Raw genomic sequence first — 56671 nt, 5'->3', positions numbered from 1 at the left:
TCCGGTGCGCCGGATGGCGCCCAGAGAGGGAAGACCGATGACCAGCCGAAGGGACTCGTTCCGGGCCCGTCCCACGATCGCCCGCCGTCGCCGGCGTCCGATCGCCGCCGCGGTGACCGCCGCGGCGCTGCTCCCCACCCTCTTCTCGGCCTCCGCGTGCGGCGGACCGGCCGATGCCTCCACCAACGCCGACGACCTGACGGTGATGACCTGGGCCCCGTCCGGCACCGGGTCCGCCGACCGCCCCGGCATGACCGCGCTGGCCGACTCGATCGGCCGGGACGTCAACCTCAAGGGCGGGTTGAACGGCCACAAGCTGCACGTGATCACCTGCAACGAGCACAACACCGCCGACGGCGCCAAGGCCTGCGCCCAGCAGGCGGTGGACGCCGGGGCGGCCGCCGTGATCGGCTCCTACAGCCAGTGGGGCGACGCCTTCATGCCGGTGCTGGAGCGCGCCGGCATCCCGCTGATCGGCGGGTACGGCCTCTCCCAGCCCGAGTTCTCCAGCCCGCTGTCCTACCCGGTGGACGGTGGGATGCCCGCGCTGATCGCGGGCAGCGGCCGCCAGTTGGTCGAGGCCGGCTGCAGGTCCGTCGCGCTGATCCGTCCGGACACCCCGGCCGGCGACAGCCTGCTCGGCTACCTGGGCAACGCGCTCAAGCCCGCCGGGATGAAGCTGCTGGACGTCAAGGCGCCCGAGCAGTCCTCCGACTACACGGCGGTGGCCCGCAAGGCGATCGGCAGGGACGAGCCGGGCAACTGCGTCACCAGCGCGATGGCCGCCGAGCCGACCGGCAACCTGCTGGACGCCTACCGGCGGCTCACCCCGAAGAACACCCGGATCGCCTCGGTGATCGGCAGCGTCCAGCAGTCGGTGGTCGACTCCACCGGCGGCGACTCCGGCCCGCTGGCCGGGGCGTTCGTCACCAGCTGGTACCCGCCGGAGTCGGCCAGGATCTGGGACGGGCTGCGCTCGGTGGTGCGCTCCGACACCACCGGCGCCAACAGCATCGACGTCTCCGACCCGGGCGTGCAGACCACCTGGGTCGCCTACGAGGTGTTCCGGGTGGTGTCCGAGAAGCTGGCCGCGGCCGGCAAGCCGGTCAGCTCGAAGACCGTCACCGCCCTGCTGGACAGCGGCGAGGGCATCGACGTCGGCCTCACCCCGCCGCTGAACTGGGGCACCACCAACATGCTGCCCAGCACCGAGTCGCCGCGGCTGGTCAACACCTGGATCACCTACCAGGTGGTCAGGAACGGGCGGATGACGCCGCAGCAGCCGGGCTTCGTGGACGTCCGCTGGGTGCTCACCGGCGGCCGACCGCCCGCCTGAGCCGGAGCCCTGTGTCAAGGGCCGGCCCGGGCCGGCCCTTGACAGCGTTACAGGTCACCGTCGCTGCGGCTGGGCAGGCCGGTCTGGGTGGCGATCGTGTTCCACAGGGACGAGGCCTGCTTCTTCGCGGTGGTCGCCGTGCCGCTGGCCTGCACGGCGTTCTTGTAGTGCTGGTTGCCGGTGTCCGGCTTCTTCGGGTCGCAGGAGGACTGGGCGTCGGTCGCCCAGGCCGCGTACTCGTCGTCCGCCTGGGCCGAGGCCGTCCAGGCGGCGTTGAGCTGCTCGATCAGCTGCTGGCCGCCGGGCAGCTTGTCGGTCTTCAGCTGGCCGAGCTTGGTCTGCAGCTCCCGCCGCTTGCCGGCCGCGGCGGTCAGGGCCTGCTGCGAGTCCGGGAGCTTGTCGCACTTCTGCACCGAGGCAACCGCGGAGACCACCGAGCTGCGGCTGTCGCTCGCGGTGCCCAGCAGGTCGGACAGCGGCTGCGCCTGTGCCTTGACCTCCGGGTCGACGGGGGCGCCGGAACCGCTCGCGCTCGCCGTGCCGGGGGCGGTGCTGCCGGTGGCGGCGACCGGAGCGGTCTTGTGGCCGGACTTGTCGGTGTTCTCGCCGCCGTTCATCAGAACGGCGACCAGGATGCCGGCCGCCGCGCAGCCCGCCACCACGCCGCCGATGATCAGCTTGTTGGAGGAGCGGCCGCCGCGGCCCGGGCGGCCCCCCTGGGTCGCGTTCGGGTCGGCCTGGCCGTAGCCGCCCTGCCCGTAGCCGTCGGTGCCGTGGGCGCCCTGCGCGTAGCCGCCCTGCCCGTAGCCGTCGGTGCCGTGGGCGCCCTGTGCGTAGCCGCCCTGGCCGTAGCCCTGCCCGGGGTGGCCGGACTGCTGCTGCGTCTGCGGCTGCGCGGCCGGCGGGTACCCCTGGTAGCCGGGCGCGGCCTGCTGCGGTACGCCGTAACCGGGCTGCGGCGCGGGGTAGCCGCCGCTCTGGGGGTCACCGGCCGGGTACGGCGGCAGGTGCTGGGTGGCCGGCGCCGGGTCGGCCTGCGGCGGGACGCCGTAACCGGGCTGCGGCGCCGCACCCCACTGCTGCTGGGTGTGCGCGCCGTCGCCCAGGTACTCCGGCTGACCGGACGGCTGGCCCACCGGCGGCACGGCCGTGGGGCCCTGCGGCTGGCCCGGCTGGCCCTGGGGCTGGCCGGGCTCGGGGCGGAACAGGTCGTCCAGGTTGAAGTCACCGGAGTTGGGGTACGAGCGGCGCTGACTCAACGCGATTCCTCACCTGTGCAGGACCGCGCACGGTCGGCGGACCACATCTCGTCGGTTCTTGGGAGCATCACAGTTCCTTGGACGTCGCGCCCACGCTACCGGTTCGCCTCACCGGGTGACCACGTGGGCGGGACAATCCCACCGCTCCCAGCGCGGACCGTCCTCAGGCCGCCTCCGCGTCCGCCCTGGCGTGGAACTCGCGCACCACCCGCTGCTCCCGGTAGGGCTCCAGCCTGCGCCGGAACTCGTCCAGGTACTCCACGCCCCGGTTGGAGCGCAGCCCGCTCAGCAGCCGCACCGCCTGGGTGCCCGTCTCGCAGGCGCGTTCCAGGTCGCGCTGCTGGAGCTGGGCGGTGGCGAGCAGCACGAGGTCCACCGCTCGCCGGCGCACTCGGGTCGGCGGGTGCAGGTCGAGCGCCCGCCGGGCGTAGTGCTCGGCCGGGCCGGCCTGTTCGAGGTCCCGGTGACAGTGGGCCAGTTCGTCGGCGAGGTAGGCGTCGTCGAAGTGGGCGATCCAGTCCGGGTCGTCCTCCGGGCGGCGCTTCTCCATCATCTCCAGCGCCTTGGCCGACACCGCCTCGCAGGAGCGGGCGTCGCCGAGCAGGGCGTGGCCGCGGGCCTCGGCGGCGTAGAACATCGCCATCGCCGTCGGGGTGGCGACCGACCGGGCGCCCTCCTGGGCGGCGCGGGCGAGCTGGGCGATCTCGCGCGGGTTGCCGAGGGTGGCCGCCAGGTGGCTCATCGAGGCGGCGAGGACGTAGCCGCCGTAGCCGCGGTCGTCGGCGGCCTGGGCGAGCCGCAGGGCCTGGATGTAGTAGCGCTGGGCCAGCCCGGGCTGCCCGGTGTCCACCGCCATGTAGCCGGCGAGTTCGGTCAAACGGGCCACCGCGGCGAAGAGTTGGCGTCCCGTCTCCTCCCGGTAGGCGCCGCCGAGCAGACCGGAGACCACCGAGTTGAGGTAGTGCACGACGACCGGGCGCACGTGCCCGCTGCCGAAGCGGTGGTCCAGGTCGACCAGCATCGTGGTGGTCGCCCTGATCGCGGCCACGTCCGTCGGGCCGACCCGGGGGCCGCCGCCGCGGGCCACCACCGGGTCGGGCGGGGTGATCAGCCAGTCCCGGCTGGGCTCGACCAGCGCGGAGGCGGCGACCGTCGCCCCGGTCAGGAAGTCCCGCCGGCCGACGTCGCTGCGCCACAGCTCGCACACCTGCTCCAGCGCGGCGCCGAGGGTCGGCGCGAACTGCAGCCCGATGCCGGAGCTGAGGTTCTTGCCGTCGGCCATGCCGATCTCCTCGACCGACACGCTGCGGCCGAGCTTGCGCCCGAGGGCCTCGGCGATCACGGCCGGCGCCTGCCCGCGCGGCTGCTGGCCGCGCAGCCAGCGGGCGACGGAGGTCTTGTCGTAGCGCAGGTCCAGTCCGTGCTCCGCGCCGCACAGGTTGACCCTGCGGGCCAGGCCGGCGTTGGAGCAGCTGGCCTCCTGGATCAGCTGCTGCAGGCGCTCGTTGGGCTGTCGTGCGACGAGTGGTCTCGCGGCCATTGGGCTTCGCCTCCCCACACCCTCCGGTCCCGGCCGGCGGGCGACGATGTGCTGATCTGTTGCCGACTGTCCGACCGTCCAAGGAATCTGACACCAGGTTAGCGATCAGCAACGTCAGCGGGATACCCACGGTGACGAACCGCACCCCCCGCGCGCCCTGGGAAATGCTTCCGTGCGCCCCCGCTGCGCCCGCCGCCGCCCGCACCAACTCGCGTGAGTCACCGGTTCGGGTGACATTGCCGGGATGCGGCCGACCGGGGGCCCCCGGCCCGTAACCAGCCTCACACACGGTAGTTGAGCAGCCCGTGGAAGAGATCCCCGACGCCCCCGGCCAGGACGAGACCGCCGGCCCGCCCCCGCTGCTGATCGAAGCCGTCGGCTACGCCGAGAACCGCCACTGGGAGGTGGCCCCGGGCGCCTGGCTGATCGACGGCGACGGGCCCGCCCGCTGCTCCTGCGGCGACCCGCGCTGCGCGCTGCCGGGAGCCCACCCGATGGACGCGGACTGGGCCCGCCGGGCGAGCGCCGGGCCGGGCGCGGTGCGGCGCTGGTGGACCGAACGGCCCCGGGCGTCGATCCTGCTGCCCACCGGCCGGTCCTTCGACGTCCTGGACGTGCCGGAGACGGCCGGGTGCCTGGCGCTGGCCCGGATGGAGCGGATGGACCTCCAGCTCGGCCCGGTCGCGGTGCTGCCGTCCTCGCCCGGGCGGCTCGGGCGGCGGCTGCACTTCCTGGTGCTGCCCGGGGTCGCGGCCAAGCTGCCGGAGATGCTCCGCAAGCTGGGCTGGCCGCCCGGGCGGCTGGACCTGGTCGCCCGCGGCGAGGGGGACTGGACGGTCGCCCCGCCGTCCCGGGTCGGCTCCACCGGCTACGCCCAGTGGGCCCGCTCCCCCTCCGAGTCCAACCGCTGGCTGCCGGACGCCGCCGAGCTGATCAGCCCGCTGGCGTACGCCTGCGGCCGCGAGGCGCCCGCCCAGCAGCTCCAGGCCGCCCAGCCAGCCGGGGTCTGACCCCGGGCAGCGGCCCCCGGATCCTGCCGCCCTGAGCCGATCGGGTGAGGGCGAGCACTGCGCGACACAACGCGCGCGAGTGACGGGCCTTGTCTCCCACCGGAGACGGGGCCCGTCATACGCATTTGCGGATAAGGCTTCGGTCTACCCGCTGGTCAACCGGAAAAGCCCCTCGTACGAGTGACAGCGCTCAAGGATTGCCATGATCGGCCGAGGGGAGGAATTCCGGTGCGAGGGGACGCCGGAAGGGTCGCTCGGACGGGGAAGCCGGGCGAGGCGGTGGAGGGGACCAGGAGGGGCGGAGGGGAACGGGGAGGACGGGAAGGGCCCGCTGCACGGGGAGCAGCGGGCCCCGATCGTCAGTACCGGCCCGGCGCTGTCGCAGCGGGAGTCGCGGAGGAAGCGGCAGGCCGGAGCCCTCAGCCCTGGGCGACGAACACGTGCTGGGCGATGTCCTTGCCCAGTTCCGCCGCGTTCTCGCCGCTGCCGACCAGCACACCGCCGACCCCGGTGGTCACCTTGACCGTCGAGCCCGGCCGGATGCCGGCCCGGCGCAGGGTGCTCATCAGCGCGCTGTCGGTCTGGATCGGCTCGCCGATCCGGCGGACCACCACGTCCGCCCCGGTCTCACCGGGCTTGACGGAGTCCAGCGGGACGAGCGCGGCGTCGAAGCCCTCGCCCTCGGCCTTGGTGTCGCCCAGCTCGTCCAGGCCCGGGATCGGGTTGCCGTACGGGGACTGGGTCGGGTGGCCGAGCATGGCGAGCACCTTGCGCTCGACCGTCTCGCTCATCACGTGCTCCCAGCGGCAGGCCTCCTCGTGCACCTGCTCCCACTCCAGGCCGATCACGTCGACGAGCAGGCACTCGGCGATGCGGTGCTTGCGCATGACGCGCACGGCGAGCCGGCGGCCCTCCTCGGTGAGTTCGAGGTGGCGGTCCCCGGCGACCTGGAGCAGCCCGTCGCGCTCCATCCGGCCGACCGTCTGGCTGACCGTGGGGCCGCTCTGTTCCAGGCGCTCCGCGATCCGGGCACGCATCGGGACGATGCCCTCTTCCTCCAGCTCCAGGATGGTGCGAAGGTACATCTCAGTGGTGTCGATCAGCCCAGACATCGCCGCTGGCTCCGTTCTTCGGTGTCCTCACCGCCAATTCTGACGTACCGCACCGACAACCGGACCCGCCCGGGGGCTTCCGCCACCCGTTTTCGTTCCTGTTGACAGCGGTGCCGCCGGGGCGCGACCGTGCTCGCCGTAGCTTTCTCCACTGGCGGTCTGGACCACCCCCGGCCGCCCCACCCGGCCGGCCCCCTCACCGGCAGAGAGCGAAGGCAACCGATGAACGACCTGGTCGGCAGCTACTTCGACGCCGCGATCGCCCACCTGAACCGGGTCCGCGAGGAGGAGGCCGACACCATCGAGGCGGCGGCCGCCCTGCTGGCCGAGGCGATCACCGAGGGCCGCCGGGTCTTCACCTTCGGCGCCGGGCACTCCTCGCTGCCGGCCCAGGACGTGGTCTACCGGGCCGGCGGACTGGTCCCGGTGAACCTGCTGAACGTCCCGGGGATGGCCGGGGTGACGATGATGCCCGCGCCGCTGTCCAGCGCGCTGGAGCGGGTCTCCGGGCTCGCCACCTCGGCCCTGGACCTGACCCCGGCGACCAGCGGGGACCTGCTGTTCCTGATCTCGTTGTCCGGCCGCCAGGTGATGCCGGTCGAGCTGGCCCGGTACGCCCGGGACCGCGGGCTGAAGGTGATCGGCGTGACCTCGCTGGCCTACCCGGGCGAGGTGCCCTCGGCGCACCCCTCCGGCGCCTACCTGAAGGACCACTGCGACGTGGTGCTGGACAACAAGATCGCGGTCGGCGACGGCGAACTGTCCCACCCGGGCGCCGAGACCTCCTTCGGCCCGGTCTCCACCCTCGTCACCAGCGCGCTGATGCAGGCCGTGGTCGCCTCGGCGGTCGGCCGGCTGGCGGACCGGGCGGCCGCCGGGGAGGCTCCCGCACCGCCGCTGTTCCGCTCCGGCAACGTCCCGGGGGGCACCGAGTGGAACGCGAAGCAGATGGCCGACAACGCCGAGCGCATCTTCTACACCTACTGAGCCCCGTACCCCCGCCGGCACCGGTACGGCCACCGGCACCACCCATGACTTCGGGTGCTGGTGCGACTACGGACCGTACCGGACAATTCACCGGGGCTTCCCGGCCATTGCCGACCGCCCCGGCCCGGGCCAGGCGTACCGGGAAGCCGCCCGGGGCAGGAGAGCGGAGGGACCGGAGCGACGGGTGGGGGCCGAGCATGGCGTCTGGGGCGGGACGGACCGGGTGGGTGCGCGAGCGGGAGCTGCTGCCCGAGTTCTTCTGGGCCGCCGACGCGGCCTCGCTGCGCGGCCAGCGCCGCGCGGTGCTGCTCTCCGCCTGGGAGCTGGCGCTGCTGCTGGTCGCCGCCGCGACCGGCTCGGCCGACGGCGAGCCGTGGGCCTGGCCGGCCGCCGCAGGGTACCTGGGCGCGATGGCGCTGGCGGTGGTGATCAGCCGGCAGAACCCGCAGGGCCTGTGGTACGAGGGCCGGGCGGCCGCCGAGTCGGTGAAGACGCTGGCCTGGAAGTTCGCCGTACGGGCGGACGCCTACCAGCCGCCGCCGCGCAGCCTGCCGGACGCCGAGGGGCTGTACCGCTTTCAGCTCACGCGGGTGCTGGGCGCCTTCCGGGACGGTCCGGTGGCGGTGCCGGCGAACGGGATCGAGATCACCGAGGCCATGCGCGACCTGCGCGGGCAGCCGCTGGCGGTGCGCCGCGAGGTGTACCTGAACGAGCGGATCCGGGTGCAGCACGACTGGTACCGCAGCAAGGCCCGCTACTGCGCCCGCGCCGGGTACTGGACCGGCGTGCTGGGCGTACTGCTGCCGGCGCTGGGCCTGGCGCTGGCGGTGCTGCGGGCGCTCGGCGCGTTCACCTACGACGCGCTGGGCACGGTCTCGGCGGTGGCCGCCTCGGTGACGGCCTGGGCGCAGCTGCGCCAGTACCGCCCGCTGGCCGCCGCGTACGGCCTGGCCGCCGAGGAGCTGGAGCTGATCCGCCTCCAACTCGCCCGGCTGGACCTGGAGTCGCCGGACGCCGAGGAGATCTGGGCCCGGCTGGCCCGGGACGCCGAGGACGCGGTGTCCCGCGAGCACACCACCTGGCAGGCCCGCCGGGAGGTGCGCACCACCACCGACCGGGAGCACTGAGGAGGAACGCGTGGCGTTACGGATGGTCAAGACGTCGGACGGCCGGGCCCTGGCCGTCGAGTCCCTCGGCGACCCGCGCGGCCGTCCGGTGTTCCTGCTGCACGGCATGCCCGGCAGCCGGGTCGGCCCGCACCCGCGCAGCACCGTGCTGTACCGGCTGGGGGTGCGGCTGATCTCCTACGACCGGCCCGGCTACGGGGACTCCACCCGGCTGTTCGGCCGCCGGGTGTCGCACGCGGCGGCCGATGTGCGCACCATCGCGGACGAGTTGGGGCTGGACGGCTTCGCGGTGCTGGGCCGGTCCGGCGGCGGCCCGCACGCGCTGGCCTGCGCGGCGATGCTGCCGGAGCGGGTCAGCCGGGTCGCGGTGCTGGTGGGGCTGGCGCCGCGCAACGCGACCGGCCTGGACTGGTACGCGGGGATGACCCCGTCCAACGTCCGCGCCTACCGGGAGGCGGAGCGCGGGCACGGCCGGATCGCCGACGCGATGGAGTTCCGCTCCCGGCAGATCAAGGACGACCCGGTCCGGCTGCTGAACGGGCTGCGCACCGAACTCACCGGTACCGACCGGGAGGTGGTGGCGGACAGCGGGCTGCGGAGGATGCTGCAGAGCAACTACCGGGAGGCGTTCCGGCACGGCGCGGACGGCTGGATCGACGACGTGCTGGCCTTCACCGCCGACTGGGGCTTCGACGTCGGGTCGGTCGGGGTGCCGACCTGGCTGTGGCACGGCGCCGACGACCAGTTCTCGCCGGTCGACCACTCCCGTTGGCTGGCCGACCACATCCCCGGCGCCGAGCTCTTCCTGGAGCCCGGCGCCGCGCACTTCGGGGCGTTCCGGGTGATGACCACGGCCCTGGCCTGGGCGGCCGGCTAGCGGCTACGGCTTCACCGGCGTCAGCGGCTCGGAGCCGTCGAGTACGGCCACGATGTTGTCCACCGCCAGGCCGCCCATCGCCTGCCGGGTGCGGACGGTGGCACTGCCCAGGTGCGGGACCAGCACCGCGCGTTCCTGGGCGAGCAGCGCGGACGGGACGTCCGGCTCGTGCTCGAAGTTGTCCACGGCGGCGGCGAACAGCGCCCCGGACTCCAGTGCGGCGGCCAGCGCCTCCTCGTCCACCACGCCGGCGGTCATGCTGACCACCACCGCGCCGGGCGGCAGCATGGCCAGCCGGCGGGCGTCCAGCAGGTGCCGGGTCTCCTCGGTGCACGGGCAGGTGACGACCAGCACGGTCGAGGTGGCGAGCAGTTCCTCCAGCGGCTTCCACTCTGCGCCGTCGGCCTGCTCGGCGGGCAGTTCGCGGCGGTTGTGGTAGCTGACCGGCATGTCGAAGGCGCGGGCCCGGCGGGCCACCGACTGCCCGATCCGGCCCATGCCGAGCACGCCGAGCGGGGTGCCGGCCAGTTCCAGGCCGAGCAGGAAGTTCGGGCCCCAGGTCCAGGGCGTTCCGGAGCGCAGCAGCCGTTCGCCCTCGCCGAGCCGGCGGGTGGCGGCCAGCAGCAGCGCCCAGGCGGTCTCGGCGGTGGCGTTGGTGAGCACGCCGGGGGTGTTGGTGACCACCACGCCGCGTTCGGCGCAGGCCGCGAGGTCGATGTTGTGGTAGCCGACCGCGTGGTTGGCGACGATCTCCAGCTGCGGGCCGGCCGCGTCCAGGAACTCGGCGTCCACCCGGGTGTTGAGGGTGGTCAGCACGGCCCGGCGGCCGCGGACGGCGTCGAGCAGTTCGGCCCGCTCCAGCTCCCGGTCGCTCTCGCGGCAGGTGGCGGCGTACCGGGCGGTGAGCCGTTCGAGGACGCCGGGCGCGGGGCGCCGGGTGACCAGGACCGGGGGCGGAGTATCCATGGTCCGGCAGGGTACCCCGCCCCTCCCCCGGTCACACCGGCTGCGGCTCCAGGTCGCGGTTGATCCGCTTCCAGCCCCGCGCGGACACCGTGTTGGGGTGCTCCTCGCCGAACTGCCGGATCAGCTCGGAGATCGCCCGGGCGCGCAGTTCGGCGGCCTGGGTGTGCCGGCCGGCCGCCCTCAGGGTGATCGCCAGGTTGGCCTCGCAGGCCACCGCGTCCGGGTGCTGCGGGGAGTAGCGCGCGCACAGTCCCGCGTACGCGGCCCGGCCGAGTTCCTCGGCGAGTTCGGTCTGCCCGGCGTCGCCGTAGGCGTTGGCCAGGTTGATCATCGCGTTGAGGGTGTACGGATGGTCCGGCCCGGCCGATCGGGTCAGACCCTCGACGGTGGCCCGGCCGGTCTCGATGGCGCCCCGGACGTCGCCGCTGCCGCGCAGGTAGATGCCGAGGTTGTTGGCACAGGCCAGGGTGAAGGGGTGGTCGTCGCCGAACAGCCGCCGGTGGCCGTCGTAGACGGTGGCGCACAGGTCGCGGGCGGCCTCCTTGTCGCCGAAGGCGCTGTGGTCGGCGGCCAGGTTGAGCGCGCAGGCCAGCGCGTCGGGGGCGTCGGCGCCGTAGCGCTCCAGGTAGCGCTCGTAGGTCTCCTTGGTGATCCGGCGGGCCTCGGCGAGCTGGCCCATCCGACGCAGTGAGACGGCCAGGGACTTGGCGTTGCGCAGGCTCTCGGGCAGGCCCGGGTCCAGGCCGTCGCCGAAGTCCGCGGTGACCTCCTGGAGCAGGTCGACCGAGCCGCGGTAGTCGCCGAGTTCGCGCAGGTCCCGGGCGAGGGCGGACTTGGTGATGAGGGTGTACGGGTGCTTGGGCCCGAGCACGGCGGTGCGCCGGTCCAGGGTCTCCTGGTCGAGTTCGCGGGCGGCCTCGCTCTCGCCGACGAGGCGGTAGTCGATCGCCAGGTTGTTCGCCATGGAGAGCGTGCGCGGGTTGTCGTCCCCGAACAGCTCGCGGAACTGGTCGAGGATCTCCCGGTCGAGGTCGAGCGCGGCCTGGAAGCGGCCGAGCGCCCGGCGGTCGGCGCCGAGTGAGCCGGCCGTCATCAGGGTGTACGGGTGGTGCTCGCCGAGCAGCGCCCGCTGGCGCTCCAGGGTGGCTTCGTCCAACGCCAGCGCCTCGGCGTAACTTCCCTGGGAGCGCAGCACGTTGGCGAGTTGGAAGCGCAGCAGCAGGGTCTGCCGGTCGTCCTCGCCGAGCTTGCTGGTCCACTCGGCGTCCAGGGCGTGGCCGAGGTCGCGGGCGCGGTCGAGTTCGCCGCGCTTCCACAGGTAGCGGACGCGGTCGATGAGCAGCTGGCGGGTGTCGGCCTCGTCGCAGTTGTGGGCCTTGGAGGGCGACAGGTGGGGCCAGATCTCGTCGAAGGCGGGCCAGTTGGCCGGGTCGTCGGTGTCGCCGAGGACGGGCCGGGCGCCGGTGAGGATGCGGTGCACCTCGTGGACGGCGATCTCCTGCTCGTCGTCGCTCATCCCGGCCCGGATCACCGCCTGGACGAGCCGGTGCACCTGGAAGCTGTTGCTGCCGGCGTCGACCTTGGCCAGGGCGTACCGGCCGATCGCCTGGATGACCTTGCCGAGCATGAACTTGTCGCTGAGGTCGGCGTCGTACTTCACCAGCGCCCGGATCATCTGGTCGCTGTAGAAGAGGTTCATGGAGATCGGCTCGGGCGCGAAGAAGGCGCACAGCTGGAGCAGCCGCACGGCGGCCGGGGACTGCTGGCGCAGCCGTCCGATCGAGACGTTCCAGGTCGCGGCGACCGGGGTGGGGTAGTCGGTGGGGTGGTCGACGGCGAGCGCGCGGGCGGCCTCGGCGTGCAGCTGGCTGACGTAGGTGTCCACCGGGGTGCCGGTGGTGTCCAGCCAGGCGGCGGCCACCTCGACGGCCAGCGGCAGGTCGCCGACGGCCTCGGCGACCCGGTCGGCGTCCGCCCGGGAGAGGCTGCGGGCGCGCCGGCACAGGTGCTCGACGCTCTCGCCGCGGGTGAAGACGTCGACCTCCAGCGCCTCGGCGTGCCCGGTCCAGGCCTGGTTGCGGGAGGTGACCAGGATGTGGCCGGAGCCGCCGGGGAAGAAGCGGCGGATCTCGCTGGGTTCGTCGGCGTTGTCGAAGATCAGCAGCCAGCGGGAGGTGGGCACGCCGCGGCGCAGTGCCTCCCGGGCGGCCTCGGCGGCCTCGGTGACGGAGTCGCCGACGCGCAGGCCCAGGCGGCGGGCGAGTTCGGCGAGCGCGGGGGCGACCAGCTCGGTCTGCTCGGCGTCGATCCACCAGACCAGGTCGTAGTCGGACATGAAGCGGTGGGCGTACTCCAGCGCGACCTGGGTCTTGCCGACGCCGCCGAGCCCGTACAGGGTCTGCGGGGTGGGCAGGACGGCCGCCATGCCGCCGCGCAGCTGGTTGCGGAGCTGCTCCAGCACGGCGGCGCGGCCGGTGAAGGAGGGGTTGCGCGGCGGCACGTCCCACACCGAGGGCTTGCTGCCGGGGAAGCGCGGGCCGCCGCTGGGGGCGTCGCCGAGCGGGGCTTCGCCGCGGCCCAGCGCCCGCAGCAGGCTCTGGACGGACTGGGCCTCGTCGCGGCCGACCAGGTCGACCGGGTTGCGGTTGCTGAACGGCGCGGTGAGCCGGACGTCGCCGACGCGCACCGGCAGCAGCTGGCGCCGGGTGCCGGAGGGGTCGGAGTTGACCACCGACTCCCACAGCGCCCGGGCCTGCGGGGAGCGCTGGTAGGCGGGCGAGAGCACGGCGACGGTGCGGTAGGCGGAGTCGATACCGCGCTCCGTCTCCTCGCGCGGGTCGGTGCCGGCGCTGAGATCGCGCGGCAGCACCCGGAAGCCCGCCCGGGTCAGCACCGACTCGATCCAGTCCGCCCACATCCGGTCCTCGGGCACGTAGGAGAGGTAGAGGTCGGCGGGGACGGACGGGCGGCGGCGGGTGAAGGCGTCGACGTAGCGCAGCCGCACCTCCTCGTCGACCGGCGGCAGGCCGGTGACCCGCCCCTCGGTGATCATCGAGGTGAGCCGCTCGCAGGCGGCCAGCATCGAGGTGGGGGTGCCGGTCTGGTCGCCGAAGGTGGCGAGGATCTCCTCGTAGGCGTAGAACGGCCGGTACGGGATCTCCACCGAGCCCCAGTAGCCGGCGAGCTCCTCGCCGCTCAGGCCCGCGGGCAGGCCGTCGAAGCGCACCCGGGCGAGGGCGCGGCCGGCGTCCGCCTTCTCCTTCTCGCCCTCGTCGATGCGCATCGGGACGGGCAGGATGCGGATGCCGCGGTCGCGGTAGCGGTCGTGGATGTGCTGGGCGATCCGGGAGGCGCCGTCGATGGACTGGTCGCTGAGGGTGAAGCAGACCACCAGGTCGTCGGGCATCTGGACGGTGCAGATCTCGGCGATGTCGGACAGGCCGGTGCGGGAGTCGATCAGCACGTAGTCGTAGCGCTTGGACATGTCGGCCTTGAGCGCGTCGAAGAACTGCCCGCCGTCGAAGCGGTCGTAGAAGATGTCCCAGTCGAGGTGGGTGACGGCCTCGGAGTAGTCGCGGTTGAACTGGCCCGCGGAGAGGAAGTCCAGGCTGCCGCCGGCCGGGAAGTGCGGCCAGGACAGCGACAGCGCGTGCGGGTGCACCCGGGCGAAGTCCAGGTGCCATCCCTCGGCGTGCTCGACCGGGCGCAGCGCCTCCTCGCGGTACTCGGCGATGAGGTCCATCATCCCGGTGGTGCCGGCCAGGGAGGCCGGGTCGAGGAAGGGGTGGAAGAACTTGGCGAGGCCGGGGGCCTCCAGGTCCCAGTCCACGGTGAGCACCCGGAAGCCGTTGGCGGCGAGGATCCAGGCGGTGTTGGCGAGGGCCATGGTGCGGCCGGTGCCGCCCTTGTAGGAGTAGAAGGTGATGATCCGGCCCTGGCGGTCCTGCTCCGCGGCTCGCCTGGCGGCCTCGCGCGCGGCGGCCAGCTCGGCGGCGCCGACGCGGAAGTTCCTGGTGGTGTTCTCACTCATCGGTGCGGTCCTCCCAAGGGCGCCATCCCAGCATCGGGGTCATCGCCGCCGTCACGGTCGTCGCGGGTGTCGCGGTGGTCGTTGGTACGGGCGTTGCGGTGGTCGGTCCCGTCGTCCGGGTCGTGGTCCCGGTCGACGGGGTCCGGACCGTACTGGTCGGGCCGGTGTCCGCCGAAGCCGTCCGGCCCGTACGCCCCCGGCTCTCGCCGGAATGCCTCCCGCAGGCTCGGCCGGGGCGTCGGCGGTTCCTCGGGTTCGGCCCTGGTGCGGCTCTCGAAGGCGTACTTGGCCTTCATCGCCGCCCGGGGCAGGGCGTCGTCGAAGTCCTCCAGGGTGTCCAGCCCGGTCGGGCCGGTCACCCCGAGGAAGCTCGGGCGGCCGGCCCGCCGGGTGATCCGCAGGATCTGGTCGCTGAGCTCGACCAGTTCCCGGCCGCCGCCGTCGCACTCGGGGTCGTCGCTGTTCCACGGCTCCAGCACGCTCACCCAGGTGGCGTCGCAGCGGTCGAAGCGGCGGACCAGCTCGCGCCGGTGCGGGTCGCGCAGCGCCCACCGGTCCAGCAGCAGCAGTCCGGGGGCCTCGGCGTTGCCCTCGATGATCGACTCGACCTCGTCGTCGAACTCGTGCACGGTCGGCTGGAACCCCAACTGCCGCGCCAGGCGGACCGCGTGCTGGGCTATCGGCGACCCGGCCGGACGGTAGGGGTGCCAGTCGGTACGCCGGGCGCCGTAGAAGTCGGGATTGCGGTCGGGCGGCAACTCGCCCTGGTGGTAGGTGAGTACGGAGATCCGCAGCTGCTTGGTCGGGGCGGTCACGTTGAAGGCGCTGGGCAGTGTGTTGAAGTCCAGCCGGCGCCCGACCGGGATCACCGTCTCCTCCGCGACCTGCACGATCCGCGCGGCCAGCCGGTGCACGGCCAGCTCGTAGGCTGCGCGGAAGTAGCTGAGCTTCATCAGCGCGTAGAGGCCCTCGGTGGCGTAGTCGGGCCCGAACCCGGCGTGGTTGAACTGGAGTTCGCTGGCCACCTTGGGCAGCCGGTAGCGGCTCATCGGCGCCCACAGCACCGGGACGATGCCGCTGGTGCGCTCGGCGTCGATGGTCGCCGGGTACACCGGGCGCCGGGTGAAGGCGTGCCACTCCTGACCGCACGGGACGCTGTTGAAGTAGCGGGGCGAGTACAGCGGCACGAACACCCGGCAGCTCGCCAGCTCCTCGGACAGCCGCTCGGCCCACAACTCGCCCTGGTGCATGGACTCGTCCATGAATCCGACCGGCACCCCGGCCGGGACGGTGGTGAGTTGCAGCACCGCCTCGCAGAGGTCCCGGTACAGCTGTCGGACCCAGTGGTTCGGGTCGCCGGCACCGCGCGCACCGGACTTGGGGGTGTGCGCGTAGGAGAGGAAGAAGTACGGCCGGGCCTCGTCCTCGTCCCAGCCCCGGTCAGTCACACGTGCCTCCCCCGGGCCCGTCGGCAACCTGCCTCCCGCAGCCCCCGTGCGGCGGGGTCTCAGTGTAGGAACGACTGACACCCCAATGGAATAGCACAACGTCTCGCACGAATTGACATGACCGAAACGATGCCGCTGTGTTCTTTCGTTGAGCAGTACCCTCGTTGCGGCCGTAGTGAACGATCAGGAGGGGTACGCATGGAGCGCACGGAGCAGCTCGACTGGCAGAGGTCGAGCTTCAGCACCGACCAGGCCAACTGGCTGGAGATCGCCTCCGAGGGCGAGTTCGTCTACATCCGCGAGTCCGACAACCCCGAGCTGGTCGTCACCACCACCCGTACCAAGCTCAACGCCTGGATCCTGGGCGCCAAGGACGGCGAGTTCGACCACTTCGTGGGGCTCTGAGCGCTCACCCGTCGTAGCGGGCGGCGAGCGCCCTGACCGTCCCCGCGATGCGGTCCCGGAGTTCGGCCGGCTCCAGGACCTCGACCTCGGCGCCCAGGCGCAGGAACTCCCCGTGGGCGTGGTCGACCGACTCGATCGGCACCCGGGCCCGCGTCCAGCCGCCCTCCGCCGGCGCCACCCCGAGGCGGCGGGCGCCCTCCGGGGTCAGCCGCACCAGCGCCTCACCGGTGTGCAGCCGGGCACGGAAGTCCGCCAGGTAGCCCTGCCAGTAGGCAGCCAGCCCGAAGCCGCCCGGTACGGCGAACTCCTCGCGCTGCTCGCCGAGTTCGATGATCTGGTCGACCCGGTAGGTGCGCGTCCCGGACGGCCCGCCGGCCACCAGGTACCAGCGGCCCGCCTTGAGCACCAGCCCGTACGGCTCCACCCTGCGCTCGATCTCCTCCGGCGCCCGCCAGCGCCGGTACCGCAGCACCACCGCCCGGCGGCCCCAGACCGCGGCGGCGACGGCCGCCAGGTGCGGGGTCTCGTCCGCGTCGCCGTACCAGCCGGGGGCGTCCAGCAGGAAGCGCTCCTGGATCCGTCCGGCGTGCTCGCGCAGCTCGGCCGGGAGAGCCGCCCTCAGCTTGAGCTGGGCGGTCGCGAGCGCCTCACCGAGGCCGAGTTCGGCGGCGGTGCCGGGGAGCGCGGCCAGGAAGGCGGCCTGCGCCTCGTCGGCGGTCAGCCCGGTGAGGCGGGTCCGGTATCCGTCGACCAGCCGGTAGCCGCCCGCGTGCCCGGCCTCGCCGTACAGCGGGATCCCGGCGGCGGCGAGCGCCTCGACGTCCCGGTAGACCGTCCGGGCGGACACCTCCAGCTCCTCGGCCAGCTGCCGGGCGGTCATCCGGCCCCGGTTCTGGAGGAGGAGCAGCAGGTTGACGAGCCGACTCGCGCGCATGCCGCCCAGTCTTCCCGACTCCACTGACAGGCGTTGTCAGTGGAGTGCCCCTAGCCTGCGCCGCATGAACGACTTCGACTTCCTGTACGGCACGTGGGACGTGGCCAATCGCCGTCTCACCGCACCGCTCTCCGGTGGCGGGGCCTGGGAGGAGTTCCCCGGCCACTCGGTGGTCCGGCCGCTGTTCGGGGGCGCCGGCAACATCGACGAGATCACCTTCCCCACCCGCGGCCTCCGGGGCGTCACCCTGCGGCTGTTCGACCGGGAGACCGGGCAGTGGGCGATCCACTGGTCCGACAGCCGGACCGGCCGGCTGGACCCCCCGGTGACCGGCGGCTTCACCGGTGACCGGGGCGACTTCCACGGCGAGGACACCCTCGGCGGCCGCCCGATCCGCGTGCACTTCACCTGGTACCGCCTCGGCCCGGACAGCGCCCGCTGGGAGCAGGAGTTCTCCGCCGACGGCGGCCGCTCCTGGGAACTCAACTGGACCATGGACTTCACCCGCACCGGTCCGGCCTTCGACGGGCTGGGCAACGCATGAGCCTCGTCGTCGAACTGCGCCGGTACACGCTGCACCCCGGCGCCCGCGAGACCCTGATCGAGCTGTTCGAGCGGGAGTTCGTGACCGGCCAGGAGGCGGTCGGCATCACCGTCGGCGGCCGCTTCCGCGACCTGGACGACCCGGACCGCTTCGTCTGGCTGCGCGCCTTCCCGTCGATGGCGGAGCGCCGCCGCGCGCTGGAGGCGTTCTACTACGGCCCGGTCTGGCGGGAGCACCGCGACGCCGCCAACGCGACCATGATCGACAGCGACGACGTCCTGCTGCTGCGCGGCCCCGGCTTCGCCCTGCCGACGGACGGCCGCGAACTTCGCGCCACCGTCTGCCACCCCGCCGATGCGGCCGCCTTCGACACCTGGGCCGCCCGCCACCTCGGCCCCGAGCACGCCCTCCACCGCACCGAACACGCCGAGAACGACTTCCCCCAACTCCCCGTCCGCACCGGCGAGGACGCCCGCCTCTGGTTCGGCGCGGTCGAGGAGCCCCCACCCTGGCCCCACCAGCACCTCCGCCTGGAGCCCGTGAAGGGTTAGGGGGCTGGGTGCGCAGGAAGTCGGCCGGCCCGACTTCCTGCACAACCAGCCCGGCCGTGCGTGCGGCCGTGGCCGAGGCGCTGGGCGCGGCCTGACGGCCCGACGCCCTCAGGCCCCGACGAGCTCCGCCAGTTCGTCGGCCGACTCCGGAGTCAGCCGGTAGAAGCCCTGGAGGCTGACGAAGCGTTCGAGGCGCCCGTCCACCACGTACTTCAGTCCTCGAGTCTGGTTCCGGCGGTTGCGCCAGGTCAGGCGCGGCAGGAGGTCGCCCGGTATTCGCTGGTCGAAGCGGACGGGCGTGGCGTCCACGTGGACGGCGTCGGCGCCGCAGCCGCCGGCACCGAGCATCCACCAGTCGGCGTGCCCGGGGAACCCAGGGTCCCGCCAGGTCTCCGGCTCGGCGCCGCAGCAGTCGCCGCGTTCGCGGTCGACGATCCGCATCCGGCTCACCACGAACACCTCGCGCTGCTTGACGTGCAGCGCGTACACCTCGTCCCCGACTCGGGCACCCGACCAGGCGGGCAGCGACTGGTGCGCCCCGCTGAAGGCGACTGGCGGCCGCTGACCCACGCGGCCCTCTTTGCGCAGTTCGCGGCAGGTGTCCTGGGTCCACAACACGGTGTAGGCATCTGGCATGCCGCTGAGCTTAGGAACGGGGACCGACACCCCGGCGCGGGCCCCGCTCCGGCGAGCGGGGCCCGCACGCCTGTCACCCGGCGTGACGCTCCCGGAACCGCCGGGAACAACCACCCGCGCCAAGCTCCACGCCTGGATCAGCGGCGCCAAGGCCGGCGAGTTCGACCACTTCGTCGCCTGAGCGCTCCCCCGCGCCCCGGCCCGTCGCCGGGGCGCGGATATCCGGTGGCACGCCGCTCGTGAGGCAGCCAGGATCACCACCATGCACGTCTTCCTCCAGACCGCACGACTCCTGCTGCGCCCGTTCACCGCAGGCGACACCGACCACCTCCACGCGCTCGACAACGACCCCGAGGTCATGCGCTTCATCAACGGCGGTGAGCCGACCAGCCGGGAGGCCGTCGAGACCCGGATCCTGCCGCGTCTCCTCCACGACCACGCCTGCTCCGGCACCCGTGGCTTCTGGGCCGCCGAGGAGAGGGCCACGGGCCGGTTCCTGGGCTGGTTCGAGTTCCGCCCCCTCGACGACCACAGCCCCGCCGTCGTCGAGCTCGGCTACCGGCTGAACCGGGCGGCCTGGGGCAAGGGTTACGCCACCGAGGGCTCGCTGGCCCTGATCGACAAGGGCTTCACCGATCTGGGGGTCGAGCGGGTCACCGCGAACACCATGGCCGTCAACACCCGCTCCCGGCGCGTGATGGAGAAGTCGGGCCTTTCGTTCCTCCGGCACTTCACCGGGGACTGGCCGCACCCGATCCCCGGGTCCGAGCACGGCGAGGTCGAGTACGAGCTCACCCGGCGCACGTGGCAGCAACGCCGGTAGCCTTCGCCCAGGCGGCTGAACCACTGCGTCCCCCGGCCGGTCCGGCCGTTGACCACATCATGGAAACCAGAACCTGGGCCGGGCTGTTCGCCGGCGCCGCCGTACTGATGACGGGTGCGGCTCTCGCCCCCGTCGCCGGTGCGGCGGGCACCCCGACCGCGCCGCACGATCCGTACACCCGGACCGAGCTGTTCTTCGGCACCGAGCGGCCGGACGGCGGCCCCGCCGTCACCGACCAGCAGTTCCAGCAGGAGGCCGTCGGCCGGGTGGACGAAGCGGTCAAGGCGTCGTTCTAGCCGGGGCCCGGCCCGCAAGCGTCCCGAGGGGGGAGCCGTGTGCGGTCCGGGCGTCGGAAAGGATGTCGGGCGTGGAAGGAAGCTACAAGCTGCTCCGTCAGACGAGCCGGTGGGCACGTTTCGCCCGGGTCACGGTGAGCGGAGAGACGTCGGCCGAGCCCGCTGTCCAGGTGGGCGCGGACGTGTTCGGGTGGCGCGTTCGGTCCTACGGGCCCACCGTCGGTGCCGTCCAGGTCGGTGACGAGCAGTTCCGAGCAGAGGCGCTGGACGGCGTCCGGTACGCGCTGGCACGGCTTCCCGAGGAGAGCCGCGGGCTGTCCGTGTCCGTCGTCGAGATCGTGACCTCGCCGGTGGACACGAGCCCTGGCGACGTGAAGTTCGCGGCGGCGCACGCCGTATGGGCGATGGTTGGCCGGCAACCGGGCCGGCAACCGTGGATCGATGCCGACGGCGTCCCCGTCTTCCCGTAGCGACCGGGGCGAGGGAGTCAGCGGCAGAACACCGCCGCGATCAGCCCGTTGAGCGCCTTCGGGAACTCCTTCGCCGGGTCCGCGTCCGAGTCGCCGGTGGTCAGTCCGGCGGTGAGGGTCCGGCTCCCGTCCGGGGTGCTGATCATCAGTGCGCCGTAGCCGCCGGGGGCGCCGCCGTTGTGGTGGACGATGGTGACGTCGCCGTTCTCCGGACCCAACTCCTGGACGAAGAGGCCGAGTCCGTAGCCGAGCGGGCCGTGCGGTGTCCGCATCTCGTCCAGCAGTGCGGCCGGGAGGAGGCGGCCGCCGAGCAGTCCGGCGAAGAAGACGTGCAGGTCGCGGGTGGTGGAGATCATGTCCCCGGAGCCGGTCAGCAGCGAGGAGTTCTGCCGGGAGACGTCCACGACCTTCCACTCCTCGCCGTCCTGGTAGCGGTAGTAGCCGTGGGCGTGCGGGCCGGGGATGTCCGGCGAGTCGCCCGGCACCACGGTGTCCCGCAGTCCGAGCGGCCGCAGGATCCGCCGCTGCATCTCCTCGGCGTACGAGCGGCCGCTGAGCGCCTCGACCAGCAGCGCGGCCAGCGTGTAGTTGGTGTTGGAGTAGCTCTGGTCGGTGCCGGGCTCGAACCGCGCCGGCTTCGTCAGCGCGAACCGCACCAGCTCGTCCGGTCGGTAGTTGTGGAACCGGTTCTCCACCCACGCCTTGCCGACCGACGGCAGCCCGGGCACGAACGTCCCGTCGGCGTCCAACTCACCGGTGCAGTTGTAGAGGCCGCTGGTGTGCTGGAGCAGCATCCGTACGGTGATCCGCTCGTCCAGGCCGAACCGGGGCAGGTGCTCGGCCACTGGGGAGTCCAGCCCGATCGCACCGTCGGCGACCAGGTGCAGCACCAGCGTCGCGACGAAGGTCTTGGTGGTGCTGCCGATCCAGAACTGCCCTTCGGTGGAGGGCTTCGCGCTCCCACCCAGCTTGTGCACCCCGGCGCTGCCGGCCCACTCCCCGCTCTCGTCGTACACCCGCATCTGTATCCCGGCGAAGCCGACGTCCACGACGTCCTGGACGGCCTTCTGCAGGTCGGGGCGGTCCTGGGTGGTGTTCTCGCTCATGGTCGGTCCTTCTTCCTTCCGTCGGAGGTTCGGTTCAGAGGCTGCGGGCGGTGATGTCGCCGTAGCCGGTGGTGGCGTGGATGGTCAGCCCGGGGGTGCCGTCGGCGTTCCTCAGGGCGTTGTGGATCCGCCCGTGGCCGGTGCCGGCGTCGAGGGCGGCGGAGATCCCGCGGGCGGCGCCGACGGCGATCTGCCCGTACTCGGTGCGCAGGGTGACGTCGCCGCCGACGGCTTCGGCGATCTGGAGGTCGCCCTTCTGGGTGCGGATCTCGGCGGGGCCGCCGAGCCGGCCGACGGCGATGTCCCCGGCCTGGAGGGTGAGGTGGGCGCCGGCGGTCTCGTCGAGCTTGACGGTGCCCTGCGCGGCCCGGAGGGTGACGTCGCCGAGGCGGCCGACGCCCCGGAACTCGCCGAGCGCGGCCTTGGCCTCGACCCGGGAGCCGACCGGCAGTTGGACGGTCACCTCGGCGGTGCCGGAGTTGCCGAGGAGCCGGTTCTCCGCCTCCGGAGCCTGGATCCGCAGCACGCCGTCGGCGTACCGGACCTCGATCCGCTCGGCGGCCTTCACGTCACGGCTCTTGGTGGCGTCGGCGGGCCGGACCTCGACCACGGTGTCGGTACGGTCCGCGGCGATGAACCGGATGCGGCCGGCGGGGATGTCCAGGACGACCGAGACCGGGGTGGGGGTGGCGAACTTCTGCATCGTGCGCTCCTTCTCTTCCACGGCGTCGGCCCCTTCGGCCCGCCGCTTTCTGATGAAGGAAACGCTACGTTGCGTTCGCCATCCAGGCAACGCCAAGGAGGCATCAAAACAGCGTCATTGCAGGTGAGTAGCGCAAATTCATTGCAACAGCCCTGCCGGGAATGCAACGGCACCGAGCGCATTCATTGCAATGGATTGAGAATGAACGCTATGCCAGGGCCCGCAGGAACCCGTCGGCGAGGTCGACCGCCTCCCGGACCGGTACGAGCCTGCAGTCGGCCGTACCGATCCGTGCACCGGAGATCCCGGCCGCCGCACCGAGCACCCGGTCCCCCAGCTCGGCGAAGTGCAGGTCGTCCAGGTCGGGCGCCCGGAAGGCCGTCCAGCCGTCCGCGCCGACGCACCGGTACTCGCGCAGCCGCACACCGGGCTGGCGCAGGTCGGCGAGGTGGAAGGCCGTGAAGCGGGCCATTCCGACGCCGAGCATCAGCACCCGGGCGTCGAGTTCGTAGAGCCGCCCGAGCGGGGACTCCGGGCCCAGGTGGGAGGTGAGCGGGTGGCCGGCCGTGATCTCCTCCGCCCGGGCGCCGAGGGCCGTCCAGGAGGTCTGCGGATGGCCGCTGCGCAGGGCGCCGGGCCGGGTGCGGACGGCCTCCGACAGCGCCCCCATGGTCGGGGAGGCCGGGGTGGCCGCCGGGTCGAACCGCGGCATCCGTGCCCGGTGGGCCTCGACCTCCGCCGGGGAGAGACCGGCGACGGCCTCCTGGTGGATCCGCGACGTCGCGGAGTTCTCGGGCGTCGCGGTGTACGCCACCAACGTGCCGTCCGGCCCCAGCACTTCACACAGGGCGTCGACCACGCCCCCCGCCCCGCCCTCGACCGGCCCGAGCGCCCGCAGCGAAGCCTGGACGTGCAGCACCATGCCCGGCCGGACGCCGAGCCGGGTGAACCCTTCGACGAGCGCAGCAGTGGAGAGCACCGGAACTCCTCCCGAAATCAGGCCTCGACCGACCGCAGGCGGCTGCGCTCGTCGCGTTCCCGCCGCGCCCGCTCGGCGTCCCGCTCCGCCGCCGCCGGCAGCGGCACCGCGAGCCACGGCTCGACGCTCTCCCGCATCCCCTCGGCGAACCGCGCCCCGAGCCCGGTCAGCGCCCCCGACCCGGCCAGCCGCTCGACCGCCTCCGCCGTGTACCGCCGCCAGAGCCCGAACTGCGCCCGCGCCCGTTCGGCGGCCTCCCCCGCGAGGCCGTCGTACGCGACCGTCCGGGTGCCCCAGTACTCGGTCACCGCGAGGTGCGCGTACGTGCCCTGCAACAGGCCCTCCAGCGGGCGCGGATCGGGCCGCCAGGGGGCGAAGTACAGCCGGTCGTCGGCCCGGTCGTAGAGGTCGTGAAGATCGAGCACCGCCCCCAGCTTCACGTGCTGGAACTCGTGCGCGAGCAGCAGCGCCAGGGTCGGCGCCGTCGCGGGCCGGGCGATGCCGACCGCCCCGTACGCCTGCCGTGCCGCCGAGCTGACGTCCCGGCCCGCCGGGCCCGGCCGCAGCGGGGTCACCGTCCCGAGCCCGGCCCGGATGCCCTCCGCGTAGCCGGGCAGGTCGCGCCCGAGCAGCTCCCAGGCCTCCCGCAACGCGCCCGTCCAGTTGAGCAGTTCGGCCTCCGGCAGCCGCTCGGCCACCGGGTGGTCGTGGCTGTCCCGCAGCGGGTCGAGGTCCTCCAGTGCGACCGTCCAGCCCCCGGCCAGCCGGACCCGCCGCAGCGGCTGGTCCAGCGCCGTGCGCACCGAGCCGTCGGCGGCCCGCACCTCGAAGCCGTCCGCCCGCCCGGTGACCACCGCCTCCCCGTCCGGCACCGCGACCCGCCCCAGCGTCGGCAGGTGCAGCCACCCGCCCCGCACCGGCACCGCGACCGCGTCGCCCCGCCCGGCCCGCACCGCCGCCGCGGCGGCCAGCGCGGCCAGCGGCCCGAGTCCGACCGCCAGGTCCCCGGCCAGCCGCCGCGCGGCCCAGGCCCGGGCGTACGGGTGCGCCAGCACCGCGTCCACGGCCGGGGCCGCCGCCCCGTCGAGCTCGGACAGCAGCTCCCAGGCCTCCGCCCGGCCCTGCCCGGAGGCGTCCCAGGCGGCGGCCAGCATGGCCCGGGTCAGGGCCAGTTGGGAGTTCCCGAGGGCGGCGACGGTGGCGGCGCTCCCGTACCCCCGGGCCAGTTCGTCGAGTTGGGCCGGAGCGAGCGCCGCCGGCAGCAGCGCTTCCCCGCCCCGAGCCGGAGCAGCGGCCGGCTCAGCGGTCGGAGCCGCAGCCGCAGCCGAACCACCTGCCCCCGCAATGCCGTTGATGAGAGTCATGAGGTCACCGCAGTAGACGGAGGGATTGTCGAAGCCAGTGTCCGCCCGGTAGCGGTGGGCGTACAGTCCGCCCCCGCAGGAGCGCACCACCGGACAGGCCCGGCAGGCCGCGCTCAGTCCGGCCAGGCCGGACTGCCGGGCGGCGATCCCGGGGTGGCGGGCGAGGTCGTCGAGGCTGTGCGCGAAAACGTTCATCCCGGTGACGGGCGCCCCGTCGTAGGCGGTCTTCAGGCTGTCCGCCTGCTCGAACGTCCCGTCCGTCTCCAGCACGGCCAGGTCCGAGGGTTCCAGCCCCAGCGACTCGGTCAGGCTGGACAGCCCCCGCAGCGTCCTGTGCACGGATTCGAAGGTCCGCACGGCGAACGGCCGTCCGTCCGCCTCCCACAGCCCGTGGACGGTCAGCAGCCAGTCCGCGTACGGCGCCTCCCCGCCCGCCGGGAGCCGCTTCGGCGGAGCCTCCCAGGTGGCGTGCGGCAGCAGGAGGTCCACTGTCGGCGGCCGGAGTTCGGCCAGCGCACGGTACACGGCCACCGGGTCGTTCTCGATGTCGACGGTGCACAGCAACCCGGCGAACAGGTGCCGGTACTCGGGCTCGTTCAGCAGCCCCACCGCCCGCAGCACCTGCGGATGGCTGCTCCGCCCGTCGGCGAACCGCCGGTGCCGGTCGTTGGCGGCCCGGTCGCCGTCCAGCGAGATGCCGACCTTGACGTCCAGCTCCGCGAACAGGGCGCAGAAGGCGCGGCTGAGCAGCACGCCGTTGGTGTGGATGCGCAGGTCGAGTGCGCACTCGGGCGGCAGCGCCGACCGCAGCGCCTCGGCGGCGCGGCGCAACCGGCCCGGGCCGGCGAGCAGGGGTTCTCCCCCGTGCAGGACGACCCGGACGGTGGACAGCCGATGGGCGACCGCGTGCTCGCCGATCCGCTCGGCGGCCTTGGCCAGGATCCCGTCCCCGATGACCTTGGGGCGGGAGCGCCAGCTGCTGTCCGCGTGCTCGTAGACGTAGCAGTGGTCGCAGGCGAGGTCGCACCGGCTGTGCATCTTGACCACGAATTGCGTCAGTGGCACCGGAATTCGCGTCATCATGGATGTGGCGGGTTCAGCTCGGCCTGGGTCCGTTTCGGTGTTCCGGTCCGGTTTCAGATCGAGGAGTTGAAGGCCGCTACCGGAACACGGCCGGATTCCGCGCCGGGGAGGGCGCGCTGCAGGTGGGAGGCGAGTTCCTCCGCACCCAGGGCGGCGAGCTCGGCGAGGGAGGGGCGTTCCGGCGTCTCCTGAGTGTCAGTGAGGTTGCCGGCCGGCCTGGTGCTGGTTACCGGAGTCATATTCGTTTCCTTAGGCGCGGTTAGGACCTGCCGAGTGCGGGTAGGCCACCCGGTTGCGACCAATGTAGTGCCCGCAGGGACTCCGCGCGGCACCTTGTCTCCCCAAGTTGGTCCGCCCAGCCGACCGACGCCATACCACGGCGCGTGAAGGGCCCAGAATTCACCCGTTCAGCGGTCGCGCACTTCGCCATGGCGCACGCCGAAGCGCGGTGGCCGGAGCAGGCGTTCGAGCCCCTCGGCCGGTTCTCCCGAAGGGCGCGCCACAGGAGCAAAACCGCTCCCGAAATCGCCGTGCCGACGCCCGGCCTGCGGATGTCCGAAGGGCCGGGCGAGCCGCCTCAGCCACCCAGCGCACGGACAGAACGTGCCAGTTCCTCGGTGAACTCCCTTCCGTTGTCCGTGAGTTCACCGCATTCCAGCAAAGTCCCGGCCGCCGTCAGGGTGTGCGCCCGCCAGCGGGCGAACTCCTCTTCCGCGCGCTCCCGTTCACTCACCCCCGCAGCCGCCTCGGCACACCAGAAGGACGCCACCCCCAGGTGTGCGTACGTTCCCTGGAGCAGCGCACCGGCCGGGCGCAGATCGGGCCGCCACGGGGCGTGGTGGACCGCCGGGCCGTTCGGCCGGTGCAGCGGCACCAGGTCCAGCAGGGCGCCGAGTTGGACGTGCAGGAACTCGTGCACCAGAGCCAGCGCCAGCAGCACCGGATCGCCCGGCAGCGAGGTCGCCACCGCCCCGTACGCCCGGCGGGCCGCGGAACTGACCGCCTCGCCGCCGGGGGCGGGGTGCAGCGGCACCACGGCGGCGACGCAGGCCGCCACCGCCGCCGCGTGCCCGCGGTGGCGGCGCACCAGGATCTCCCAGGCGGCCGCCAACTGCTCCTCCCAGCCGCGAAGTTCCGCTGTGGACAGCGGCCCGGCCGGAGGCCGGCCGTAGTCCACCCGGCGCGGCCCGAGGTGGTCGACCACCGGCGTCCAGCGCAGCCCGTCGCACTCCAGGTCGAGCACCGGCCCCACGCCCGCCCGCAGGAACCCGCCCAGCCCGGCCGGCCCGTCCGGCCCGTCCGGCGGTGCCGCCGGGCCGAGCGACAGCGCCCGCAGGCAGTCGGCCGCCCAGGCGTCCAACTCCGGTCGCAGCAGCACCTCTTCCCAGCGCGCCCGGTCGCTCCGCTGGAGCGCGCACAGCTCGTCGTACGCCTCCCGGAAGCCCTCGTCCCGGGGAGCCACCCGGCGCATCGCCACCAGCAGCAGGGCCCGCTTGCTCAACTGCCCGGCACGCAGCAGCCGGACGGCCTCCGGTCCGCCGCGCGCGCCCGCGATCGCCCGGAACGTCGCCCGGTCCAGGACGTGCCGGGGCAGCCCGTCCCCGCCGCTACCCCGCGCGCCCGGCACCCCGGCCGCCACCGCCTCGCCCGTACCCGTCACCGGTCCGTCCTCTCCCGAAAGCCTGAACGCCTGAAGGCGGCCGAACGCCCTGAGGACCTGATCGCCCTGAGGGCCCCGAACAGCCGGACCGGCCGTCCGGTCCGCCCGCAGTCTCCCCGCGCGGCGCCGACTCAGCCGGTCCCGACCCGCGCATGACCCGGACGGGTGAGCACCGCCCGCGGGGCCCGGCCCCGAGGCACCCGCCGGCCCCCTCAGGCACGCCCTACCGCCGCTGCCCGGCCCCGGCCAGCTCCGCCACCCCGGCCCGCAGCCTGCCCGCGATGTGCCGGATCAGCCGGTCCATGTCCGCGCAGTACACGGACGGGTGGGCGAAGCCGTCCCCCGCCCAGCGGTGGGCGTAGAGCCCCCCGCCGCAGACCCGGACCAGCGGGCAGGCCGCGCACACCGGCCCGAGCCCGGCGAGGCCGCGCTGACGGGCCCGGAACGCCGGGTGCGCGGCCGCCTCCGTGAAGCCGTGCCGCCACACGTCCAGGCCCGTCCGGGCGGCGCCGTCGTACGCCACCTTGAGGCTGTCGGCCTGCTCGATCGTGCCGTCCGCCTCGACCACCACCAGGTCCACCGGTGCCAGCCCCACCGCCTCGCTGGCCGCCCGCCCGCCGAGCAGCAGGACCGACAGCTCCTCGAACAGCCGCACCCCGGTCTCCCGGTACGGCGCGTCGTACCAGCGGTCGAAGGCGGCGATCAGCCACTCCCCGTACGGCGCGGGATCGGCGCCGGAGGGCACCGCGCACGGTACGGGCCGCCGGACGCCCGTCGGCGGCTCCTGCCAGGTGGCGTGCGGCAGTAGCAGGTCGAGCCGGGGCGGCGCGAACTCCAGCAGCGCCTCGTAGGTGGCGACCGGGTCCGCGGCGAGGTCGACGACGCACAGCAGGCCGGCGAACAGCTCCCGGTGCCGGTCCGAGCCGAGCAGCCGCACCGCCGCCGCGGTCCGCTCCCAGCTGCCCGCGCCGGAGGGCAGCCGCCGGTGCCGGTCGTGGTCGGCCCGGGCGCCGTCCAGCGAGACCGCCACGCCGACCCGGTGGCGGTGCAGCACGTCGAGCAGCGCGGGCTGGTCCAGCAGCCGCAGCCCGTTGGTCTGCAGGCTGAACCGCACCCGCGGCCCGGCGTCGGCGATCCGGGCCAGCTCGGCCAGCAGCGCGTCCAGGTGGGCCGGTCCGACGAGCAGCGGCTCGCCGCCGTGCAGCACCACGGAGACTTCGTCCAGCCCCTGCTCGGCCGCGTGCTCGGCGATCCGCCGGGCGGTGCGCCGCACGGTCGGCCGGTCCATCCGCCGGGGCCGGTCGCGCCAGCTCTGGTCGGCGCCCTCGTACATGTAGCAGTAGTCGCAGGCCAGGTTGCAACGGCTGTGGATCTTCAGCAGGAACTGCCGGAACGGCACCATGCGCGTGAACCTAGCACCGCCCGGCGGGTTCGCTGACCGCCCGTCACACGTGCGGGGGCTCCACGTCCGAGTCCAGCCGCGTCCCCGCCTTCACGGCGACCGTGGTCGGGTGCTCCTCCCCCAGCGTCACCCGGGCCCGCCGGATGCAGTCCGCCCGCAGGTCGGCGGCCCGCTCGCCCTCGCCGACCGCCGCCAGGCTCAGCGACAGGTTGGAGTTGATGCCGATGGAGTCGTAGTGGTCCGGGCCGAGCGCCTCGGTCATCAGCGGCGCCGCCTCCGTCTCCAGGGCGAGCGCGGCCGGGATCTCGCCGCCCACCGCCAGGTCGTTGGCGTGGTTCATCATCGCGATCGGGATGTAGAGGTGGTGCGCGCCGAGGACGGTCCGGAACTGCGCGAGCGTGCGCCCGGACAGTTCCCGGGCCTCCGCGAGCCGCCCGGCCAGCCGCAGGTAGACCGAGAGGTTGTTGGCGCCGGCCAGCGTGACCGGGTGGTCCTCTCCGAGGTAGTCGCGGTAGCGGGCGAGGGCCCGTTCGGCCAGCGGGATGGCCCGGTCGGTGTCGCCGAGCGCGTTGAGGTCGCTGGCCAGGTTGGTGGCGGCGGCCAGGGTGTCCGGGTGCTCGGGGCCGTTGATGTCCAGGTAGCGCTGGTAGATGTCCTCGTCGATCTCCAGGGCCTCGTGGTAGCGGCCGGCCCGGCGCAGCGCCACGGCGAGGTTCTTGCGGGCGCGCAGGGTGTCGGTGTGGTTGTCGCCGATGGTCTGCTGGTAGATCCGCACGGTCTCCTCCAGCAGGTCCAGCGCCTCCCGCAGCCGCCCGGTCTCGCGCAGGTCGCGGGCGTAGTTGGAGGCGGAGGACAGCGCGTACAGGCTGTGCGCGCCGAGGGCGTCGCGCTGCTGGAGGTAGTTGCTGCGGTGCCGCTCCAGGGCGGCGCGGCGGTCGCCGGCCAGGTAGTCGGAGACGGCGAGGTTGTTGGTGATCATCAGGGTGCGCGGGTGGTCCGGGCCGAGGGTGCGCCGGGCCGCGTCGAGGGTCCTGCGGTCGAGCGCCCGGGCCTCGTCGTAGCGGCCGAGGAAGCGCAGGTCGGCGCCGAGGCTGTTGGCGACGGCGAGGGTGTGCGAGTGCTCCGGGCCCAGGGTCGCGGTGAACCGCTCCAGGATGTCCCGGTCCATCTCGTACGCCTCCTGGAGGGCGCCCTGGGAGCGGCGGATGTTGCTCAGCTGGGTGCGCAGCATCAGCGTCTGGGCGTCGTTGTCGGCGTCGAAGCCGGGGCCGCCGTAGCCGTCCTCGCGCCAGTGCTCCAGGGTCCGTTCGGCGAGTTCCCGGCCGGACTCGTGGAGGCTGCGCTTCCACTGGTAGCGGACCGAGTCGATGATCCACTGCCGGACGTCCTCATCCGAGCTGTCGAGCGCGCCGGACGGCCAGAGGTGGGGCAGGAGTTCGGCGTACTCGGCCCAGTTGGCGGGGATGTCCGGGTCGCCGGGGTTGGCGGTGGCCAGGGCCGCGTGCACGACGCCGCTCAGCTCGGCCCGCCGGCCCTCCTCGACCTGGTCCCGGAGCACCGCCTGGACCAGCCGGTGCACGGTGATGGTCTCGCTGCCCTGGTCGGTGCGGGCGAGCCCGAACCGGTTGATGGCGCGCAGGAACTCGCCGATGGCGAGCTTGTCGCGGGGTGCGCGCGGGGGCAGCCGCAGGGCGCGGGTGACGGCCCGGCTGTAGAGCAGCCGCATCGGGATGGCGTCCGGGCCGAAGAAGGCGCAGATCTCCAGGATCTGGGCGGCGGGGGCGTTCATCCGGCGCAGTTCCTCGACCGAGATGCGCCAGGTGGCGGCGGCGGAGTGGGGGTACTCGGCGGGGCGCAGCCGGGTGCGCTCCAGCATCTCGGTGAGTTCGCCGTCGAGCAGTTCGAGGTAGGTGGCGATCGGCATCGACGTCTCCTGCAGCCAGACGGCGGCCTGGCCGACGGCGAGCGGGAGGTCGCCGAGGCGGTGGGCGACCTGGTCGGCGTCCTCCGGGGAGAGGCCGCCGTTGAAGCGGCGCAGCAGCCGGATGCTCTCCTCGCGAAGGAAGACGTCGACCTCGACCAGGCCGGCGTGCCGGGCCCAGCCCTGGTTGCGCGAGGTGATCAGCACGTGCCCGCCGGAGGAGCCGCCGGGCTGCCAGGGGGCGAGCTCCTCGGGGGTGCCGGCGTTGTCGAAGACCAGCAGCCAGCGGCGGTACGGGTGGCCGCGGCGCAGCGCGTCGAGGACGGCGGCGGCGGTGTGGGCGACGTCGTCGCTGGTGGGCACGCCGAGCCGGGGGGCGAGTTCGGCGAGCTTCTGCGGGATGTTGGCGGGCTCCTCGGCGGGCACCCACCAGATGACGTCGTAGGCGGACTTGAAGCGGTGCGCGTACTCGGCGGCGATCTGGGACTTCCCGGCGCCGCCGAAGCCGTAGAGGACCTGGCTGAGGACGGCGGCGGGTCCGCCGGTGAAGCGGTTGCGGAGCAGTTCGAGCAGCTTGCCGCGACCGATGAAGGCGGCGTTGCGCGAGGGCGCCTCCTGGACCTGCGGGGCGGTGCCGGGGAACCGCGCCGGGGCCAGGAACTCGCCGCTGTCGGAGTCGAACTGGCGGTTGCTGCCGGGCGGCGGGCCGAGTTCGCCGTACAGCTGGGCCTCGGCGCCGGTCGCGGAGGAGCGGATCAGGTCGGGCACCGCCTGGCCGACGAACGGGCGGGGCACCGGCTCGTCCGAGTCCTGCAGCCGCAGGGCGACCAACGCCGACGCTCCGGAGGGGAGTTCGCGCCCCTGGAGGAGCTGCCAGACCTCGGCGGCGCGGGGCAGCGCGGTGTACTCGGGCGAGAGCAGCGCGAGCAGCCGGCCCTGGCCGTCGAGCGGCCCGGCGACCTCGGGCGGGCGCTGGCCGGCGTGCGGATCGGCGGCGTTGTGCAGGGAGGTCTGGTAGCCGAAGCGGGTGAGGGTGGCGGCCGCCCACTCGGCCCACATCCGGTCCTCGGGCGCGTAGCTGACGAAGACCTGGCGGGGCACCGCCCGGGCGGAGCGCAGGTAGGCGCCGTACAGTCGGCGGCGGGCCTCGGAGCTGAGCGGGCGCAGCGAGCGGACCCGGCCGTCGGTGATCCACTCGGCCAGCCGCTCGAAGGCGTTGAGCAGGCTGCGCGCCTCCTGCGGCCGGTCGGCGACGGTGGCCGGCACCTCCTCGTAGGCGTAGAACGGCTTGTACGGCACTTCGACGTCGGCCCAGTAGGCGGCCCGGCGGTCACCGGGCAGCCAGCGGCCGAGGTAGGGGGCGAAGGCCTCCCGGGCGAAGTCCCGGCCGGCTTCGAGGCGTTCCTGTTCCGCGTCCTCGACCCGCATCGGCACCGGCAGGACGCGGATGGCCCGCTCCTCGGCCTCGGCGATGGCCCGGGCGGCGTCGACGCCGCCGCGGATGTTCTGGGCGCTGAAGGTGAAGCAGTCGACCACGGTGTCGGGCATCAGCACGGTGCAGATGCCGGAGGTGTCGCTGACGCCGGTGCGGCTGTCGATGAGCACGTAGTCGTAGGCGCGGGCCCAGCGTTCGCGCAGCTCGCGCAGGAACTCGCCGCCGCGGATGTCCCGGCCGTGGTAGAAGCTGCGCCAGTTGAAGCTGGTGACGGCGGCCGCGTAGGCGGCGTTCTGCCGTCCGGCGGGAAGGAAGTCGAGCCGGGCGCCGGCGGGCAGGTCGAGGGCGAGGCCGCAGATGTAGCCGTCGAGCCGCCCGGGTTCGTCCAGCCAGGCGGCCGGGGGTCGGCCGGTCGGCCCGGTGGCGGAGGGCAGCGCCTGCCTGACGTAGGAGCGCAGCAGGTCGATCAGCCCGTCGGTGGAGTGGAGTTCGGGGTCGACCAGGAGCGGGTGGTAGTAGCGGTGGAGGCCGGGCGCCTCCAGGTCCCAGTCGACCACCAGGACCCGCAGGCCCCGGCTGGCGAGGATCCAGCCGACGTTGGCGAGCGCCATGGTGCGGCCGGTGCCGCCCTTGAACGAGTAGAACGTGACGACCGAACCCGGTCCGCCGCGTCCCGCCTCCGCGCCGGGCTCAGTGTTCATCGTCCTTCTCCCCTCAGCGGGACAGAGCCGTCGTGGCTGCCCGGGCGCTGGCCCGGCATGTCGTTCGGTGTCGGGGCCGGCCCACGGCCCGCGGACGGGCTGTGCGGCGGACCGGAGGGATCGGGCGGGCCGGCCGGGATGGTCAGCCCGGGCATGTCGGGGCCGCCGCCCGGGCCGAAGCCGAAGGCGTCGCCGCCATCGTCCCCCCAATCCAAGTTGTCGTCCATGAGCTTGTTCTGAGCGACCGTCACCATGATGGCGAGGTCGGTGTCGAAGCTCTCCCGGCTCACTTTCACCCGGAACAACTGCTCCGGGTCACGCCGGCGCAACCAGTTGCGGCGGAACACTCCGCGCACGCCCGCCCACGGCGCTTCGCGCTCCCCGTCCGGGTCGTTGCCGCCGATCGGCACCACCACGCCGGTGACCGGGTGGTTCTGGTCGTCGTACTCGCGCAGGGCGGCCCGGTAGCGCTCGCTCCCGGCCGCCCACGGGTCCACCAGCAGCACGCTGACCTGGCTGTCCTCGCGGGCCTGGTCGAGCTTCTCGCCGAGCCCGGCGCCGATCTCCTCCAGCGTGGTGGTGTGGCCGGCGTTGGTGATCACCTGCTGGGCGCGGGAGGCGAGCGACGGCTGGGCGGGAGGGTAGAACGGCGCCCAGTGCCAGGGCTTGGCCCCGTACCAGCCGCCCGCGTACGAGCCGCCCTCGGCGGCGGCCTCCGAGGCCCGGCCGGCCGCGATGAACAGCCGCACCATGCCGGGCTCGGTGGCGGGCGCCGGCGCGGCCGGTCCGGGGAAGTAGCCGCGGACGGCGTCGAGGTCGAACTCGGGCAGTTCGGCGAGCCGGCGCACGGCCGCGTCCCGGATCCGTCCGGCGACCACCCGGACGACCTGCCGGTAGGCGTCCTGCTGGGCGGTGCGCAGCAGGGCGCGCAGGCCGTGCCGGGCGTAGGCGTCCCCCATGTCCGGCTGGGCCCATTGGATCTTGGTGACCTCGGTGACCAGTTCGCCCGGCGCGACCGGCTCCCAGAGCACCGGGATCAGTGCCGAGACCAGCTCCGCGGTCTCCTCGTGGTGGCGCCGGACCCTGCCGCGGAAGGCCGTCCACTCCTTGCCGCAGTACAGGCTGGAGAAGTAGGCCGGGGAGTAGAGCGCGACCATGGTCCGACTGCGGCCGAGCATCAGCGCCAGCTTCTCGGCCCACTCGTCGCCCAGGCGCAGCCGCTCGGTGTCACGGAAGGCGAGTTCGTCGGCCTGGACGGCCGGTCCGAGGATGCGCCCGAGTTCGTCCCTCAGGTCGTTGAAGAACTGGTCGACGAAGGCGTCCCCCGCCTCGAAGTCCCGACGCGCGTAGCTGAAGAAGAAGTACGGCCGCTGCTGTTCCCGCTCACTCACCTGTTTCCCCCCGACCCCGACGGTGCCGTGACGGCGCTGGTTTCTTACCCAGCATGTCGTGAACTGCACCGGAAGGAGCGGGAGTTGGTGATTTTTCGAGCCCCGGGGGTTTAACCGGCGGTCAGCGGCCGGTCATCGGAGTTCGAGCGCCGACTGGAAGGCGGCCAGCGGCTCCGCGCCGGGGGTCAGGGCGTCCGCGACGACCCGGCGGAGCAGGTCGCCGAGGACGGTGTCGGGAAGGGCGTCGAGCTCGTCGAGCGGCAGGGCGGCGACGTCGACCAGGTCGGAGCCGAGTCCCGCGGCGGTTTCCGCACCGGTGACGCTCATCAGTCCCTTAGTCCCTCGCTCGACCACGCCGGCACAGCGGGACGGTGGCCGAAAAGGAATCGACCCCGGTCCGCGACGCGCACATTCTACACAAAACGGTGACGGTGCGTCAGATCCGTGCACGCGCCGCGCCCGGATGCGGTACGGCCGGCCGCCCCGCCGGTCACGGGCAGAGCCGTTCCACCCGCCAGCCCGTCGGGGAGGCCGGGTCGGCGAGGTAGCGCAGGCGGTCGTGCAGGCGGTTCTCCCGGCCCTGCCAGAACTCGACGCTCTCCGGGACGACCCGGTAGCCGCCCCAGAACGGCGGCACGGGGACCCCCTCGCCCTCGGGGTAGCGGCGCTCCAGGTCTGCGTAGCGCTGTTCGAGGACGTCGCGGCCGCTGACCGGGCTGGACTGCTCGCTGGCCCAGGCGCCGAGCTGGGAGCCGTGCGGGCGGGTGCGGAAGTAGGCGGCGGTCTCGTCGCGGCCGACCTTCTCGACCCTGCCCTGGACGATCACCTGGCGGGCCAACGCGATCCAGGGGAAGAGGAGTCCGGCGTGCGGGTTGACGGCGAGCTCGGAGCCCTTGCGGGAGCCGTAGTTGGTGAAGAACACGAAGCCGCGCACGTCGTAGCCCTTGAGCAGCACGGTGCGCGAGCTGGGCCGGCCCTGGGCGTCGGCGGTGGAGAGCACCATGGCGTTGGGCTCCACCACCCCGGCGCCGTCCGCCTCCAGGAACCAGCGGGCGAACTGGGCGACCGGCTCGGGTGCGAGCTGCTCCTCGGCCAGGCCCTCGTGGGTGTAGTGCTTGCGCATCGCGGCGAGGTCCGGACCGGGGCTGGCCGCGTCGGCCAGGGTCCGGGTGGCGGGGCTCAGGGGCGTCGGCTGGGCGCGTTCCGGGGTCTGCACGCCAACATCATCCCGTACGACAAGCAACCGGCACCGCTACCTCCGGACAAACCCCGGTCGGAGTTATCGTGACTCGCCACCGCTCGGCCGCCCGCCGTACGGGGAATTGTCCGGAACCGGGCGTTTTGGTTCCGGGAACCCCCGGGCACGACCGACCCCCGGCGGAAGGTCGAGCGGGTCCCACGGGAAACATCACCGCGGTGGTGTATGGCGCAATGCACCCCGTGCCTGTCACTCTGGCACCGAGTGCCAACCACGATTCGGTCACTGGCGAACCGCCCCACCACGGCGGAGCGCCGATCGCAGAACTGAAGGAGCCGTCGTATGTCCGATTTCGTACCCGGGCTTGAGGGAGTCGTCGCGTTCGAGAGCGAGATCGCCGAACCCGACCGTGAAGGCGGCGCCCTGCGGTACCGCGGTGTCGACATCGACGACCTGGTCGGCCACGTCTCCTTCGGCCACGTCTGGGGCCTGCTCGTGGACGGCAAGTTCAACCCCGGCCTGCCGGCCGCCGAGCCCTTCCCGATCCCGGTCCACTCCGGCGACATCCGGGTCGACGTGCAGTCCGCGCTCGCCATGCTCGCCCCGGTCTGGGGCCTCAAGCCGCTGCTCGACATCTCCGCCGAGCAGGCCCGCGACGACCTCGCCCGCGCCGCCGTGATGGCGCTGTCGTACGTCGCCCAGTCCGCCCGCGGCCAGGGCCTGCCGATGGTCCCGCAGAGCGAGATCGACAAGGCCGAGACGGTCGTCGAGCGCTTCATGATCCGCTGGCGGGGCGAGCCGGACCCGAAGCACGTCAAGGCCGTCGACGCCTACTGGACCTCGGCCGCCGAGCACGGCATGAACGCCTCCACCTTCACCGCCCGGGTCATCGCCTCCACCGGCGCCGACGTCGCGGCCGCGCTCTCCGGCGCGGTCGGCGCGATGTCCGGCCCGCTGCACGGCGGCGCCCCCTCCCGCGTGCTCGGCATGATCGAGGAGATCGAGCGCACCGGCGACGCCGTCAAGTGGGTCAAGAACGCACTGGACAAGGGCGAGCGCCTGATGGGCTTCGGCCACCGCGTCTACCGCGCCGAGGACCCGCGCGCCCGCGTGCTGCGCCGCACCGCCAAGGAGCTCGGCGCGCCGCGCTTCGAGGTCGCCGAGGCGCTGGAGAAGGCCGCGCTGGAGGAGCTGCACGCCCGCCGCCCCGACCGGGTGCTCGCCACCAACGTCGAGTTCTGGGCCGCGATCATGCTGGACTTCGCCGAGGTCCCGGCGCACATGTTCACCTCGATGTTCACCTGTGCGCGCACCGCGGGCTGGTCGGCGCACATCCTGGAGCAGAAGCGCACCGGTCGCCTCGTGCGCCCCTCCGCGCGCTACATCGGCCCCGGTCCGCGCCGTCCCGAGGAGATCGAGGGCTGGGACGCCATCGCCCACTGAAAGCCCTGAACGCACCGGGCGTCCGATCGCGAAAACGCCCCTGACCAGCGGGTCCGGCTCCGGCCGGGCCCGCTGTTCGCACACCTGCGGGCTGCCGAGATCACAGTCTCAGCGAGCGGACGACCGTACCCCGCGGGGCCCCCGGCCGGTAGGCTGCGGGCGTGGCTCAGATCCAGATCCCCGCTGACATCAAGCCCGCAGACGGCCGTTTCGGCTGCGGACCGTCCAAGGTGCGCCCCGAGGCCCTGAGTGCCCTCGCCGCCACCCAGACCTCGCTGCTCGGCACCTCGCACCGCCAGACCCCGGTCAAGAACCTGGTCAAGCGCGTGCGCGAGGGCGTGAGCAGCCTCTTCTCGCTGCCGGAGGGCTACGAAGTCGTCCTCGGCAACGGCGGCTCCACCGCCTTCTGGGACATCGCCGCCTTCGGCCTGGTGCGGGAGAAGTCCCAGCACCTGGACTTCGGCGAGTTCTCCTCGAAGTTCGCCTCCTCGGTCAAGGCCGCCCCGTGGCTGGCCGAGCCGACCGTGATCAAGACCGCCCCGGGCACCCACCCGCTGCCGGTCGCCGAGGCGGGCGTGGACGTCTACGGCCTCACCCACAACGAGACCTCCACCGGTGTCGCGATGCCGATCAAGCGCCCGGTCGGCGCCGACGAGGGCTCGCTGGTGCTGGTGGACGCCACCTCGGGCGCCGGCGGCCTGCCGGTCGACATCACCGAGACCGACGTCTACTACTTCGCCCCGCAGAAGTCCTTCGCCTCCGAGGGCGGCCTGTGGCTGGCCACCTTCTCCCCGGCCGCCCTGGAGCGCGCCGCGGAGATCGCCGGCTCCGGCCGGTACGTCCCACCGTTCTTCTCGCTGCCGACGGCCATCGACAACTCGTCGAAGGACCAGACGTACAACACCCCGTCGATCGCCACCCTGTTCCTGCTGGCCGACCAGCTGGAGTGGCTGAACGGCAACGGCGGGCTGGACTGGGCCGTCGCCCGTACGGCTGATTCCTCGTCCCGGCTGTACGGCTGGGCCGAGAAGTCCTCCTTCGCCAACCCGTTCGTGGCGAACCCGGCCGAGCGCTCCCAGGTGGTCGGCACCATCGACTTCGACGAGTCGGTGGACGCCGCCGCGGTCGCCAAGGCACTGCGTGCCAACGGCATCGTGGACACCGAGCCGTACCGCAAGCTGGGCCGCAACCAGCTGCGCATCGCGATGTTCCCGGCGATCGACCCGGCGGACGTCGAGGCGCTCACCCACTGCATCGACCACGTGGTCGAGCAGCTCTGACGGCTCCCTCAGGGAACGGCTGAGGGCCACCGCCTGCGGGCGGTGGCCCTCTCGCCGTTCCCGGCTGCCGCGCCGCCGTCCGGCCTCGCCGTCCCGCCCCGGTCGGCCTACTTGCCGACCAGGGCGCCGATCAGCACGACGGCCAGCAGCAGCACCAGGGTGCCGGAGACGATGCGCATACGAGTCTTGGGATCCACGGTCATCGAGCGTACCTGCGGCTCACAGCAGGTTGACACCGAGGGCCGCCCCGCCGGTGGCGCCGAGGTGCCGGCCGGTGATCCGGCGGGAGTCCGGTGAGGACGGGAAGGCCACGACGCCGGCGATGTCGGACACCTCGGCGGTCGCCGCAGGACTGGAGCCCGCCGGCACCGGTCCGGCAACCCGTTACGGGTACGCCGCCCAGCGCGCCAGCGACCAGGCGCGCACCGACTCGTAGTGCGGGCCGCCGCCACCGCCCTGATCGCTCCGCATCAGGTGCAGTTCGGCGGCCTCCCAGTCCGGCCCCCGGTACCCGGCCAGCGCGGCCACCATCGCCTCCACCTCGGCCGCCGATGCCCGCCGCTCGGCCCGCCGCCGCCCGCGCGAGGAACCGGCCCGGGCCAGCGTCAGGTGCGGGTGGAAGCCGAACGCGTCCACCTCGGCGGTGATGTCCTCAGTGGCCCCGTACACGGCCTCGGCGAGCCGTCGCAGCGCCCAGGTCTGCCCTCCGACCCCGGCCCAGAGCACCCGGTCGCCGAAGCGCCCGGCCCCCGCGAGTCGCAGGCGGTGCGCCGGGGTCGCCTCGGCGACTGCGGCCAGGCCCGTCGTCAGCTCCGTCAGCCGGTCCTCGGCGACCTCCCCGAGGAAGGCCAGCGTGAGGTGCCAGTCCTCGACCGTGGTCCAGCGCAGCCGGTCCGCCCCGGGCAGCCCGCGCACCGGCGCGACCGCGTCCGAGAGCCCCTGCAACGCCGCGACCGGCGGCAGTACCGCCACGAACAGCCTCATGGACCAATCTTCCCCCGATCGGCCGTTTCAGGTAGAACCGTTGTCCATGAAGATCCGCACCGGGGGCCTCGCGGACATCCCCGACATCCTGTCCATGCTCGACGGCGCCATCGCCTGGCTGGCCGCCCAGGGGCGCACCGGCCAGTGGGGCGACCAGCCGTTCTCCACCAATCCGGCCCGGGTGGAGCACATCGAGCAGTACGCGGCCGAGCCGTTCCTGATCCGCCTCGCGGTGGACGACGAGGGCCGTACGGTCGGCTGCTGCGTGCTGGCCGAGGAGCCCGGGAAGTACATCCCCCTCGTGGACGAGCGCGAGCTCTACGTCCGCCACCTGGTCACCGACCGCAGCCGAAAGGGCTCCGGCATCGGCGCCGCGCTGATCGCCGACGCGGTCGAGGAGGCCCGCCGGCGCGGCATCGGCCTGCTGCGGGTGGACTGCTACGCCGGCGCCGACCGCAAGCTGGTCGGCCAGTACCGGGCGCTCGGCTTCACCGAGACCGTGGGCTTCGAGGTCGAGCAGCCCACCGGCACCTGGCCCGGCCAGGTGCTCGAAATCCGCCTCTGACAAGGCACTCGACGTGCCGTCAGGGAACCCCGGACGTTCACTTCCGGGGCACCCCGACGCATCGTCAGCAGGCGGGGATCAGCTCGCCCTTGCCCGCCGCGGCGGCGCGCGGCACGAAGGCCACCACCCGCCCGCCGCGACCGGGGTGCAGGTCGAACCGCACCCGCAGGTCCGCGCTGCGGGCCAGCACCAGGCCGACCGCGGCGGCCGCGAGCGCGGACACCACGCCGCAGGCCAGCAGGCCGAGCCGGGGCCCGTACGAGGCGGTGACCCAGCCCACCACCGGGGCGCCGATCGGCGTGCCGCCGGTGAAGACCAGCACCAGCAGGCCCATCACCCGACCGCGCATCTCGGGGTCGGTGGCCAGCTGCAGGGTGGAGTTGACCGAGGTGTTGAAGCTCAGCCCGAACACCCCGATCAGCGTCAGCAGCAGCGCGAAGGTCCAGTAGTCGGGCGCGAAGGCCGCGACCACCTCGAGGGTGCCGAAGGCCAGCGCCGCGCCGACCAGCCGGCGCAGCCGGGGCGCGCCGCGGCGGGCGGCGAGCAGCGCGCCGGCCAGCGAGCCGACCGCCATCGCGGTGTTGAGTATGCCGTACTGGCCGGCGCCCACCTTGAAGGTGTCGTGCGCGAACCCGGACAGCAGCGTCGGGAAGTTGAACCCGAACGTGCCGATGAACCCGGCGAGGACCATCGGCCAGAGCAGCTCGGGCCGCTCCTTCACGTACCGCAGGCCCTCGCGCAGCTGGCCCTTCTCACGGGCGATCGGCTCGGTCGGGCGCAGTTCGCTCTCCCGCATCGCGAGCAGCCCGCCGATCACGGCGGCGAAGGACAGCGCGTTGACGGCGAACGCCCAGCCGCTGCCGACCGCGGCGATCAGCAGGCCCGCGACGGCGGGGCCGACCAGGCGGGCGGTCTGGAAGTTGGCGGCGTTCAGGCTGACGGCGTTGGCGAGGTCCTTGGGCCCGACCATCTCGGAGACGAAGGCCTGTCGGGTCGGGTTGTCGACCACGGTGACCAGGCCGAGCAGCAGCGCGAAGGCGTACACGTAGTACGGCGTCACGACGTCGCCGATGGTCAGTACGGCCAGGCCCGCGGCGAGCAGGCCCATGGTGCCCTGGGTGTGGATCAGCAGCCGGCGCTTGGGCATCCGGTCGGCGAGCACGCCGCCGAACAGGCCGAGCAGCAGCATCGGCAGGAACTGCATGGCGGTGGTGATGCCGACCGCGAGCGGGCTGCCGGTGAGGCTCAGGACCAGCCAGTCCTGGGCGATCCGCTGCATCCAGGTGCCGGTGTTGGACACCACCTGGCCGGCGAAGTAGTAGCGGTAGTTGCGAACGCGCAGGGAGGAGAACATCCCCCGCGGCCGGGTGAACTCGGCTCCCGTGGGAGATGCGGCCGAACGGGTTCGGCGCTGAGCGGCGGAGTCCGCCGCGGTGCGTTCGTCGGGGTCGTCGTCGCCGCTGCCGGGCAGACCGCTGGGGGCGGAGGCCTGGGCGTCGGCGGCCGCGGTGCTGTCCGCGGCGGGGTCGGTGGTCGGGTCGTCGGTACGGATGGCGGCGGCGCTGGCTGCGGCCGGCGGTGTCACGGTGGTCTCCCCTCGCGGCGCGACGGCCCCGGCGGGGGCCGTCGCGCTCCTGGTCATGGTGGTCTGTCCTGCGGTGATGCGGGCTCCTTCGTCTCCCGGCGGCTGGGCCGGGCTCGGTGTGCCTAGAGGTGTGCGAGCTTGTAGAGCACAGGAGCGGCTTCCCGGAGGACGGCCCACTCCTCATCGTCGAGCCCCTGGGCGAGCTCGGCGAGCCAGACGTTCCTGCGCCGACGACTCTCCGTGAGGATCGTCTCGGCCTGCTCGGTGCTGCTGACGACGACCTGGCGGCGGTCCTCGGGGTGCGGCTCGCGCCGCACCAGCCCCTTCTCCTCCAGCATCGCGACGATCCTGGTCATCGAAGGAGGCTGCACGTGCTCCTTCCGGGCGAGCTCACCCGGCGTCGCCTTCCCGCACCGGGCGAGGGTGCCCAGCACTCCCATCTCGGTAGGACTGAGCGACTCCTCCACCCGCTGGTGTTTGAGTCGTCGGGAGAGGCGCATCGTGGACGACCGCAGCTGTGAGATCGCTGCGAGGTCCTGCTCGGACATCTCGGGCATCTCTTTAGCTTACGTCATTACTCTCTCTAAGGAAAAACGGGTTCCCACCGTGCCGGAAGATCGGCCCGGTGCCATATTGGTCATGGGGCCACCGCTCCCGATGGGGCCACCGCTCCCAACTCCCGGAAGGGCCGACCAGCCATGTCCGACGTCGTCGCCGAACAACCGCCGCAGTCCCCGCAGGGCGACACCGGCTTCGCCCGGCTCGCCATGGTCACCATCGACTGCGCCGACCCGGTCGCGCTGGCCTCGTTCTACGGCGAGCTGCTGGGCTGGGAGACGCGGCACGTCGACGAGCACTTCGCGATCCTGGACAACCCGGAGGGCGGCAGCCCGCTGGGCTTCGGACGGGTGACCGGCTACCGGCCGGAGCCGTGGACCGAGCCGGACGGCAGCAAGCACTTCCACCTCGACTTCTACGTCGACGACCTGGAGGAGTCCACCGCGAAGGCCCTCGCACTCGGCGCCACCGAGCCCGACTACCAGCACGGCCGCACCCTCAAGGTGCTGATCGACCCGGCCGGCCACCCGTTCGGCCTCGCCCCGCTGGAGTAACCGCCAAAGAGGCCCGGGGGCGGTGCGCAGGCAGTGTCAGGGCTTGGTGCCAAGATCATGCAGACGGCGTAAAGATCCAGCCTGACCTGGGATTTCACGAAAACCGCGAACCTTGTGCGACTGGCGGGTAGTGGCTACTGTCCCCGCTGTCAGGTGCACCACACGCCGGGCCCCCTCGCGACGGAACCCGTCCCGTGCCGCTTCCCGAACGCCCTCCCCGGCCCACCCGGCCCACCGCTTCCGTCCGAGCCCTGGCGTCCGCAACCCCATTCCAGGGAGCTCAATTGGGCGAGATCCATCATGCCGACCACGGCTGGGTGACACCGGCGGTTTCGTACTTCGTCGCCTGTCTCGGTGCCTTCGTCGCCCTGCGCAGCGCCCGCTGGGCACTCGTCTCACAGGGCCGCAGCCGGATCGCCTGGCTGCTCTTCGCCTCGACCTCGCTCGGGGCGGGCATCTGGTCCATGCACTTCATCGCGATGCTCGGCTTCTCGGTCAGCGGCGTCGAGATCAGCTACCAGCCGGGGCTGACCGTGCTCAGCCTGCTGGTCGCCGTCGCCGTGGTGGGCATCGGGCTGTTCACCGTCGGGTACTGGCGCAGCCACCCGCTGCTGGCCCTGCTGGTCGGCGGGCTGACCACCGGGCTCGGGGTCGCGGCGATGCACTACCTGGGCATGGCCGCGATGGTCCTGCCCGGCCACCTCGGCTACGACCACGTCACGGTGGGGCTGTCGGTCGCCATCGCGGTGTTCGCGGCGACGGCCGCGCTCTGGGCCGCGCTGAACATCCGGGGCACCCTCGCCGTACTGGCGGCGGCGCCGGTGATGGGCGTGGCCGTCTGCGCCATGCACTACACCGGGATGGCAGCGCTCTCCGTCCGCCTGGACTCCTCGCACTCCACCCAGGGCGGCGTGATGGCCCTGCAGTTCATATTCCCGCTCGGGGTCGGGCTCGGCTGCTACGTCTTCTTCGGCTCACTGGCCTTCGCCGTCTCGCCGAGCAAGGCCTCCACGAAGCCGCTGCTGGCCGGCCCCGCCGCGCCGCTGCCGCCGCGACCCCCTCGGGTCCCCCCGCAGCAGCGGCGGTTGATGAGCGAGACGCGCGCCCGGCGCTGAACTCCGGACGCGAGGACGCCCGGCCGGGCCCCCACCCCGGCCGGGCGTCCTCGCGTCCGGACACTCCGAGGGCTCCGAGGGCCCGTCCTGGAACGCCCCGCGGGCGGGACTTCCGGGACGGGCCCCGGGGCTACTCCGGCTTCCCGAGCAACCCGGTCAGGTGCTCCGGCGTGGCCACCGGGCAGACCTTGCGCACGAAGTCCCGCCGCAGCGCGTGGTACGGCTCGCCCATTCGGTAGAAGTTGGCGTGCATCCGGCGCAGTTCCTCCGCCCGGTACTCGGCCAGCGGCTTCGCCTCCTCGTCCTCGGCGCGGCGGCGCTTCTTGTCCACCAGTCGCCCGGTGAGCTCCGGCGAGTCGGCGAGCCGGGCGGCCTCCCGGGCCACCCAGCGGCGGAAGTCGGCCGCGTCCCCGCCGGCCGTACGGTCCACCAGGCCGATCCGGCGGGCGTGCTCCGCCCCGACCGGCAGCGCCTCGGTGGTCAGCCGCTCGGCCTGCTCGGCGCCGACCCGGGCCGGCAGGGTGTACGTCCAGTACTCGGAGCCGTACAGGCCCATCAGCCGGTAGTGCGGGTTGAGCACCGCCGAGTCCCGGCACCACACCTCGTCGGCGGCGAGCGCCAGCATCAGCCCGCCGGCCGCCGCGTTCCCGGCCAGCGCGGCGACGGTCAGCTTGTCGCCGGTGGTCAGGATCGCCTCGACCAGGTCGTCCATCGCGTTGATGTTCTCCCAGGACTCCAGCGCCGGGAAGGCCGCGCCCTCGATGACGTTGAGGTGGATCCCGTTGGAGTAGAAGTCCCGGGGCGCGCCGAGCACCAGCACCGAGGTGGGCCGGTCGGCGGCCGTACGGTAGGCGGCCAGCAGCCGGCGGCACTGCTCGGTGCTCATCGCCCCGCCGGCGTAGGCGAACTCGAGGAAGCCGACGTCGCCCTCCTCGCGGTAGCGCACTTCCGACCAGGTGTTGCGGCGGGCGGCCTGCGCCGGGGTCACCGGCACCTCGCGGACCCGGTGCAGCTCGTCGGCCAGCACCGTCGCGGCCGGCAGCTTGAAGGTGACCGGGCCGCCCGGGGTGCGGCGCGGGCGCAGCTGCGGGATCCAGACCGCGCCGTCCACGGTGGCCCGGCAGATCGCGCCGTCCCGGGTGGCCAGGACGGCGCCGGGCACCGGGCCGCGCAGCTCGTCCTCGGGGTGGCCGCCGTGCAGGAAGAACTCGCGTCCGTACAGCTCGTCCAGCACGCCGGGCTGGGAGTCGGCGGCGCGCAGCTTGCGCAGCACGGTGGCGGTGTCGTCCCGCTGCCAGTCGATCCGGCGCACCTCCTGCTTGAGGAAGGGCCGCAGCTCGCCGCGCACGTCGGGGCGGCTGTAGTCGAGCGGTTCGGGGGTGAACAGCCCGCCCTCGTACCGCTGGACGGCCAGCAGGACGGCCTCGACGGCGGCGTCCGCGACCTCGCCCCGGTACAGCTCGCTCTTGCCGCAGTCCGGGACGGCGAACTCGACGGACGCCCAGATGTCGCCGGCGTCCATCTCCTCGACGGCCTGCAGCACGGTGACGCCCCAGCGCCGGGCGTCCTCGGTGATCGCCCAGTCGAGCGAGGAGGGGCCCCGGTCGCCCTTGGGGCCCGGGTGCACGATCAGGACCGTCCGGGTGGACCAGATGTCCGCCGGGACGGCCCTGGTGAGCATCGGGCAGATGATCAGCTCCGGGTCGACGCGGGCCACGGCGTCCCTCATCTGATCGTCGCCGAGCGCGAGTTGGACGGCGACCTGGTGGCCGCGCTCGCGCAGCTCGGTGTGGACGCGCTGGGTCAGGCTGTTGAACGCGGTGGCGATCAGGAGAATGCGCACAGGGGGCCTCCGGGCAGGGACTGCGGGTCGCGCGGAGGCGATGAAACCAGGGCATGGACACGTAATGGTCACGGTCCGTGCCTCGGCGCTCTACTCTCACGTACCCCGCACACCTGTGGCCGCTGCTTCGCGGTATCTCCCCAGCCCCTCCTCCGGGTTGTCGCCGTTGTCGCCTAGCGGGGGAACGCCCGGCGGGCCCGCCAGGTGGTGTGCTCCCGGGAGACCGCGTCCTCCGCCTCGGCGGCCATCCGGGCCCAGCGCAGCTCGGCGTCCGGCGCCTTGAGGTCGAGGTCGGAGAGCTGGTTGCCGACGTTCTCCAGCTCGCGCGCGGCCAGCTGGTAGGCGGCGGCCAGCGGGCGCAGCTGCTTGAGCTGCGTCCAGGCGATGATCGCGGCGGCCGCGGCCGAGCTGGCGCCGAAGATGTGCACCTCCAGGGCGCCGGTGGCCTGGGCGATCGCCGCCGCCGCGCCGATGATGATCAGCGTCGCGATGCCCAGCCCCCAGGAGACCGCCTGGGACTCGCAGGACTCGGCCCGGGAGCGGTACCAGGTGCGCTGACCCTCGACCCGGGTGCGCAGGTAGAGGGTGCGCCGGGCGGTCAGGCTGTCGGCCCGGGCGCGCCGCATCTCCTCGGTGATCTCCGGGACGCTGCCGGGCGGCACGATCTCCGGGTTCTCGAAGGCCCGCAACACGTCCTCGACCTGGAGCAGGTAGCCGCGGTCGGCGTCCGCCGACTCGGCCTCGCCGTCGAAGGGCCGGGCCCGGACGCTGTACTTCCAGGCCAGCGTCTTGACCGACTCGGCCGCCGCCCGGGCCTCGTACCACCGGCCCTGCGGGTTGCTGCGGCGCAGCCGGGACCAGAAGTAGCCGGCGACCAGGAAGGCCGCCACCGAGAACAGTGGCTTGATATCGCTGTCGCCCTTGTGGTCCGGGCCCGGGAGCGAGCCGATCAGCGCGGCGACCACCAGCATGGCGATCAGCCCGCGGTGCCAGCGGAGCGTCTCGCGCTGTCCGTCCAGCGAGGCCTTGTCCGCCCGCCAGAACAGCTCCGGCAGCAGCCCCGCCTCGACTCCCCCGGGCGGATCCTGTTGCACCATCGGTCGAGCCCCCTCCCCGTCTCCGTCCAGGCAGTATGCCCCCCGCCAACTGCCCTACACAGTCGGCTTTTTGACACCTTCCGCCGGTAGCCGATTGCCCCATCGAGGCGTAACCGATACAAACGGTTACATGCCGCTGCACTGGAAGCTCGTCATCGACTGCGCCGACCCGCACCGCCAGGCCGCCTTCTGGGGCGCCGCCCTCGACTACACCGTCGAGGACCACAGCACCCTGATCACCCGCCTCCTGGGCGCCGACGCCGTCACCCCCGACGCCCTCACCGAGGTCGACGGCCACCCCGCCTGGCGCACCCTCGCCGCCGTCCGCCACCCCGGGGACGAGTGCGACCCGGCCTCGGACACCGGCCTGGGCCGCCGCATCCTCTTCCAGGCCGTCCCCGAGGACAAGCAGCGGTCCAAGAACCGCCTCCACCTGGACGTCCACGCCGGCCCGGGCGGTCGGGCGGCCACCGTCGCCCGCCTCGAAGCCCTCGGCGCCACCGCCCTGCACGACGTCAGGGAGCCCGGCGGCGAGTGGACCGTCATGCGGGACCCGGAGGGCAACGAGTTCTGCGTCCACTGACCAGGGCCCGCCGGGAACGCCGAAGGGCCCTCCCCGCACCTTGGGTTCTAGGAGTCGTTGCAACGCCCCAGTTCAGGGGATGCATTGGACCTCGAGATCCGCGAGCATCTTCCAGGTCTTCATCCGGGCGAAGACATGCTCGATGCGGGCGCGGACCTGCTTGTGCTCGCGATTGTGCTCGGCCTGCCAGTCGCCGAGCTCGCCTCTGCGGGGCCGACGGTGTGGCATGATCAAGCCGGTGCCCGGATAGGGACCATTGGCGGGTTGCGGGTTGTGCGCGTGCCACGACGCCATGACCTTGATAAGCCGACTGCCGACCAAGGACGCAGGGGCCCCGTCAGCGTCGCCTCACTTGCTTAGACGGAACAGCCCTTAACCCAGGGTGCGCCCATCGGGTGCCGTTCGAGACCAGGGGCGGTCAGTGGGCAACGGCGACCACATAGCTGGAACATTATTCATAGTCCATGCTGCAGGAAAGTGCCGACCTTCGAGGACACGGGTCCCATACTGACTCGTCTTCACTGTGTAGGGATGCCCAAGTGCATCAGTATAAGTCGCCCCTAAAACGTTGCTTGACTGCGGATGGGATACGTCTAGCTTTCCGCCAGGCGGTATCGGGAACAGGTGAAGTGGACTGTACCACCGTTCACTGACGCCCTTATGGAGCTGTTGAGATCCTACTTCTTCAGCCTCTTCCGCCAGGCCAAAAATGATGTTCAGGGCAGGGCCACTGCCCACATTAGAAAGCAAAATATGGGCAAGCCCGGCCTCATCATTATCCAGGCGCGTCACCACAAGAACAGGCATTCTACCCCTGCGCTCAGCAGATTTTGACGCCTGGAGGTTGATGAAGAATGACACAAGCGAAATAGCTATGGCCACGATAGAAATCACGACTGCCATAGAAATATGGTCTCACCCCTAAGCGCTCCTCGCAAACGCAGATACCGTCCCGGCGGTCGGGGCGCGCCCTCCGGAGTGCCGTCAGTCATCTGCCCTGAGATCCCAACCTTGGAGGAGGTGGGCTTGGGCAGGCACTCAGAGCTCTTTTCCTTGGCGGCCGCGCCGCGTAACGAGCTGTCGGCTACCGTTGAGCCCCACTGTCCGCGAAGCACTGATAGGCCGTGAAGGCATTGGCCTATGCACTATCAATATATTCCGAGTTTCGCGGGTTCAATGCGCCCATTTCATGGATTTCCGCAATCTGTCGTCGCCACTCTGTGGACTGCTCGGGAGCGTGCTTCATGTGCTCCCGCGCCCACCCTTCAGGCGCTGAAATCTCCAATCTGATGCGGATCAGCAAAGTCTATCTCGGCCCATCCATTGGCCACCAAGAATTGGCAAAACCCCCTGGACCTCTATCTGAGCAGGCCGTAGGCCCTCAAGGCCTCCGCCCCCGATGTTCCTTTACGATGAAGTCGCCGCGCAAGTTCATCACTCTGCCTACTTAGTTCATAGGCATGCTGACTAGTGAGCGGAAGGCGGTCTAGAGCGACATGCAGGGCAACATACTGACGCCACTCCTTCAAGACTTCCCCCCGAGCCTCCGGATCGACCGACTGGGAGACGCTTAGCGCGTGCTCAATTACCCGCACAAGCGCCTGTCCCGGAAGATAGTAAATCTCGTCCTCTAGGGGGAGGTCCAGGCCGTCGGCGGGATGCAAGGACTCCACCAGCTCGGCAGGGATGCTGAGGTAATGCTGAGCAGCCCAGTGTAGATCCGGGTCCGACAGGGCGCGCGCCATGGCAGGCCGATCCCAAATTGCGAGCGTACAGTTTTCGCTGCTTAGCTCATTCTGCAGCTTATGACTTGCGGCAACCGGGATCGCCTGACCGGAAAAGAAAACGATTCTGTCGAATCTCCGATCCGAAGTTCTATCGATCCTCTCTACATCGTTTCGGATCTTCTTTGAATAGTTCTTTTCCAGGCTGCACGCTATAGCCACTGCTGCAGTAGTCGCCCTCAGGGAAAACCAGGTGGAAACTTCCACAGGAAGGGAGCTGTCAAAGCTTTCCGCATCCCTCCCCCCATCGCCACCCGAACTTACCGGTCCGGTTGCGACTACCATATTGGTTGCGATACGGCGCCGCGCAATCTCAGAACACAGGCGCTCAAACTGATGATGCTCATTCCTTGAAGCCATCTGACTCAGGCGGTAATCCACCAGATCGGCAAACTCGACAATATTCACATATGACCCCTTTCGCACCAGCCCCATTGTGCTCCAAATAGATTCTGCCAGGAACGCGAAAAAAACGTAGGGCTTTGGGTGAGAAAGCACCTGAAATCGGGTTACGCGCTCAGCTGCTCCCAAAGGCCAGATGCCAAGCAGCCCCGAACGCCATGAAGCGTTCGGGGCTGCTGTGGTGTCGGAGTGCGTCAGAGCAGGCCGAGGGCCGGCATCAGGTAGTAGAAGGCGAACACCGCCGCCACCGCGTAGAGCGGGGCCGGCACGCCGCGACCGCGACCGGCGGCCAGCCGCAGCAGGCAGAAGGCGATGAAGCCGAAGCCGATGCCGTTGGTGATCGAGTAGGTGAACGGCATCATCACGATGGTCAGGAAGGCCGGGATCGCGATGGTGTAGTCCGCCCAGTCGATCTCCTTGATCGAGTTGGCCAGGATCAGGAAGCCGACCGTGACCAGGGCCGGGGTGGCGGCCTGGGCCGGGACCATGGTGGCGAGCGGGGTGAGGAAGAGCGCCACCACGAAGAGCAGGCCGGTGACGATCGAGGCGAAGCCGGTGCGGGCGCCCTCGCCGACGCCGGCGGTGGACTCGACGAAGCAGGTGTTGGCGGAGGCCGAGGTGGCGCCGCCGGCCGCGGTGGCGATGCCGTCGACCATCAGGATCCGGTTGATGCCCGGCAGGTCGCCCTTCTCGTCGAGCAGGTGGGCCTCGTCGGCGACGCCGAGGATGGTGCCCATCGCGTCGAAGAAGCAGGACATCAGCACGGTGAAGACGAACAGCACGCCGGTCAGCACGCCGACCTTCTCGAAGCCGCCGAACAGGCTGACCTTGCCGACCAGCCCGAAGTCCGGGGCGGCCACCGGGTTGCCCGGCCAGGTGGGGACGGTGAGGCCCCACTTGAGCGCCGGTACGTCGGCGACCTTGTCGACCACCAGGGCGAGCACGGTGGAGGCCGCGATGCTGATCAGGATCGCGCCGGGCACCTTGCGGATCACCAGGACCAGGGTCAGCACCAGGCCGAACACGAAGACCAGCACCGGGAAGCCGAGCAGGTGCCCGTTGCCGCCGAGCTGCAGCGGGACCGTGGTGTGGGCGGCGTCCGGGACCCGGCTGACGAAGCCGGAGTCGACCAGGCCGACCAGGCTGATGAACAGGCCGATACCGATCGCGATGGCCTTGCGCAGCCCGATCGGCACGGCGTTCATGACCCGCTCGCGCAGGCCGGTGGCGACCAGCAGCATGATCGCGAAGCCGGCCAGCACCACCATTCCCATGGCGTCCGGCCAGGTCATCTTGGGCGCGAGCTGGAGCGCCACGATGGTGTTGACGCCGAGACCGGCCGCCAGGCCGATCGGCACGTTGCCGATCACGCCCATCAGCAGGGTGGTGAGCCCCGCCGTGAGGGCGGTGGCGGTGACCAGCTGGGCGCTGTTCAGGTGGGCCCCGGTGACGTCCGTGCCGCTGGCCAGAATGATCGGGTTCAGCACCAGGATGTACGCCATGGTGAAGAAGGTGGCGACACCGCCGCGGATCTCGCGCGGCAGGGTGGAGCCGCGCTCACTGATCCTGAAGTAGCGGTCCAGGGCACCGTTGGGGGGCGTCGGCGCGGAGGCCGCGGGTTCGGGCGACTCGGTGGTCGGCTGGACCACAGGCATGCGTGCGTCCTCTGTGGGGGAGCTGAGGAGAGGGGGAACGCCCGTGGCGACGGTGGCCGGGCGTGGACCTTCCAGTATGGTTTCCCGGTCGCACACGCGCTATCTTCGCGCGTAGAGTCCGGATGGCGCCGGACGGACCCCGCCGCCTCCCCGCACCCCGCCGCGCACCGTACGCTAGGCCCCATGCCCAAGACGCCGCTGCACCCCTCGCCCCCTCCGCTGGAGGCCAACGACGTCGCCATCGTCGGCGGCGGCACGGTGCTGTGGTTCGTCGCCTTCCTCGCCCTGCTCCCCTTCCAGGGCACCCTCTCCGACCACGGCCACGGCACCTGGCCCTGGATCTGCCTCTCCGGCGGCCTGCTCGGCCTGATCGGCCTCTGGTACTGCCGCGCCCGGCGGGACGCGATCGCCCGCAGCCGCGCCGCCGAGGCGGCCGCGCGGGAAGCGGAGACGGACGGCAAGGGCCCGGCCACCCGGTCGGACTGAATGGTTCTTCAGTAGCACGCACCGGACAAAAGGCACCCGTAGAGTCGGTGCCATGACGCAGCCTGCCCAGCCCGCGGAAGAGCAGCCGAGCGGCGCGAACCGCCCCGACGGAGCGCACCCGCTGGGGCTGCTGCCCGGCCGGCGCGGCGGCCTCACCGCCGCCGAGGTGGCCGAACGCGTCGCGAACGGGCAGGTCAACGACGTCCCGGTGCGGTCCAGCCGGTCCGCCAAGGAGATCGTCCGGGCCAACGTCTTCACCCGGTTCAACGCCATCATCGGCGTCATGTTCGGGATCATCCTGATCGTCGGCCCACTCCAGGACGGTCTGTTCGGCCTGGTCATCGTGGCCAACACGGCGATCGGCATCTTCCAGGAGCTGCGCGCCAAGAAGACCCTGGACAGCCTGGCGCTGATCGGCGAGGCCCGCCCGCAGGTCCGCCGGGACGGCAGCGTCCAGCAGATCGCCGTCTCCGGGATCGTCCTCGACGACACCGTGCTGCTCGGCACCGGCGACAAGGTGGTCGTGGACGGCGAGGTCACCGAGGCGGACGGCCTGGAGATCGACGAGTCGCTGCTCACCGGCGAGCCCGACCCCGTCCTCAAACAGCCCGGCGACCAGGTGATGTCCGGCAGCTTCGTGGTGGCCGGCGCGGGCGCCTTCACCGCCACCAGGGTCGGCCGCGAGGCCTACGCGGCCCAGCTGGCCGAGGAGGCCAGCAAGTTCACCCTGGTGAAGTCGGAGCTGCGCAGCGGCATCAACAGCATCCTGCGCTTCATCACCTACCTGCTGATCCCCACCGCGCTCGGCCTGATCATCAGCCAGCTGGCCGTCGAGGGCCGCGACTGGCGCGAGGCCGTGCGCCGGATGGTGGCCGGCATCGTGCCGATGGTCCCCGAGGGCCTGGTGCTGCTGACCTCGGTCGCCTTCGCCATCGGCGTGATCCGGCTGGGCCGCAAGCAGTGCCTGGTCCAGGAGCTCCCGGCGATCGAGGGCCTGGCCCGGGTCGACACCGTCTGCCTGGACAAGACCGGCACCCTCACCGAGGGCGGCATGGACGTGATCGACCTGCGGGTGGTCTCCGACGGGGAGCCCGCCCCGGTCGACGAGGACACCGTCCGGCACGCGCTCGCCGTGATGGCCGGCGCCGACGCCCGCCCCAACCCGTCCATGCAGGCCGTGATCGACGCGTACGGGCGCGGCGACGGCCCCGGCGGCAACGGCTGGCGGGTGATCGAGGCGATGCCCTTCTCCTCCGCCCGCAAGTGGAGCGGCGTGCAGCTGCTGGAACCCCAGGGCGGCGAGGCCAGCTGGCTGCTCGGCGCCCCGGACGTCCTGCTGCCCGTCGGCCACCCGGCGCTCGCCGAGGTGGACGAGCTGGGTGCCCGGGGCCTGCGGGTGCTGCTGCTCGGCCGTACGCCCGTCCCGCTGGACTCCCCCGACCCGGCCGCCGGCCTCACCCCGCTCGCCCTGGTGGTGCTCCAGCAGCGGCTGCGCGCGGACGCCGCCGACACCCTGCGCTACTTCGAGGGGCAGAACGTCCGGGCCAAGGTGATCTCAGGCGACGCGGCCGTCTCGGTCGGCGCCGTCGCCGGGCACCTCGGGCTGCCCGGCGCGGACCAGCCGCTGGACGCCCGCACCCTGCCCGAGGACCCGGACGAGCTCGCCGGGACGGCCGACCGGACCAGCGTCTTCGGCCGGGTCACCCCCCGGCAGAAGCGCCTGCTGGTCGGGGCGCTCCAGTCGCGCGGCCACACCGTGGCGATGACCGGCGACGGCGTCAACGACGTGCTCGCGCTCAAGGACGCCGACATCGGCGTGGCGATGGGCACCGGCTCGGACGCCACCAAGGCCGTCGCCCAGATCGTGCTGCTCGACGACTCCTTCGCGACCCTGCCCTCGGTGGTCGCCGAGGGCCGCCGGGTGATCGGCAACATCGAACGGGTGGCCGGACTGTTCCTGGTCAAGACGGTCTACTCGGTCCTGCTGGCGCTGCTGGTGATCTTCACCCACTCGCCGTACCCGTTCCTGCCCCGGCACTCCACCGTGCTGTCCACCCTCACCATCGGCGTGCCGGCCTTCTTCCTCGCCCTCGCCCCCAACAACGAGCGGGCCCGCACCGGCTTCGTGAAACGCGTGCTGCGGCTGGCCGTCCCCGGCGGAGTCATCGCCGGCACCGGCACCTTCGTCGCCTACTCGCTGGCCCGGGCCAACCACGCCACCGACCTCGAGGCCGACACCAGCGTGGCCACCCTGACGCTCTTCCTGATCGCCATCTGGGTGCTCGCCATCGTCGCCCGCCCGTACAACTGGTGGCGCCTGCTGCTGATCGCCACCATGGGGCTCGCCTTCGCGCTGGTGCTGGTGGTGCCGTGGCTGTCGAACTTCTTCGAGCTCTCCCTGGTCGGCGGCCGCGACCCGTGGACGGGCGTCGCCATCGCGCTGGTCTGCGGTGCGGTCCTGGAGACCGGCTGGGCCTGGATGAAGCGCCGCGGGATGGAATGACAGGCGTTCGGCATCTGCCCGACTGAAGTCGGCGGCGCTGGTGGTGACGCTCGGCGCGATCCGGCTGACCGCCACCACCACCGTCCACCCGCGGCTCGAGCCGCGCAGCAGCTGACCCGGGTCAGCCCTCGAAGTCCCGGGCCGCGGACAGCTCGTACGCCCGGTCCGGCTCGCTGAGCGCCGCCAGCACCTCGAAGCGCCGGTGCCACTGCCCGACCGACCAGGCCAGGCCCGCCGCCAGGCCCTCCGGGGTGGCGGCGTGCAGCAGCCCGGGCACCGGCGGGACCTCGAACTCGTCGTCCTCGTCGGCGGCCTCGGCCAGCTCCGGGTCGTACGGCGGCTCCGGGGCGTCCGCCTCGTGGTCCCACCGCCAGTCGACCGCGGCCTCGCCGCCGTCCGGGCCGACCACCAGCAGCTCCTCGTGCTCCTCGTAGGCGACCGGGCAGCCGGGCAGCAGCTCCCGCACCACGGCCGGGACGCGGTGCAGCACGCCCTCGGAGAGCACCCGCCCGCCGGCCACCTCGCTGGCCAGCGACACGTGCAGCCGCTCGGCGAGGTCCGCGGCGAGCGCCGGGGCGACCGGCAACAGCGGGTAAGGGTGCAGAAGTTGGACCAGGTCGGGGGCGTCGGCGACGACCGCCTCGGTGGCGTCGACGACCACGGTGTGGTCCGGGCGGCGCCCGGTGGCCGGGTCCAGCGGCGGCAACGCCCGCACCACGTCCAGGGGTTCGATCCGCTCGCGGTCGACCCTGGCCAACGCGCTGTGGATGCCGTGCAGTTGGCGGTGTCCGACCTCGGCGGCCGGGTCGGTGAGCCGGTCCAGCACCTCGTCCGGGCCGTGCACCTCGGCGAGCAGCGCGGCCAGCGTGGTGCGCACCCCGAGCGCGTGCAGGAACTGCTCGTCCAGGGTGGTGCGGGCCTCCTCGTACAGGCCGCGCAGCAGCGGGTCGGCCCCGGCGGCACGCAGCCCGGCGGGCTCGCGGCCGGACAGCACCGGGTGGTCGCGCAGCCACCAGGCGGTGTACGGCGGCAGGTCGACGTAGCTGCCGTCCGGCAGCAGGGTGCGCACCGGGTTGACCACGGCGTCCCGGTACGGCGGGCGGGCGAGCGCGGCGAGCGCCTCCGGCCATGCGTCGTCGTCCACCAGGTCCAGGTCCCGGACGGCCAGCAGCTCGGCGGCCACCGGCGGAACCCCGACCAGTTCGTCGGCGTGCAGCGCCTCCAGGGCGTCCTCGGCCCACTCGGCGAGCCCGTCGGGCGCCTCGTCCAGCAGCCCGGTGGGGTGGCCGCCGGCCGCCCGGTCGGCGGGCGCGGTCGGGTCGAGCCGCTCCAGGTCGTCCGGGTCGAGCACCACGTCCTCGGCGCGCACCAGCACGAAGTCGGCCAGCACGCCGACGGCCGTGAGCACCTCGGGGCCCCAGCGCTCCAGCAGCTCGTCGTCCACCCAGCCGGCGTCCTCCTCGCGGGCGATCGCGGCGAACGGGCTTTCGGGCAGCACCAGTTCGCCCGCCCGGGCGGGCTCGCCCTCGTCGTCCAGCAGCACCAGCCGGGCCAGCCAGGGGTGCTCGCCGGGCGCCGGGGCGGCGGCCTTCACCAGGGCCAGCACGGCGTCGGCCAGTTCCAGCGCGGCGTCCGGGTCGTCCTCGGCCAGCTCGTAGGAGCGGGCGACGGCGGCGCGCACCTCGGGGGTGTCCAGCACCCCGGCCGGGGTGGCGGTGCCGGCGCCCAGCTTGGCCAGCAGCGGGTGGGCGGCCTCGGGGTGGGCGAGGCGCAGGTCGAGCGCGGCGAGCGCCCCGGCCAGCGTCTCGGGGTAGCCGGGGAAGGCCGCCCAGTCGGCGTCCTCGGAGGGCAGCAGCACCCGCCGGGGCCCGGTGACGGTCCGCCCGTCGGCGAGCGGTACGGGCAGCGCGCCGAGCGCCTCCGGGTCGGCCGCGCCGAGCGCCGCGTACAGGTTGCGCCACCAGGCGGGGTCGCGGTCCAGTCCGCCGAGCTGGTCCACCACCTCGGCCAGCGGCACCCGGCGCACGTTCAGCACCCGCAGCTCGGTGCGGCGCTCCAGACCGGCCGGCAGCAGGCCGGGGAAGATCGGCGCGAGCGCCTCCACCACCGAGCCGTCCGCGCCCTCCAGCAGCGTCGCGTCCCGGGGCCGCAGCGCGGGCGTGCCCTCCTCGACGCCGCCCGGGTGCGGCAGGAACGGCGTGCCGGGCAGCCGGGACAGCACCGCCGCGCGCAGCGCGTTGTCCAGCGCGCCCTGCCCGAGCGGCCCGGGCACCAGCCCGAGCGAGCCGAGGTCGGCGCCGCGGGCGCGCAGCAGGTCGGCGTAGCTGTCGGCGGCGCGCTCGGTGAGGAAGTCGGCGAGCGCGCCGGGGGCGACGTGCCGACGGGTGGAGTCCAGCGGGTAGGAGGCGATCAGCAGCGCGGGCAGGCCGATCGGCTCGTCGCTGGGGGTGGGCGCGTGCAGCACCGGCGCGATCGCGGGCCGCTGCGGACTGCCGTCCTCCTCCACCGGGACGGCCCAGGTCACCGTCCAGTACGGGCGGGCGCGCTCCTCGGTGGGCCGGTCCGCGAGCAGCTCGGCGTGCAGCCGGCCGGAGGCGCCGGCGGTCTGCCAGACGGTCCGCCGGAGCCGGGCCTCCGCGTCATCGGTGACGGTGACCTCGGTGACGCCGTCCGGGCGGGGCTCGGCGGCGCTGCGGGTGAGCGTCCGGGTTCCCTCCGGGGTCTCCACCACGACCTCGGCCAGGCCGGGCAGGGTGAGCAGCAGGGCGTCGTCGATCCCGGCCAGCAGACGGCGGGTCAGGTCCTCGGCGGCGGCGTCCCGCAGCGGCAGCACCACCACGGTGTCGTAGCCCTCGGGCGCCGGGCCCTCGGCCGCGAACGGCAGCCGCAGCAGCGGCACGTGGCCGTCCCGGGCCCGCAGTTCGTCGGCCAGCGCGGGCT

Annotated in this window: 47 protein-coding genes and 1 pseudogene; 19 read left to right on the top strand and 29 right to left on the bottom strand. The window is 72.8% G+C overall.

What is annotated here, in order from left to right; all coding sequences use genetic code 11:
• The first annotated feature begins 37 nt into the window (after nt 1–37).
• Entirely contained in the window at nt 38–1336 is a 1299-nt protein-coding gene (locus tag HS99_RS12340) for an ABC transporter substrate-binding protein (RefSeq protein WP_046386045.1), read from the top strand.
• A 47-nt stretch (nt 1337–1383) separates the two neighbouring features.
• Here the strand turns inward: HS99_RS12340 and HS99_RS12335 are convergent, their stop codons facing one another.
• Nucleotides 1384–2595 carry a hypothetical protein gene (locus HS99_RS12335; protein WP_050366627.1) on the bottom strand — a complete coding sequence of 404 codons (1212 nt, stop codon included), beginning with the start codon at nt 2593–2595 and terminating at the stop codon, nt 1384–1386.
• Between the two features lie 163 nt (nt 2596–2758).
• Entirely contained in the window at nt 2759–4135 is a 1377-nt protein-coding gene (locus HS99_RS12330) for an NsdA family TPR-like regulatory protein (RefSeq protein WP_030287159.1), read from the bottom strand.
• Between the two features lie 305 nt (nt 4136–4440).
• On the opposite strand from HS99_RS12330, the gene HS99_RS12325 reads away from it, so the two are divergent.
• Nucleotides 4441–5145: a bifunctional DNA primase/polymerase gene (locus HS99_RS12325; protein ID WP_033347773.1), complete on the top strand. Its 705-nt coding sequence runs from the start codon at nt 4441–4443 to the stop codon at nt 5143–5145.
• A 419-nt stretch (nt 5146–5564) separates the two neighbouring features.
• Here HS99_RS12325 and HS99_RS12320 read toward each other — a convergent pair whose 3' ends face one another.
• The gene (locus tag HS99_RS12320; protein WP_030287155.1) at nt 5565–6257 is read right to left on the bottom strand and encodes an iron-dependent transcriptional repressor DtxR; all 693 of its coding nucleotides are present in this window, start codon (nt 6255–6257) and stop codon (nt 5565–5567) included.
• A gap of 222 nt (nt 6258–6479) precedes the next feature.
• Between HS99_RS12320 and HS99_RS12315 the strand changes: the two genes are divergently transcribed.
• The 3 genes from HS99_RS12315 (at nt 6480) to HS99_RS12305 (ending at nt 9248) form a co-directional block, all read left to right on the top strand.
• Entirely contained in the window at nt 6480–7244 is a 765-nt protein-coding gene (locus HS99_RS12315; protein ID WP_030552688.1) for a sugar isomerase domain-containing protein, read from the top strand.
• A gap of 227 nt (nt 7245–7471) precedes the next feature.
• Complete coding sequence (locus HS99_RS12310; RefSeq protein ID WP_030287151.1) at nt 7472–8371, top strand: DUF4231 domain-containing protein; 900 nt, start codon at nt 7472–7474, stop codon at nt 8369–8371.
• A 22-nt stretch (nt 8372–8393) separates the two neighbouring features.
• Complete coding sequence (locus HS99_RS12305; RefSeq protein ID WP_030287149.1) at nt 8394–9248, top strand: alpha/beta fold hydrolase; 855 nt, start codon at nt 8394–8396, stop codon at nt 9246–9248.
• A gap of 3 nt (nt 9249–9251) precedes the next feature.
• Here the strand turns inward: HS99_RS12305 and HS99_RS12300 are convergent, their stop codons facing one another.
• Genes HS99_RS12300 through HS99_RS12290 form a run of 3 tightly spaced genes read right to left on the bottom strand, consistent with a single transcriptional unit; the run spans nt 9252 to nt 15692 of the window.
• On the bottom strand, nt 9252–10214 hold the full coding sequence (locus tag HS99_RS12300) for a 2-hydroxyacid dehydrogenase (RefSeq protein WP_030287147.1): 963 nt from the start codon (nt 10212–10214) through the stop codon (nt 9252–9254).
• A 31-nt stretch (nt 10215–10245) separates the two neighbouring features.
• On the bottom strand, nt 10246–14244 hold the full coding sequence (fxsT, locus tag HS99_RS12295; RefSeq protein WP_078867479.1) for an FxSxx-COOH system tetratricopeptide repeat protein: 3999 nt from the start codon (nt 14242–14244) through the stop codon (nt 10246–10248).
• Nucleotides 14241–15692 (bottom strand): TIR-like protein FxsC, encoded by a 1452-nt coding sequence (locus HS99_RS12290; protein ID WP_050366628.1) that lies wholly within the window; start codon nt 15690–15692, stop codon nt 14241–14243. The genes fxsT (HS99_RS12295) and HS99_RS12290 overlap by 4 nt, the downstream gene beginning before the upstream one ends.
• Nucleotides 15693–15890: 198 nt before the next feature.
• On the opposite strand from HS99_RS12290, the gene HS99_RS12285 reads away from it, so the two are divergent.
• On the top strand, nt 15891–16097 hold the full coding sequence (locus tag HS99_RS12285) for a DUF397 domain-containing protein (RefSeq protein WP_030287141.1): 207 nt from the start codon (nt 15891–15893) through the stop codon (nt 16095–16097).
• Nucleotides 16098–16101: 4 nt separating this feature from the next.
• Here HS99_RS12285 and HS99_RS12280 read toward each other — a convergent pair whose 3' ends face one another.
• Nucleotides 16102–17031, bottom strand: a complete 930-nt coding sequence (locus HS99_RS12280; protein WP_030552685.1) for a helix-turn-helix transcriptional regulator — start codon at nt 17029–17031, stop codon at nt 16102–16104.
• Nucleotides 17032–17095: 64 nt separating this feature from the next.
• Between HS99_RS12280 and HS99_RS12275 the strand changes: the two genes are divergently transcribed.
• A complete protein-coding gene (locus tag HS99_RS12275; protein WP_030552683.1) occupies nt 17096–17575 on the top strand; it encodes a hypothetical protein in 480 nt (159 codons plus the stop codon).
• On the top strand, nt 17572–18126 hold the full coding sequence (locus HS99_RS12270; protein WP_046386015.1) for an NIPSNAP family protein: 555 nt from the start codon (nt 17572–17574) through the stop codon (nt 18124–18126). The genes HS99_RS12275 and HS99_RS12270 overlap by 4 nt, the downstream gene beginning before the upstream one ends.
• A 108-nt stretch (nt 18127–18234) precedes the next feature.
• On the opposite strand, the gene HS99_RS12265 is transcribed toward HS99_RS12270, so the two are convergent.
• Nucleotides 18235–18762, bottom strand: coding sequence for a hypothetical protein (locus HS99_RS12265; RefSeq protein WP_030287133.1), 528 nt, complete (start codon nt 18760–18762; stop codon nt 18235–18237).
• A 262-nt stretch (nt 18763–19024) separates the two neighbouring features.
• On the opposite strand from HS99_RS12265, the gene HS99_RS12260 reads away from it, so the two are divergent.
• The 3 genes from HS99_RS12260 (at nt 19025) to HS99_RS12250 (ending at nt 20351) form a co-directional block, all read left to right on the top strand.
• On the top strand, nt 19025–19585 hold the full coding sequence (locus tag HS99_RS12260; protein WP_030287131.1) for a GNAT family N-acetyltransferase: 561 nt from the start codon (nt 19025–19027) through the stop codon (nt 19583–19585).
• A 59-nt stretch (nt 19586–19644) separates the two neighbouring features.
• A complete protein-coding gene (locus HS99_RS46505) occupies nt 19645–19881 on the top strand; it encodes a hypothetical protein (protein WP_050366629.1) in 237 nt (78 codons plus the stop codon).
• A gap of 71 nt (nt 19882–19952) precedes the next feature.
• Nucleotides 19953–20351 carry a hypothetical protein gene (locus HS99_RS12250; RefSeq protein ID WP_050366630.1) on the top strand — a complete coding sequence of 133 codons (399 nt, stop codon included), beginning with the start codon at nt 19953–19955 and terminating at the stop codon, nt 20349–20351.
• A 17-nt stretch (nt 20352–20368) separates the two neighbouring features.
• Here the strand turns inward: HS99_RS12250 and HS99_RS12245 are convergent, their stop codons facing one another.
• The 11 genes from HS99_RS12245 to pdxH form a co-directional block, all read right to left on the bottom strand.
• Nucleotides 20369–21457 (bottom strand): serine hydrolase domain-containing protein, encoded by a 1089-nt coding sequence (locus HS99_RS12245; protein WP_030552679.1) that lies wholly within the window; start codon nt 21455–21457, stop codon nt 20369–20371.
• 34 nt (nt 21458–21491) lie between these two features.
• Nucleotides 21492–22160 carry a DUF4097 family beta strand repeat-containing protein gene (locus tag HS99_RS12240; RefSeq protein ID WP_030552677.1) on the bottom strand — a complete coding sequence of 223 codons (669 nt, stop codon included), beginning with the start codon at nt 22158–22160 and terminating at the stop codon, nt 21492–21494.
• Between the two features lie 208 nt (nt 22161–22368).
• On the bottom strand, nt 22369–23139 hold the full coding sequence (locus HS99_RS12235) for an AAC(3) family N-acetyltransferase (RefSeq protein ID WP_030552675.1): 771 nt from the start codon (nt 23137–23139) through the stop codon (nt 22369–22371).
• A 17-nt stretch (nt 23140–23156) separates the two neighbouring features.
• On the bottom strand, nt 23157–25583 hold the full coding sequence (locus HS99_RS12230; RefSeq protein ID WP_051835523.1) for an FxsB family cyclophane-forming radical SAM/SPASM peptide maturase: 2427 nt from the start codon (nt 25581–25583) through the stop codon (nt 23157–23159).
• A 56-nt stretch (nt 25584–25639) separates the two neighbouring features.
• Nucleotides 25640–25825 (bottom strand): FxSxx-COOH cyclophane-containing RiPP peptide, encoded by a 186-nt coding sequence (gene fxsA, locus HS99_RS12225; RefSeq protein WP_030552672.1) that lies wholly within the window; start codon nt 25823–25825, stop codon nt 25640–25642.
• A 338-nt stretch (nt 25826–26163) separates the two neighbouring features.
• The gene (locus HS99_RS12220; RefSeq protein WP_050366632.1) at nt 26164–27246 is read right to left on the bottom strand and encodes an aKG-HExxH-type peptide beta-hydroxylase; all 1083 of its coding nucleotides are present in this window, start codon (nt 27244–27246) and stop codon (nt 26164–26166) included.
• 223 nt (nt 27247–27469) lie between these two features.
• Nucleotides 27470–28648, bottom strand: a complete 1179-nt coding sequence (locus HS99_RS12215; protein WP_043388183.1) for an FxsB family cyclophane-forming radical SAM/SPASM peptide maturase — start codon at nt 28646–28648, stop codon at nt 27470–27472.
• Nucleotides 28649–28691: 43 nt separating this feature from the next.
• A complete protein-coding gene (fxsT, locus tag HS99_RS12210) occupies nt 28692–32705 on the bottom strand; it encodes an FxSxx-COOH system tetratricopeptide repeat protein (RefSeq protein WP_030287112.1) in 4014 nt (1337 codons plus the stop codon).
• Nucleotides 32702–34096, bottom strand: coding sequence for a TIR-like protein FxsC (locus tag HS99_RS12205; protein WP_050366633.1), 1395 nt, complete (start codon nt 34094–34096; stop codon nt 32702–32704). Before HS99_RS12205 ends, fxsT (HS99_RS12210) begins: the two co-directional genes overlap by 4 nt.
• A gap of 132 nt (nt 34097–34228) precedes the next feature.
• Nucleotides 34229–34423, bottom strand: coding sequence for an FxSxx-COOH cyclophane-containing RiPP peptide (gene fxsA, locus HS99_RS12200; protein ID WP_030287108.1), 195 nt, complete (start codon nt 34421–34423; stop codon nt 34229–34231).
• A 163-nt stretch (nt 34424–34586) separates the two neighbouring features.
• Nucleotides 34587–35219, bottom strand: a complete 633-nt coding sequence (gene pdxH, locus HS99_RS12195; RefSeq protein WP_050367137.1) for a pyridoxamine 5'-phosphate oxidase — start codon at nt 35217–35219, stop codon at nt 34587–34589.
• Between the two features lie 417 nt (nt 35220–35636).
• Here pdxH and HS99_RS12190 point away from each other — a divergent pair, with 417 nt between their 5' ends.
• Nucleotides 35637–36737, top strand: coding sequence for a citrate synthase 2 (locus HS99_RS12190; protein ID WP_030287104.1), 1101 nt, complete (start codon nt 35637–35639; stop codon nt 36735–36737).
• Nucleotides 36738–36898: 161 nt separating this feature from the next.
• Entirely contained in the window at nt 36899–38017 is a 1119-nt protein-coding gene (serC, locus tag HS99_RS12185; protein WP_030287102.1) for a phosphoserine transaminase, read from the top strand.
• A 384-nt stretch (nt 38018–38401) separates the two neighbouring features.
• Here the strand turns inward: serC and thpR are convergent, their stop codons facing one another.
• Nucleotides 38402–39001: an RNA 2',3'-cyclic phosphodiesterase gene (gene thpR, locus HS99_RS12180; RefSeq protein ID WP_030552664.1), complete on the bottom strand. Its 600-nt coding sequence runs from the start codon at nt 38999–39001 to the stop codon at nt 38402–38404.
• A gap of 46 nt (nt 39002–39047) precedes the next feature.
• On the opposite strand from thpR, the gene HS99_RS12175 reads away from it, so the two are divergent.
• Nucleotides 39048–39566 (top strand): GNAT family N-acetyltransferase, encoded by a 519-nt coding sequence (locus HS99_RS12175; protein WP_030552662.1) that lies wholly within the window; start codon nt 39048–39050, stop codon nt 39564–39566.
• Nucleotides 39567–39630: 64 nt separating this feature from the next.
• Here the strand turns inward: HS99_RS12175 and HS99_RS12170 are convergent, their stop codons facing one another.
• Entirely contained in the window at nt 39631–41208 is a 1578-nt protein-coding gene (locus tag HS99_RS12170) for an MFS transporter (RefSeq protein WP_370863247.1), read from the bottom strand.
• 65 nt (nt 41209–41273) lie between these two features.
• The gene (locus HS99_RS12165) at nt 41274–41708 is read right to left on the bottom strand and encodes a MarR family winged helix-turn-helix transcriptional regulator (protein WP_030287092.1); all 435 of its coding nucleotides are present in this window, start codon (nt 41706–41708) and stop codon (nt 41274–41276) included.
• Nucleotides 41709–41849: 141 nt separating this feature from the next.
• Here HS99_RS12165 and HS99_RS12160 point away from each other — a divergent pair, with 141 nt between their 5' ends.
• Both HS99_RS12160 and HS99_RS12155 read left to right on the top strand, forming a co-directional pair.
• A complete protein-coding gene (locus HS99_RS12160; protein WP_046385751.1) occupies nt 41850–42263 on the top strand; it encodes a VOC family protein in 414 nt (137 codons plus the stop codon).
• A gap of 284 nt (nt 42264–42547) precedes the next feature.
• On the top strand, nt 42548–43378 hold the full coding sequence (locus HS99_RS12155; RefSeq protein ID WP_063736199.1) for an MHYT domain-containing protein: 831 nt from the start codon (nt 42548–42550) through the stop codon (nt 43376–43378).
• A gap of 130 nt (nt 43379–43508) precedes the next feature.
• On the opposite strand, the gene HS99_RS12150 is transcribed toward HS99_RS12155, so the two are convergent.
• Nucleotides 43509–45221 (bottom strand): hydrogenase maturation protein, encoded by a 1713-nt coding sequence (locus tag HS99_RS12150; RefSeq protein ID WP_030552657.1) that lies wholly within the window; start codon nt 45219–45221, stop codon nt 43509–43511.
• A 173-nt stretch (nt 45222–45394) separates the two neighbouring features.
• Nucleotides 45395–46318: a DUF4231 domain-containing protein gene (locus HS99_RS12145; RefSeq protein WP_030552655.1), complete on the bottom strand. Its 924-nt coding sequence runs from the start codon at nt 46316–46318 to the stop codon at nt 45395–45397.
• Between the two features lie 130 nt (nt 46319–46448).
• Here HS99_RS12145 and HS99_RS12140 point away from each other — a divergent pair, with 130 nt between their 5' ends.
• Nucleotides 46449–46901 (top strand): VOC family protein, encoded by a 453-nt coding sequence (locus tag HS99_RS12140; RefSeq protein WP_030552653.1) that lies wholly within the window; start codon nt 46449–46451, stop codon nt 46899–46901.
• 84 nt (nt 46902–46985) lie between these two features.
• Here the strand turns inward: HS99_RS12140 and HS99_RS41020 are convergent.
• The 4 genes and pseudogenes from HS99_RS41020 to HS99_RS12130 form a co-directional block, all read right to left on the bottom strand.
• A pseudogene (locus HS99_RS41020) lies at nt 46986–47162 on the bottom strand (transposase family protein); the annotation flags it as partial.
• Nucleotides 47163–47273: 111 nt separating this feature from the next.
• On the bottom strand, nt 47274–47804 hold the full coding sequence (locus HS99_RS48745) for a DUF8453 domain-containing protein (RefSeq protein WP_488226180.1): 531 nt from the start codon (nt 47802–47804) through the stop codon (nt 47274–47276).
• Nucleotides 47805–48259: 455 nt separating this feature from the next.
• The gene (locus tag HS99_RS43990) at nt 48260–49093 is read right to left on the bottom strand and encodes a hypothetical protein (RefSeq protein ID WP_141763700.1); all 834 of its coding nucleotides are present in this window, start codon (nt 49091–49093) and stop codon (nt 48260–48262) included.
• Nucleotides 49094–49281: 188 nt separating this feature from the next.
• The gene (locus HS99_RS12130) at nt 49282–50742 is read right to left on the bottom strand and encodes an NCS2 family permease (protein WP_030552650.1); all 1461 of its coding nucleotides are present in this window, start codon (nt 50740–50742) and stop codon (nt 49282–49284) included.
• A 183-nt stretch (nt 50743–50925) separates the two neighbouring features.
• On the opposite strand from HS99_RS12130, the gene HS99_RS12125 reads away from it, so the two are divergent.
• Both HS99_RS12125 and HS99_RS12120 read left to right on the top strand, forming a co-directional pair.
• Nucleotides 50926–51228 (top strand): DUF2530 domain-containing protein, encoded by a 303-nt coding sequence (locus HS99_RS12125; protein WP_030287078.1) that lies wholly within the window; start codon nt 50926–50928, stop codon nt 51226–51228.
• A 52-nt stretch (nt 51229–51280) separates the two neighbouring features.
• Nucleotides 51281–53731: an HAD-IC family P-type ATPase gene (locus HS99_RS12120; RefSeq protein WP_030552648.1), complete on the top strand. Its 2451-nt coding sequence runs from the start codon at nt 51281–51283 to the stop codon at nt 53729–53731.
• Between the two features lie 121 nt (nt 53732–53852).
• Here the strand turns inward: HS99_RS12120 and HS99_RS12115 are convergent.
• A partial coding sequence (locus HS99_RS12115) for a hypothetical protein (protein WP_063737834.1) occupies nt 53853–56671 on the bottom strand: 2819 nt, incomplete at its 5' end.

This window comes from Kitasatospora aureofaciens (genome assembly GCF_001188955.3).
Classification (GTDB): Bacteria; Actinomycetota; Actinomycetes; order Streptomycetales; family Streptomycetaceae; genus Kitasatospora; species Kitasatospora aureofaciens.
The sequence above is the reverse complement of the archived record's forward strand: the minus strand, read 5'-3'. Positions and strand labels throughout refer to the sequence as shown.

What these genes read in the sequence shown, in the direction of transcription:
- HS99_RS12215 (WP_043388183.1), bottom strand. Translation starts at nt 28,648, where the DNA reads ATGGTGCCGTTCCGGCAGTTCCTGCTGAAGATCCACAGCCGTTGCAAC.
- HS99_RS12330 (WP_030287159.1), bottom strand. Translation starts at nt 4,135, where the DNA reads ATGGCCGCGAGACCACTCGTCGCACGACAGCCCAACGAGCGCCTGCAG.
- HS99_RS12280 (WP_030552685.1), bottom strand. Translation starts at nt 17,031, where the DNA reads ATGCGCGCGAGTCGGCTCGTCAACCTGCTGCTCCTCCTCCAGAACCGG.
- HS99_RS12170 (WP_370863247.1), bottom strand. Translation starts at nt 41,208, where the DNA reads ATGACCAGGAGCGCGACGGCCCCCGCCGGGGCCGTCGCGCCGCGAGGG.
- fxsT (WP_030287112.1), bottom strand. Translation starts at nt 32,705, where the DNA reads ATGAACACTGAGCCCGGCGCGGAGGCGGGACGCGGCGGACCGGGTTCG.
- HS99_RS12265 (WP_030287133.1), bottom strand. Translation starts at nt 18,762, where the DNA reads ATGCCAGATGCCTACACCGTGTTGTGGACCCAGGACACCTGCCGCGAA.
- HS99_RS12305 (WP_030287149.1), top strand. Translation starts at nt 8,394, where the DNA reads ATGGTCAAGACGTCGGACGGCCGGGCCCTGGCCGTCGAGTCCCTCGGC.
- HS99_RS12245 (WP_030552679.1), bottom strand. Translation starts at nt 21,457, where the DNA reads ATGAGCGAGAACACCACCCAGGACCGCCCCGACCTGCAGAAGGCCGTC.
- HS99_RS12175 (WP_030552662.1), top strand. Translation starts at nt 39,048, where the DNA reads ATGAAGATCCGCACCGGGGGCCTCGCGGACATCCCCGACATCCTGTCC.
- HS99_RS12130 (WP_030552650.1), bottom strand. Translation starts at nt 50,742, where the DNA reads ATGCCTGTGGTCCAGCCGACCACCGAGTCGCCCGAACCCGCGGCCTCC.
- HS99_RS12275 (WP_030552683.1), top strand. Translation starts at nt 17,096, where the DNA reads ATGAACGACTTCGACTTCCTGTACGGCACGTGGGACGTGGCCAATCGC.
- HS99_RS12160 (WP_046385751.1), top strand. Translation starts at nt 41,850, where the DNA reads ATGTCCGACGTCGTCGCCGAACAACCGCCGCAGTCCCCGCAGGGCGAC.
- HS99_RS12165 (WP_030287092.1), bottom strand. Translation starts at nt 41,708, where the DNA reads ATGCCCGAGATGTCCGAGCAGGACCTCGCAGCGATCTCACAGCTGCGG.
- HS99_RS12320 (WP_030287155.1), bottom strand. Translation starts at nt 6,257, where the DNA reads ATGTCTGGGCTGATCGACACCACTGAGATGTACCTTCGCACCATCCTG.
- HS99_RS12240 (WP_030552677.1), bottom strand. Translation starts at nt 22,160, where the DNA reads ATGCAGAAGTTCGCCACCCCCACCCCGGTCTCGGTCGTCCTGGACATC.
- HS99_RS12230 (WP_051835523.1), bottom strand. Translation starts at nt 25,583, where the DNA reads ATGACGCGAATTCCGGTGCCACTGACGCAATTCGTGGTCAAGATGCAC.
- fxsT (WP_078867479.1), bottom strand. Translation starts at nt 14,244, where the DNA reads ATGAGTGAGAACACCACCAGGAACTTCCGCGTCGGCGCCGCCGAGCTG.
- HS99_RS12120 (WP_030552648.1), top strand. Translation starts at nt 51,281, where the DNA reads ATGACGCAGCCTGCCCAGCCCGCGGAAGAGCAGCCGAGCGGCGCGAAC.
- HS99_RS48745 (WP_488226180.1), bottom strand. Translation starts at nt 47,804, where the DNA reads ATGGCAGTCGTGATTTCTATCGTGGCCATAGCTATTTCGCTTGTGTCA.
- HS99_RS46505 (WP_050366629.1), top strand. Translation starts at nt 19,645, where the DNA reads ATGGAAACCAGAACCTGGGCCGGGCTGTTCGCCGGCGCCGCCGTACTG.
- HS99_RS12125 (WP_030287078.1), top strand. Translation starts at nt 50,926, where the DNA reads ATGCCCAAGACGCCGCTGCACCCCTCGCCCCCTCCGCTGGAGGCCAAC.
- HS99_RS12260 (WP_030287131.1), top strand. Translation starts at nt 19,025, where the DNA reads ATGCACGTCTTCCTCCAGACCGCACGACTCCTGCTGCGCCCGTTCACC.
- HS99_RS12300 (WP_030287147.1), bottom strand. Translation starts at nt 10,214, where the DNA reads ATGGATACTCCGCCCCCGGTCCTGGTCACCCGGCGCCCCGCGCCCGGC.
- thpR (WP_030552664.1), bottom strand. Translation starts at nt 39,001, where the DNA reads ATGAGGCTGTTCGTGGCGGTACTGCCGCCGGTCGCGGCGTTGCAGGGG.
- HS99_RS12340 (WP_046386045.1), top strand. Translation starts at nt 38, where the DNA reads ATGACCAGCCGAAGGGACTCGTTCCGGGCCCGTCCCACGATCGCCCGC.
- HS99_RS12285 (WP_030287141.1), top strand. Translation starts at nt 15,891, where the DNA reads ATGGAGCGCACGGAGCAGCTCGACTGGCAGAGGTCGAGCTTCAGCACC.
- HS99_RS12270 (WP_046386015.1), top strand. Translation starts at nt 17,572, where the DNA reads ATGAGCCTCGTCGTCGAACTGCGCCGGTACACGCTGCACCCCGGCGCC.
- HS99_RS12145 (WP_030552655.1), bottom strand. Translation starts at nt 46,318, where the DNA reads ATGGTGCAACAGGATCCGCCCGGGGGAGTCGAGGCGGGGCTGCTGCCG.
- HS99_RS12140 (WP_030552653.1), top strand. Translation starts at nt 46,449, where the DNA reads ATGCCGCTGCACTGGAAGCTCGTCATCGACTGCGCCGACCCGCACCGC.
- HS99_RS12315 (WP_030552688.1), top strand. Translation starts at nt 6,480, where the DNA reads ATGAACGACCTGGTCGGCAGCTACTTCGACGCCGCGATCGCCCACCTG.
- pdxH (WP_050367137.1), bottom strand. Translation starts at nt 35,219, where the DNA reads ATGCGCAAGCACTACACCCACGAGGGCCTGGCCGAGGAGCAGCTCGCA.
- fxsA (WP_030287108.1), bottom strand. Translation starts at nt 34,423, where the DNA reads ATGAGCGTCACCGGTGCGGAAACCGCCGCGGGACTCGGCTCCGACCTG.
- fxsA (WP_030552672.1), bottom strand. Translation starts at nt 25,825, where the DNA reads ATGACTCCGGTAACCAGCACCAGGCCGGCCGGCAACCTCACTGACACT.
- HS99_RS12190 (WP_030287104.1), top strand. Translation starts at nt 35,637, where the DNA reads ATGTCCGATTTCGTACCCGGGCTTGAGGGAGTCGTCGCGTTCGAGAGC.